This window comes from Amycolatopsis orientalis DSM 43388 (genome assembly GCF_000411975.1).
GTDB lineage: Bacteria > Actinomycetota > Actinomycetes > Mycobacteriales > Pseudonocardiaceae > Amycolatopsis > Amycolatopsis orientalis_D.
In genome coordinates, this window is sequence record NZ_ASXG01000170.1 from 1 (window position 1) to 57,671 (window position 57,671).

General features: G+C 69.6%; 44 protein-coding genes and 1 other RNA gene (1 of these 45 running past the window's edge). 14 read left to right on the forward strand and 31 right to left on the reverse strand.

All coding sequences use genetic code 11. The features are described from left to right. Window positions 1-735 precede the first annotated feature (735 nt). From L942_RS35415 to L942_RS35425, 3 genes are all read right to left on the reverse strand, one after another. The gene (locus tag L942_RS35415) at window positions 736-2,322 is read right to left on the reverse strand and encodes an amidase (RefSeq protein WP_037368719.1); all 1,587 of its coding nucleotides are present in this window, start codon (window positions 2,320-2,322) and stop codon (window positions 736-738) included. 44 nt (window positions 2,323-2,366) lie between these two features. Beyond that, the gene (gene glnA / locus L942_RS35420) at window positions 2,367-3,710 is read right to left on the reverse strand and encodes a type I glutamate--ammonia ligase (protein ID WP_037368721.1); all 1,344 of its coding nucleotides are present in this window, start codon (window positions 3,708-3,710) and stop codon (window positions 2,367-2,369) included. Window positions 3,711-3,774: 64 nt separating this feature from the next. Further along, a complete protein-coding gene (locus L942_RS35425; protein ID WP_037368723.1) occupies window positions 3,775-5,055 on the reverse strand; it encodes an MFS transporter in 1,281 nt (426 codons plus the stop codon). A gap of 92 nt (window positions 5,056-5,147) precedes the next feature. Between L942_RS35425 and L942_RS35430 the strand changes: the two genes are divergently transcribed. Continuing rightward, entirely contained in the window at window positions 5,148-5,783 is a 636-nt protein-coding gene (locus tag L942_RS35430; RefSeq protein ID WP_037368725.1) for an LppX_LprAFG lipoprotein, read from the forward strand. A 40-nt stretch (window positions 5,784-5,823) separates the two neighbouring features. Here L942_RS35430 and L942_RS35435 read toward each other — a convergent pair whose 3' ends face one another. Then, window positions 5,824-7,401 carry an alpha/beta hydrolase gene (locus tag L942_RS35435; RefSeq protein ID WP_051166480.1) on the reverse strand — a complete coding sequence of 526 codons (1,578 nt, stop codon included), beginning with the start codon at window positions 7,399-7,401 and terminating at the stop codon, window positions 5,824-5,826. 144 nt (window positions 7,402-7,545) lie between these two features. Between L942_RS35435 and secA2 the strand changes: the two genes are divergently transcribed. The 3 genes from secA2 (at window position 7,546) to L942_RS45730 (ending at window position 12,914) form a co-directional block, all read left to right on the forward strand. Continuing rightward, the gene (gene secA2 / locus L942_RS35440) at window positions 7,546-9,885 is read left to right on the forward strand and encodes an accessory Sec system translocase SecA2 (RefSeq protein ID WP_037368727.1); all 2,340 of its coding nucleotides are present in this window, start codon (window positions 7,546-7,548) and stop codon (window positions 9,883-9,885) included. Window positions 9,886-9,988: 103 nt separating this feature from the next. Then, the gene (locus L942_RS35445) at window positions 9,989-11,710 is read left to right on the forward strand and encodes an NAD+ synthase (protein ID WP_037368729.1); all 1,722 of its coding nucleotides are present in this window, start codon (window positions 9,989-9,991) and stop codon (window positions 11,708-11,710) included. A gap of 670 nt (window positions 11,711-12,380) precedes the next feature. Next, window positions 12,381-12,914, forward strand: coding sequence for a methylated-DNA--[protein]-cysteine S-methyltransferase (locus L942_RS45730; protein WP_037368731.1), 534 nt, complete (start codon window positions 12,381-12,383; stop codon window positions 12,912-12,914). Window positions 12,915-13,641: 727 nt separating this feature from the next. Here L942_RS45730 and L942_RS35455 read toward each other — a convergent pair. The 3 genes from L942_RS35455 to lysX all read right to left on the reverse strand — a co-directional run bounded on the left by L942_RS35455 (window position 13,642) and on the right by lysX (window position 19,209). Further along, window positions 13,642-14,223 carry a DinB family protein gene (locus L942_RS35455; protein WP_037368733.1) on the reverse strand — a complete coding sequence of 194 codons (582 nt, stop codon included), beginning with the start codon at window positions 14,221-14,223 and terminating at the stop codon, window positions 13,642-13,644. A gap of 7 nt (window positions 14,224-14,230) precedes the next feature. Further along, window positions 14,231-14,824, reverse strand: a complete 594-nt coding sequence (locus L942_RS35460; protein ID WP_037368735.1) for a hypothetical protein — start codon at window positions 14,822-14,824, stop codon at window positions 14,231-14,233. Between the two features lie 1,061 nt (window positions 14,825-15,885). Continuing rightward, on the reverse strand, window positions 15,886-19,209 hold the full coding sequence (gene lysX / locus L942_RS35465; protein ID WP_037368737.1) for a bifunctional lysylphosphatidylglycerol synthetase/lysine--tRNA ligase LysX: 3,324 nt from the start codon (window positions 19,207-19,209) through the stop codon (window positions 15,886-15,888). A gap of 244 nt (window positions 19,210-19,453) precedes the next feature. Here lysX and panB point away from each other — a divergent pair, with 244 nt between their 5' ends. Beyond that, on the forward strand, window positions 19,454-20,344 hold the full coding sequence (panB, locus tag L942_RS35470; RefSeq protein WP_037368739.1) for a 3-methyl-2-oxobutanoate hydroxymethyltransferase: 891 nt from the start codon (window positions 19,454-19,456) through the stop codon (window positions 20,342-20,344). 32 nt (window positions 20,345-20,376) lie between these two features. Here panB and L942_RS35475 read toward each other — a convergent pair whose 3' ends face one another. Together L942_RS35475 and L942_RS35480 are read right to left on the reverse strand one after the other, a co-directional pair. Next, window positions 20,377-21,258, reverse strand: a complete 882-nt coding sequence (locus tag L942_RS35475) for a cytochrome c oxidase assembly protein (RefSeq protein ID WP_051166485.1) — start codon at window positions 21,256-21,258, stop codon at window positions 20,377-20,379. A 73-nt stretch (window positions 21,259-21,331) separates the two neighbouring features. Next, window positions 21,332-22,279, reverse strand: coding sequence for an undecaprenyl-diphosphate phosphatase (locus L942_RS35480; RefSeq protein WP_037368742.1), 948 nt, complete (start codon window positions 22,277-22,279; stop codon window positions 21,332-21,334). A 234-nt stretch (window positions 22,280-22,513) separates the two neighbouring features. On the opposite strand from L942_RS35480, the gene L942_RS35485 reads away from it, so the two are divergent. Both L942_RS35485 and pip read left to right on the forward strand, forming a co-directional pair. Further along, window positions 22,514-23,488, forward strand: coding sequence for a right-handed parallel beta-helix repeat-containing protein (locus L942_RS35485; RefSeq protein ID WP_037368743.1), 975 nt, complete (start codon window positions 22,514-22,516; stop codon window positions 23,486-23,488). Window positions 23,489-23,584: 96 nt separating this feature from the next. After that, window positions 23,585-24,532: a prolyl aminopeptidase gene (gene pip, locus L942_RS35490; RefSeq protein ID WP_037368745.1), complete on the forward strand. Its 948-nt coding sequence runs from the start codon at window positions 23,585-23,587 to the stop codon at window positions 24,530-24,532. A 64-nt stretch (window positions 24,533-24,596) separates the two neighbouring features. Here pip and L942_RS35495 read toward each other — a convergent pair whose 3' ends face one another. The 5 genes from L942_RS35495 to L942_RS35515 all read right to left on the reverse strand — a co-directional run bounded on the left by L942_RS35495 (window position 24,597) and on the right by L942_RS35515 (window position 30,182). Further along, window positions 24,597-25,400: an ABC transporter permease gene (locus tag L942_RS35495; RefSeq protein WP_409186781.1), complete on the reverse strand. Its 804-nt coding sequence runs from the start codon at window positions 25,398-25,400 to the stop codon at window positions 24,597-24,599. Between the two features lie 15 nt (window positions 25,401-25,415). Further along, complete coding sequence (locus tag L942_RS35500) at window positions 25,416-26,297, reverse strand: ABC transporter permease (RefSeq protein WP_037368750.1); 882 nt, start codon at window positions 26,295-26,297, stop codon at window positions 25,416-25,418. Between the two features lie 125 nt (window positions 26,298-26,422). Next, window positions 26,423-27,631: an ABC transporter substrate-binding protein gene (locus L942_RS35505; protein WP_037368752.1), complete on the reverse strand. Its 1,209-nt coding sequence runs from the start codon at window positions 27,629-27,631 to the stop codon at window positions 26,423-26,425. A 26-nt stretch (window positions 27,632-27,657) separates the two neighbouring features. Continuing rightward, complete coding sequence (locus L942_RS35510) at window positions 27,658-28,734, reverse strand: ABC transporter ATP-binding protein (RefSeq protein ID WP_037368754.1); 1,077 nt, start codon at window positions 28,732-28,734, stop codon at window positions 27,658-27,660. Between the two features lie 32 nt (window positions 28,735-28,766). After that, the gene (locus L942_RS35515; protein ID WP_037368756.1) at window positions 28,767-30,182 is read right to left on the reverse strand and encodes a gamma-aminobutyraldehyde dehydrogenase; all 1,416 of its coding nucleotides are present in this window, start codon (window positions 30,180-30,182) and stop codon (window positions 28,767-28,769) included. A 113-nt stretch (window positions 30,183-30,295) separates the two neighbouring features. Here L942_RS35515 and L942_RS35520 point away from each other — a divergent pair, with 113 nt between their 5' ends. Both L942_RS35520 and L942_RS35525 read left to right on the forward strand, forming a co-directional pair. Continuing rightward, window positions 30,296-31,039: a FadR/GntR family transcriptional regulator gene (locus L942_RS35520; RefSeq protein WP_037368758.1), complete on the forward strand. Its 744-nt coding sequence runs from the start codon at window positions 30,296-30,298 to the stop codon at window positions 31,037-31,039. 32 nt (window positions 31,040-31,071) lie between these two features. After that, the gene (locus L942_RS35525; protein WP_037368874.1) at window positions 31,072-31,812 is read left to right on the forward strand and encodes a cache domain-containing protein; all 741 of its coding nucleotides are present in this window, start codon (window positions 31,072-31,074) and stop codon (window positions 31,810-31,812) included. Here L942_RS35525 and L942_RS35530 read toward each other — a convergent pair. Further along, on the reverse strand, window positions 31,802-33,223 hold the full coding sequence (locus L942_RS35530) for a PucR family transcriptional regulator (protein WP_037368760.1): 1,422 nt from the start codon (window positions 33,221-33,223) through the stop codon (window positions 31,802-31,804). The genes L942_RS35525 and L942_RS35530 overlap by 11 nt on opposite strands. A gap of 143 nt (window positions 33,224-33,366) precedes the next feature. On the opposite strand from L942_RS35530, the gene gabT reads away from it, so the two are divergent. Both gabT and L942_RS35540 read left to right on the forward strand, forming a co-directional pair. Then, window positions 33,367-34,722, forward strand: coding sequence for a 4-aminobutyrate--2-oxoglutarate transaminase (gabT, locus tag L942_RS35535; protein WP_037368762.1), 1,356 nt, complete (start codon window positions 33,367-33,369; stop codon window positions 34,720-34,722). Continuing rightward, on the forward strand, window positions 34,719-36,146 hold the full coding sequence (locus L942_RS35540) for an aldehyde dehydrogenase family protein (RefSeq protein WP_037368764.1): 1,428 nt from the start codon (window positions 34,719-34,721) through the stop codon (window positions 36,144-36,146). The genes gabT and L942_RS35540 overlap by 4 nt, the downstream gene beginning before the upstream one ends. Here L942_RS35540 and L942_RS35545 read toward each other — a convergent pair. Both L942_RS35545 and L942_RS35550 read right to left on the reverse strand, forming a co-directional pair. Continuing rightward, entirely contained in the window at window positions 36,127-36,891 is a 765-nt protein-coding gene (locus L942_RS35545) for a helical backbone metal receptor (protein ID WP_037368766.1), read from the reverse strand. The two genes, L942_RS35540 and L942_RS35545, sit on opposite strands and share 20 nt — an antisense overlap. Then, on the reverse strand, window positions 36,888-38,309 hold the full coding sequence (locus tag L942_RS35550) for an RNB domain-containing ribonuclease (protein WP_440201361.1): 1,422 nt from the start codon (window positions 38,307-38,309) through the stop codon (window positions 36,888-36,890). The genes L942_RS35545 and L942_RS35550 overlap by 4 nt, the downstream gene beginning before the upstream one ends. A gap of 110 nt (window positions 38,310-38,419) precedes the next feature. Between L942_RS35550 and L942_RS35555 the strand changes: the two genes are divergently transcribed. Beyond that, window positions 38,420-39,379 carry a nucleotide-binding protein gene (locus L942_RS35555; RefSeq protein WP_037368768.1) on the forward strand — a complete coding sequence of 320 codons (960 nt, stop codon included), beginning with the start codon at window positions 38,420-38,422 and terminating at the stop codon, window positions 39,377-39,379. Between the two features lie 308 nt (window positions 39,380-39,687). Here the strand turns inward: L942_RS35555 and L942_RS35560 are convergent, their stop codons facing one another. From L942_RS35560 to rnpB, 10 genes are all read right to left on the reverse strand, one after another. Next, window positions 39,688-39,885 carry a hypothetical protein gene (locus tag L942_RS35560; protein ID WP_037368770.1) on the reverse strand — a complete coding sequence of 66 codons (198 nt, stop codon included), beginning with the start codon at window positions 39,883-39,885 and terminating at the stop codon, window positions 39,688-39,690. A 24-nt stretch (window positions 39,886-39,909) separates the two neighbouring features. Then, window positions 39,910-41,892 (reverse strand): hypothetical protein, encoded by a 1,983-nt coding sequence (locus L942_RS46070; protein WP_326929381.1) that lies wholly within the window; start codon window positions 41,890-41,892, stop codon window positions 39,910-39,912. 121 nt (window positions 41,893-42,013) lie between these two features. Then, window positions 42,014-43,012, reverse strand: a complete 999-nt coding sequence (locus L942_RS35570) for a C40 family peptidase (RefSeq protein WP_037368772.1) — start codon at window positions 43,010-43,012, stop codon at window positions 42,014-42,016. Window positions 43,013-43,014: 2 nt separating this feature from the next. Continuing rightward, entirely contained in the window at window positions 43,015-43,614 is a 600-nt protein-coding gene (locus L942_RS35575; protein ID WP_037368774.1) for a hypothetical protein, read from the reverse strand. Between the two features lie 3 nt (window positions 43,615-43,617). Next, window positions 43,618-45,696, reverse strand: a complete 2,079-nt coding sequence (locus L942_RS35580) for a hypothetical protein (RefSeq protein ID WP_037368775.1) — start codon at window positions 45,694-45,696, stop codon at window positions 43,618-43,620. 46 nt (window positions 45,697-45,742) lie between these two features. Then, window positions 45,743-48,700, reverse strand: coding sequence for an ATP-binding protein (locus tag L942_RS35585; protein WP_037368777.1), 2,958 nt, complete (start codon window positions 48,698-48,700; stop codon window positions 45,743-45,745). A gap of 3 nt (window positions 48,701-48,703) precedes the next feature. Further along, complete coding sequence (locus tag L942_RS35590) at window positions 48,704-49,192, reverse strand: hypothetical protein (RefSeq protein WP_037368780.1); 489 nt, start codon at window positions 49,190-49,192, stop codon at window positions 48,704-48,706. Between the two features lie 12 nt (window positions 49,193-49,204). After that, window positions 49,205-49,471, reverse strand: coding sequence for a hypothetical protein (locus tag L942_RS35595; RefSeq protein WP_037368782.1), 267 nt, complete (start codon window positions 49,469-49,471; stop codon window positions 49,205-49,207). Between the two features lie 480 nt (window positions 49,472-49,951). Further along, window positions 49,952-50,809 (reverse strand): SCO6745 family protein, encoded by an 858-nt coding sequence (locus L942_RS35600; RefSeq protein ID WP_037368786.1) that lies wholly within the window; start codon window positions 50,807-50,809, stop codon window positions 49,952-49,954. A 22-nt stretch (window positions 50,810-50,831) separates the two neighbouring features. Continuing rightward, window positions 50,832-51,225, reverse strand: an RNA gene (gene rnpB / locus L942_RS42345) — RNase P RNA component class A. Between the two features lie 156 nt (window positions 51,226-51,381). Here rnpB and sfnG point away from each other — a divergent pair. Together sfnG and L942_RS35610 are read left to right on the forward strand one after the other, a co-directional pair. Beyond that, on the forward strand, window positions 51,382-52,512 hold the full coding sequence (sfnG, locus tag L942_RS35605) for a dimethylsulfone monooxygenase SfnG (protein WP_037368788.1): 1,131 nt from the start codon (window positions 51,382-51,384) through the stop codon (window positions 52,510-52,512). A 77-nt stretch (window positions 52,513-52,589) separates the two neighbouring features. Beyond that, on the forward strand, window positions 52,590-53,768 hold the full coding sequence (locus tag L942_RS35610; protein WP_051166487.1) for an SLC13 family permease: 1,179 nt from the start codon (window positions 52,590-52,592) through the stop codon (window positions 53,766-53,768). Here the strand turns inward: L942_RS35610 and L942_RS35615 are convergent. From L942_RS35615 to L942_RS35630, 4 genes are all read right to left on the reverse strand, one after another. Next, on the reverse strand, window positions 53,765-55,510 hold the full coding sequence (locus L942_RS35615; protein ID WP_037368792.1) for a hypothetical protein: 1,746 nt from the start codon (window positions 55,508-55,510) through the stop codon (window positions 53,765-53,767). The two genes, L942_RS35610 and L942_RS35615, sit on opposite strands and share 4 nt — an antisense overlap. Before the next feature lie 182 nt (window positions 55,511-55,692). Next, complete coding sequence (locus L942_RS35620; protein WP_037368793.1) at window positions 55,693-56,835, reverse strand: bifunctional RNase H/acid phosphatase; 1,143 nt, start codon at window positions 56,833-56,835, stop codon at window positions 55,693-55,695. Continuing rightward, complete coding sequence (locus L942_RS35625) at window positions 56,832-57,569, reverse strand: zinc ribbon domain-containing protein (protein WP_037368795.1); 738 nt, start codon at window positions 57,567-57,569, stop codon at window positions 56,832-56,834. Before L942_RS35625 ends, L942_RS35620 begins: the two co-directional genes overlap by 4 nt. A 17-nt stretch (window positions 57,570-57,586) precedes the next feature. Next, on the reverse strand, window positions 57,587-57,671 hold the 3' portion of the coding sequence (locus L942_RS35630; RefSeq protein WP_037368797.1) for a Nif3-like dinuclear metal center hexameric protein. 734 nt of this gene lie beyond the right edge of the window; only the last 85 of its 819 coding nucleotides appear in the window; its start codon lies off the right edge, out of view; it ends in the stop codon at window positions 57,587-57,589.

Sequence of the window (57,671 nt, forward strand, 5' to 3'; positions counted from 1 at the left end):
CGCCAGCGTTCGTCCTGAGCCAGGATCAAACTCTCCAACAATGAACAGTTCGATCGAGACTACATCTCAATCATATTTTCTCAAAGGAAACCCCGACGAGGGGGTTTACCAAAATAAGCTCTACTGGCTTAGTTCACTAGCACACTGTTGAGTTCTCAAGCAACACACCCCGAACCAGCCCAGAATCAACCAGACCAAGCCCGATGCGTTATTTCAAGCTTTTGGTCGAGCATGCCGGTACCTACAAGGCTAGTCGTAGGGAGTCGGCGGCCGCTCGTGGGCCGACGCTGAACATTACCCGGTCCGTTTCGCGGTGTCAACCCGCTCGGCCCTGGCTCCTGGTCGGTGAGGCTTGCGGCCCCGCCGACCCGGTGTTCCTGGCGACGAAGAGAAGATTACATGCCTTCCAACCACCCGAAAACAGGGGGGTCACTTAACGGCATCGACGCTGGTCAGCGCGCTGACAGCGACCGGACTCGACCGGTTTGCGCACGCCGGACCGCGCCCGGCGAGGCCGTCGAAAGCCCCCAAGTGACCCAGGTCTCCCGCAGCCAGCGGCCCGCGCGCCGCCCGGGATCCGAGCATCCGATCCGATTCCGCTGGTCAGCGCGCTGCCCACCCGCTCGGCGCGGGCCAGCTCCGGTCGGTCCAGACGCACAAAGCCGCCGGTCAATGCGAGTGCACTGACCGGCGGCCGCCACAAACCTTCACCCGCTCCGGGCAACCCCGACCGGCTTACCCGGGCAGCTTCGGCAGGTACCGGGGCGGAACCCGGACCGGCGCGACCCGCGTGTAGTCCGCGGCCAGCGCGAGCATCTTCCCGTCCGTCCACTGCCCGCCCATGAACGAAATCCCGACCGGCAGCGGTCCGACGAAACCGGCCGGGACGGTGACGTCCGGGTAGCCCGCGACCGCGGCCGGGGTCGAGGACGGGATCACGTCGTTGTCGCCGACCTTGCAGTCCGTCTTCCAGGCCGGCGGGTTCGTCGGCGACGCGATGGCGTCCAGGTCGTACTTCGCGAGGGTCTCGTCCAGCGACCGGCGCGCGAGGTCGGTCAGCTCAGCCCGGTTCTTCAGGTAGGCCGGATCCTGCGGGCCGGGCGCGGCGAGCGCTTGCTCGAACAGCTCCTGACCAGCGAAGCAGGTGCGTTCCAGCGGATCAGCGCGGTTGTACGCGATCAGGTCCGCCAGATTCCGCGGGCCGGTCGGGCGCGTCGCGAGATACGCGTCGATGTCGCGATGGAACTCGGTCAGCAGCGCCGGGAACTCCAGTTCCGAAAGCCGGTCTTGGTACGGCAGGCTCACCTCGACGACCGTCGCCCCGGCGCGTTCCAGCGAAGCCTTCGCCTTGCTGACCACGGCGTCCGTGTCCGGGCCGAGCACCGGCAGCCGCCACAGGCCGATCCGGGCTCCGCGCAGGACGCCGGGGCGGAGGAGCTTCGCGTAGTCAGTCGGCTGGGTCGGCGGATAGCGCAGAGTGGCCGGGTCCGACGGGTCGCGGCCCTGCAGCACCGAGAGCGTCAGCGCGGTGTCGACGACATTGCGCGCGATGGGTCCCGCCGTGTCCTGTTCCGCGGAGATCGGCACGACGCCGGTGCGGCTGACGAGTCCGAGGCTCGGCTTGTGCCCGACGGTCGCGGTCATCCCGGCCGGGCACACGATCGACCCGTCGGTCTCGCTGCCGATCGCGACCTGCGCGAGCGACGCGGCGACACCGGCCGCGGAGCCGGCGGACGAACCGCACGGGTTGTGGTCAAGGACGTACGGGTTGTTGGTCTGCCCGCCGACGCCGGACCAGCCGGAAGTCGGCTTCGCGGCGCGGAAGTTGGCCCATTCCGACAGGTTCGCCTTGCCGAGGATCACCGCGCCCGCGTCACGTAGCCGGGTGATCAGCGTGGCGTCCTTGGCGGGACGGCTGCGCAGCGCGCGCGAACCGGCGGTGGTCTGCTGGTCGTGGGTGCCGACGTTGTCCTTGACCAGCACCGGGATCCCGTCGAGCGGACCGCGGGTGCGGCCGGTCCGGTGCCGGACGTCGCTGGCCGCGGCTTGCGCGAGCGCGCCCGGGTTGAGCGCGAGGACGGCGTTGACCTTCGGGTCCAATACCCGGATCCGGGCGAGATACGCGCTGGTCAGGCGGGTCGCGGTGAGCTGCCCGGACGCCATCCGGTGCTGCAGCGACGGGATGTCGGCGCGGTCGAGGTCGAAGTGCAGCCCGGCGGCGTCGATCTCGGGGTCAGCCGCCATCGCGACCGCCGGCGGCGCGCTGGCCAGGCCCGCCGCCGCGACCAGCGCAGCGAGTACGGCGGGCAGTCTTTTTCCCATGTTCCGATGCCTCCCCCACCTCGGAGCACGGCCCGGGGCCCGCGTCAGAGCATCGGCAACAGAGTCCGGAGCTCGTACGGGGTGACCGCGCTCCGGTAGTTGTCCCACTCCACTCGCTTGTTGCGCAAGAAGAAGTCGTAAACGTGCTCGCCGAGCGCTTCCGGCAGCAGCTCCGACTTCTCCATCTCGGCGAGCGCTTCGCCGAGGTTCTGGGGCAACTGCGAGTAACCGGCGGCGCGGCGTTCGGAGTCCGACAGCTGCCAGATGTTGTCCTCGGCCGGCGGCGGCAGCTCGTAACCCTTCTCGATGCCCTTCAGCCCCGCGGCCAGTATCACCGAGTAGGCCAGGTACGGGTTGCACGCCGAATCGAGCGTCCGGATCTCCACTCGCCGCGACGACGCCTTGCCGGGCGAGTACATCGGCACGCGCACGAGCGCCGAGCGGTTCGCCCTCCCCCACGACACCGTCGTGGGGGCCTCACTGCCGCTGATCAGCCGTTTGTAGGAATTGACCCACTGATTGGTGACGGCGGAGATTTCCTTGGCGTAGTGCAGGACACCCGCGACGAACGCCTTGCCGGTCTCGGAAAGCTCGTGCGGGTCCTCGGCGTCGTAGAACGCGTTGCGGTCGCCCTCGAACAGGCTCACGTGGGTGTGCATGCCCGAGCCGGGCTGGTCGGTGAACGGCTTCGGCATGAAGGTCGCGCGCACGCCCTGGGTCAGCGCGACCTCCTTGACGACGTAACGGAACGTCATCACGTTGTCGGCCATGGTCAGGGCGTCGGCGTAGCGAAGGTCGATTTCCTGCTGGCCCGGCGCGCCCTCGTGGTGGCTGAACTCGACCGAGATGCCCATTGCCTCGAGGGTCTCGATCGCGTGCCGGCGGAAGTGCGTCGCGGTGGCGTGGCTCGCCTGGTCGAAGTAGCCGCCGTTGTCGGCCGGTTCGGGCTCGCTGCCGTCGTCCGGGAGGTTGGCGAGCAGGAAGAACTCGATCTCCGGGTGCACGTAGCAGGTGAACCCGGCTTCGCTGGCTTTCGACAGCTGGCGGCGCAGCACGTGCCGCGGGTCGGCCCACGAGGGCGACCCGTCGGGCATCGCGATGTCGCAGAACATCCGCGCGGAGTACGGGCCGCCGTCCGGGGTCTCCCACGGCAGGACCTGGAACGTGGACGGGTCCGGCTTGGCGACCATGTCCGATTCGTAGACGCGCGCGAAGCCCTCGATGGCCGAGCCGTCGAACCCGATGCCCTCGCTGAACGCGCCCTCCAGTTCGGCCGGCGCGACCGCGACCGACTTCAGGAACCCCAGCACGTCGGTGAACCACAGGCGAACGAAACGGATGTCGCGCTCTTCCAAAGTGCGGAGCACGAATTCCTGCTGGCGATCCATGGCCGAACCCTAACCAGCACGTGTTAACGCCATGTTTCACGGGTCACCCATCTCGCGAACGGGTTCACGCCACCTGCGCGAGCTGCGGTTTCCTCGATCGGGTGATCGACAGCGACGCGACCGAGGCGACGACCGCGAGCCCGGCGGCGACGTACCAGGCGACCGCGTAATCGCCGAGCTGGTCGCGCACCGCGCCGGCGGCGGAAGCCGCGAACGCCGCGCCCAGCTGGTGGCAGGCGAAAACCCAGCCGAACACGATGGGACCGGCTTCGCCGAAGGAGCGGATGCAAAGCGCGACCGTCGGCGGAACGGTCGCCACCCAGTCGAGGCCGTAGAAGAGGATGAACGCCCACATGCTCGGCTGGACCGAATCCGTGAACAGCTGCGGCAACAGGGCGAGCGAAACTCCCCGCAGGGCGTAGTAGATGCCGAGCAGGATCCGCGGGTCGACACGGTCGGTGAGCCATCCCGACGCGATCGTTCCCACCACGTCGAAGATGCCGACGAGCGCGAGCAGGCTCGCCGCGGTCGTCTGCGGCATGCCGTGGTCGTGCGCGGCCGGGACGAAATGCGTGCTGACCAACCCGTTCGTGGTCGCCCCGCAGATGGCGAACCCGATCGCGAGCAGCCAGAACGTCCGGGTCCGCGCGGCCTGGAACAGCACGGTCAGTCCTCGGCGGACAGTGCCGGTCTTCGGAGCGGGACGCTCCACTTCGGTGCCTTCGGGCGCTCCGTACGCGACAGTGCCGATGTCAGCGGGGTGGTCGCGTACGGCCAACAGCACGACCGGGACCACCGCGAGAGCCGCGATGGCAATGACCATGGAAGCGGTCCGCCAGCCGTCACTCACCGCAAGCGATGCGATCAACGGCAGGAAGATGAGCTGCCCGGTCGCTCCGGCGGCGGTCAGCACGCCGGTCACGACGCCGCGGTGGCGGACGAACCAGCGCGTCGCGACCATCGCGGCGAAGCTCATCGCCATCGAGCCGGTACCGAGACCGACGAGCACACCCCAGCAGAGGATCAACTGCCAGCTGGAGCTCATGAAGACGGTGCCGCCCGCGCCGAGAGCGACGACGCACAGCGCGGTGGCCGCCACCCGGCGGATGCCGAACCGCTCCATCAGCGCGGCGGCGAAGGGTGCGAAGAGGCCGTACAGAACGAGGTTGACCGAGACGGCGGACCCGATCGTGGCGCGGGACCAGCCGAACTCTTCGTGCAGCGGATCGATCAGAACGCCCGGCGCGGCGCGGAAGCCGGCGGCGGCGAGAAGGGCAACGAACGCGGCCGCCGCGACGAACCAGGCGCGGTGCAGGCGGCGGGCAGGACGGGTCTCAACGGTCACAAGTGAGCAGTTTGGTGTGCCCGGGGTGTTGTCGACAGTGGCCGGAAGGACACCATCCGAAAGGATCGGGCCAACCGAGTAGGCTTCCGGCCATGCTCAGCCGACGTGTCCTGCCGGCGCTGCTGCTCCTCGGGCTGGTCGGCGGTTGCACCGCGGCACCTCCCTTGCCCGCGGCGGACGGGTTGCTCGCCGCCGCCAAGACGAACTTCGCCAAGGTCACGAGCCTGCATTTCTCAGTCGGCGTCAACGGCGTGCTGCCCGGCCTTCCGCTGACCAAGCTGGTCGGCAACGCGACGCTCAAGAACGGCGGACAGGCGAGCGGCAGCGCGGAATTCACCGATCGGTCGTTCTCGTTCACCGTCTCCGGGCACACCGCGACCACGAAGGACACGAAGGGTCGCGAAACGAACGGCCCGACGTCCTTCCCGGTCGACCGGTTCCTCGGCCCGAATGGCGGCCTGGTGCGCCTCCTCGACTCGCTTCAGCAGCCGAAAACCGAAATCCGCGAGACGATCCAGCACGTCGACGGCTACCGCGTCGGCGGAACCGTGCCCCAGGCGGTCGCGGCGAAGCTGGTGCCGCAGATCCATGCCGACGTGAACGTCAAGATCTGGGTGACGGTCGCGGAGCCGCGTCGCTTCGCGCGGATGTGGCTCCAAGTGCCGCCGGCGACAGAGCGCGACAGTCCGGTGATGTACGAGGTGCTTTTGACGGATCAGCAGCCGTGACGACCGCTGGTTGGTGGCTCGCCGAAGCGAGCCACCAATCTCAGTTGGCCTTGCAGCGAGTTCCGTCCGGAGGCGTCGTCCCGTCGATCAGATAAGCGGTGCCCGCCTTGTCGACGCATGCGTTGCCCTGCAGGAACACCGTGTGCTGAGTGCCCTCGAAGGTGAGCAGCGAGCCCTTCAGCGCCTTCGCGAGGTTCACGCCCGCCTGGTACGGCGTCGCGGGGTCGTTGGTCGTCGAGATCGTCAGCGTCTTCGGCAGGCCTTCGACGTTCGGCTCGTGCGGTTTCGACGTGTTCGGCACCGGCCAGAACGCGCACGCGTCGCGGGCCGAGCTGGGTTGGCGGCCGTCGTCGAGGAAGGGGGCCGCCTTTACGTATTTCTCCTGGCCTTCGAGGATCTGCTTCGGATCGGTGACTCGCGGGTCATCGACACAACGGATGGCGGTGAAGGCGTCCTGTGTCGTGCCGTAGCTGCCGTCGGGATTGCGCTCGTTGTAGATGTCGGCCAGCTTCTCGAGCGTGGCGCCGCGCTGGAGCTTCAGCTCGGCCAGCCCGGTGTTCAGGTACTCCCAGAGATTCTGCTGGTAGAGAGCCTGGATGGCACCGGTCGTGGCGTCCTCGTAGGACAGCTTGCGACCGTCGCCCACCGGAACCGGGAAGTCGATCAGCCGGCGCGTGAGGTCTTGGAACTGCTTCGTCGCGTCGGCCGGGTTGTTGCCGAGCGCGCAGTCCTGACGCGCCGCGCACCACTTCGCGAACTCGTTGAACGCGACGCCGAAGCCCTGCCCCTGTGCGACGAGCGAGTCTTCCGGGCTCTGTGTCGGGTCGACAGCGCCGTCGAGGACGAGCGCGCGCACGTTCTTCGGGAAGGTCTCCGCGTACGTGGAGCCGATGCGCGTGCCGTACGAGTAACCGAGGTAGGTGAGCTTCTCGTCGCCGAGGACGCTTCGCAGCACGTCCATGTCCTTAACGACGTCGCGCGTGCCGACGTGCGCGAGCATCTCGTCGCCGTACTTCGTCCGCTGTGCGCACTTCGCGGCGAAGTCCTTCTGCTCCGCTTCCTGCTTCGCGACGCCCGCGGGAGAACCGTCGGTCTCGCTGTCGTCGGCGCGCTCGGTGTCGCGTTCGGGGCCGGTCAGGCATTTGATCTGCGGTTCACTCGCCCCGATCCCCCGCGGGTCGAAGCCGACGAGGTCGAACCGCTCGCCGAGGTCGGATTTCGAGACCTGGTCGAGCAGGCTCGCCGCGGCGACCATGCCCGAAGCGCCCGGTCCGCCCGGGTTCACCACGAGCGAACCGATTTTCTTGCCCTGGTCGCTCGCGCGGTGCCGCAGCACGCCGATGGTGATCGTCTGCCCGTCCGGTTTGTCATAGTTCAACGGCACGGTGAGGCGTCCGCACTCGATTCCCTGCGTCTTGAAGGCCGACCGGGCGTCGTCCGAGGTCGCGTAGGGTGCACAGGCGGACCAGGTCATGCTCTGCCCGTAGAACCGCTCCAGTCCGGCGGGCACCGGGCCGACCGGCGCGTGCGATTCGACCGTCGGCGCGAGCGAGGCCTGACTGGGCTTGGACGTGCACGCCGCGAGCGTGGTCGCGAGCAGGCCGGCAACCGCTAACACGACTATCGGATGGACTTTCGGGCTGGCGCTGGGATGACGGGACACGGTTTGATCGTGCCATCCGGGCGCGGAACTCGAACGCACCGTCGGCGCGTTGGGCAGTGCGGGTGCGACCGGAGACACATCGACACGAGGAGACCAGGGGTGGCACTGATCAGCCGAGTGGGCAAGCGGCTCCGCCGGATCATCCAGCGGCCGGGCAGCGTCGAGCTGACCCGCTACGAAGCGCTGCTGCCCGCCGTCGAGAAGCTCGAACCGGAGCTGGAGAAGCTCGACGACGCCGAACTCACCGAGCGCGCGGGCAAGCTTCGGGACGCCATCGGCGGGGCCGCCTCGTTCACCGACAGCCAGCTGATCGAGATCTGCGCGCTCGGCCGCGAGGCCGCCCGGCGCAAGCTCGGCGAACGCGCCTTCGACGTGCAGCTGCTCGGCACCATGGGCTTGCTCACCGGCCACGTCGTGCAGATGGAGACCGGTGAGGGCAAGACGCTCGCCGGTGCGCTCGCCGCCGCCGGATACGCGCTGCGCGGCCGCCGCGTGCACGTGGTCACGGTCAACGACTACCTCGCCCGCCGCGACGCGGAGTGGATGGGCCCGGTGTACGACCTGCTCGGCGTCACCGTCGGCTGGGTCGAACCGGCGCATGCGAAGCAGGAGCGCAAGGAGGCCTACGGCAAGGACGTCACGTACGGCGCGGTCGCCGAAATCGGTTTCGACGTGCTGCGCGACCGCCTGGTCACCCGCCCCGACGACCTGGTGCAGAAAGCCCCCGAGGTGGCGATCGTCGACGAGGCCGACTCGGTGCTGGTCGACGAGGCGCGCGTGCCGCTGGTGATGGCCGGTTCGATTGACCACAACGACGCCGACGAGGAGGTCGCCAAGATCGTCCGGCGGCTGCGGCTCGGCCTGCACTACGAGACCGACTCCGAGGGCCGCAACGCGTGGCTGACCAGCGCCGGCGCGTCGGTCGTGGAGAAGTCGCTCGGCGGCGTCGACCTGTACGACGAGTCCGGTTCGGACCGGCTCGCCGCGGTGAACGTCGCCCTGCACGCGCACGCGTTGCTCACCCGCGACGTCGACTACCTGGTCCGCGACGGCAAGGTGCAGCTGATCAACGCCGCCCGCGGCCGCGTCGCCGAGCTGCAGCGCTGGCCGGACGGCCTGCAGGCCGCGGTCGAGGCGAAGGAGCAGGTCACGGCCACCGACCGGGGCGAGATCCTCGACTCGATCACCGTGCAGGCGTTGCTGGCCCGCTACCCCGAGGTCGCCGGCATGACCGGCACCGCCGTCGCGGTCGCCGAGCAGCTGCGCGAGTTCTACAAGCTCGAGGTCGCGGTCATCCCGCCGAACACCCCGAACATCCGAGAGGACCTGCCGGACCGCATCTTCGCCTCGCCGTCGCAGAAACTGCGCGCGATCGAGGAGGAGATCCGGACGGTGCACGAAACCGGGCGGCCGATCCTCGTCGGCACCCAGGACGTCGCGGAGTCCGAGGAACTGGCGGAGAAGCTGGCGAAGGTCGACCTGCCGTGCGTCGTGCTGAACGCGCGCAACGACGCCGAAGAGGCCGCGATCATCGCCGAGGCGGGCAAGAAGGGCGCGGTCACCGTGTCCACGCAGATGGCCGGTCGCGGTACTGACATCCGGCTCGGCGGCAGCGACGGCGCGACCCGCGAGGAGGTCGCCGAGCTGGGCGGTCTGCACGTGATCGGCACCGCGCGGTATCCCTCGAGCCGGCTCGACGGGCAGCTGCGCGGCCGGTCCGGACGACAGGGCGACCCGGGCAGCGCGATCTTCTTCGCGAGCCTCAACGACGACCTCGTGCTGTCGAACGCGCCGGACCTGCCGGACGGCATCGACGCCGACCCGGAGACCGGCGAGATCACCGACCCGGCCGCGCACCGGCAGCTCAACCACGCCCAGCGCGTCGCCGAGGGCGTCGACCTGGAGATCCACCGCAACACCTGGCGATACACCCGGCTGATCGAGCGGCAGCGCGCGGAGCTGCTGGAACACCGGGACAAGGTGCTGCACACCGGGCTCGCCGCCGAGGAGCTGGAGAAGGCGCAGCCGGAGAAGTTCGCCGAGCTGAAGGAAAAGCTGGACGACGACGAGCGGCTCGAGCAGGTGTGCCGCGAGGTCCGGCTGTTCCACCTCGACCAGCTGTGGTCGGACCACCTGGCGTATCTCACCGACGTGCGCGAGAGCATCCACCTGCGCGCGCTGGCCCGCGAAACGCCGCTGGACGAGTTCCACCGCGCGGCGATCCCGGAGTTCCACAAGATCATCGCCGAAGCGGCGTCCCGGGCGGCGAAGACGCTCGAGGAAGCCGAGATCACCGACAACGGTCTCGATCTCGAGGAAGTCGGCGTGCGGCGCGCGAACACGACGTGGACGTACCTGGTGCACGACAACCCGTTCGACTCGGACTTCGAGCAGACGGTGAAGAAGGTGCGCAGCATGATGCGGATGAAGAAGTCCTGATTCCTTCTTCCGGAGGGCCCCTCGCCGCGGGCGCGGGGCCCTTCGCCGTTCTCTGGCTCACCTCCGCGTAGTTTCTGTCGGTCCGGTGGGACAGAATGGCGGCATGCCGCAACTGCGCATCGCACTGGCCCAGGTCAACACCACCGTCGGCGACATCGACGGGAACACCGCGCTCACCGTCGAATGGACCCGCAAGGCCGCCGAGGCGGGCGCGCACGTCGTCGTGTTCCCGGAAATGTCCCAGACCGGTTACCCGGTCGAGGACCTCACGCTCCGGCGCACGTTCGCCGAGGCGTCCCGGCGCTCGGTGACCGAACTGGCGCGCCGGCTCGACGAGGCGGGCTGCGGCGAGATCCTCGCGTACGTCGGCTACCTCGACCACGACGAGGTCGGCCCGCGCGACGCGGCGGCGGCGCTGTACCGCGGCGAGGTCGTGGCCCGGCAGTTCAAGCACCACCTGCCGAACTACGGCGTGTTCGACGAGCACCGGTACTTCAAACCGGGCACCGAACTCGAGGTCCTGCGACTGCACGGCGTCGACATCGGCATGGTGATCTGCGAGGACATCTGGCAGGACGGCGGGCCGATCTCCGCGCTGGGCAAGGCCGGGGTCGACCTGGTGGTCGCGCCGAACGCGTCGCCGTACGAGCGGTCGAAGGACGAACAGCGCCTGCCGCTGATCGCGCGGCGCGCGGCCGAGGCGGGCGCGCCGCTCGTGTACACGAACCAGGTCGGCGGACAGGACGATCTCGTTTTCGACGGCGACTCGCTGGTGGTCGGCGCGGACGGGACGCTGCTCGCGCGGGCGCCGCAGTTCGTGGAGCACCTGCTGGTGCTGGACTTAGATCTGCCCGCGGCCAGTGCTTCCGCCACGGGCTCGTTCGACGGGCTGGAAGTGCACCGACGGGTGCTGGAGAACGAACCGCTGCCCGCCTACGAGCCGCTGTCGGCCCCGACGATCAGCGAACCGTTGTCGGACGAGGCCGAGGTGTGGTCGGCGCTGGTCGTCGGGCTGCGCGACTACGTGCACAAGAACGGCTTCTCGACCGTTACGTTCGGCTTCTCCGGCGGAATCGACTCGGCGGTGTGCGCGGCGCTGGCGGCGGACGCGCTCGGCGGGGACAACGTGTACGGCGTTTCGATGCCGTCGAAGTACTCGTCCTCGCACTCGCGGGACGACGCTTCGGATCTGGCGGAGCGGATCGGGGCGCACTACCGGGTCGAGCCGATCGGCGACATGGTCGACGTGTACGTCAACCAGCTGCAGCTGACCGGGCTCGCGGAGGAGAACATCCAGGCGCGGGTGCGCGGGATGCTGCTGATGGCTCTGTCCAATCTGGACGGACACCTGGTGCTGGCGACCGGCAACAAGACCGAACTGGCCGTCGGCTACTCGACCATTTACGGCGACGCGGTCGGGGCGTTCGCGCCGATCAAGGACTTGTTCAAGACGCACGTGTGGCAGCTGGCGCGGTGGCGGAACGAGGAAGCGGTCAAGCGCGGGGAAACGCCGCCGATCCCGGAAAACTCGATCACGAAGCCGCCGTCGGCGGAGCTGCGTCCGGACCAGAAGGACTCGGATTCGCTGCCGGACTACGCACTGCTGGACGACGTCCTGGACGACTATGTGGAGAACGACCGCGGGTACGCGGATCTGATCGAGGCCGGGTTCGATCCGGAGACCATCGACCGGGTGGTGCGGATGGTCGACCGGGCGGAGTACAAGCGGCGGCAGTACCCGCCGGGCACGAAGATCACGTTCAAGGCATTCGGGCGCGACCGGCGGCTTCCGATGACCAATGGGTGGCGGGAGCGGAAGTCCTGATCGGGGTTTCTGGCCCGGGTTAGTGGCCGGATGTGGTGGGCGGACTGTCTGGTGGACTGCTGGGGTTGGCGTGGTGTGCCGCGTCGCGCGGGCGGTTGCTGGCTGGGATTCGGCGGGGTGGTTTGGTTTGGCCGGGTGGCTTGTTCTAGCTGATTGGGACTTCGGTGGGCTGCCCGGCCAGGTGGACTCGCGTAGATGGCTGAGACTTCGGCGGGGTTAACTGGCGCGGCCGGGTGGGTTCTCTAGCTGATTGGGATTTCCGCGGAGCAGCCCGGCCGGGCGGATTCGCGTTGCCGACCGGGACTTCGTTGAGGTTGCCTGGGTTGGCCCGGTGGGTTCGCTAACTGATTGAGAGTTCTGCGGAGCTGCCCGGCCAGGTGAACTCGCATTGCCGACCGGGACTTCGGCGAGGTCGCCTGGCTCGGCCGGGCGGGTTCTCCCAGCCGAGCAGGTTTTCGCCTCGCCAGGGCTCATTTCGGCTCGACGGCAGAGATTCCGCGTGTCGTCAGCTCCGCGAGGACACAATCGGTTGGGCCGCCGAGACACTAGGTCTTCGCCGAGAAGCCCTGGTCGCTGCCGTTAACCCGGTCTCTGATCGACTCGCCACGGGTGCAGGGTCGTGTCGTTTTCTCGCCAGTTTCTGTCGGTGCCGGGTCGTACGCTGGCCGGTATGACGGTTGGGTACACGGTGTTCGACACCCCGATCGGGCCGTGCGGCCTCGCGTGGCGGGACGGTGCGGTGATCGGAACCGCGCTGCCGGGGAGCACGGCGGAGCGGACGCGCGCGCATCTCGCGAAGCGTTTCCCGGACGCGGTGGAAGCGCCAGTGCCGGAGGAGCTTCGCTCGGTGGTGGACGATGTCGTCGCCCTGCTGTCGGGAGAGGCTCGCGATTTGCGTGGGGTGCCGTTGGATTACCGGGAGGTGCCGGAGTTCAACCGGCGGGCGTACGACGTCGCGCGGGCGATACCGCCGGGGAAGGTGCTGACGTACGGCGATATCGCTCATCAGCTAGGTGCGCCGGGCTCCGCGCAGGCGGTCGGGCAGGCGATGGGGAACAATCCGTTTCCGATTATCGTGCCGTGCCACCGGGTTTTGGGCGCGGGCAAGAACACCGGCGGCTTTTCGGCACCGGGTGGGGTGGAGACCAAACGGCGGATGCTGGTGATCGAAGGGGCTTTTCCGGAGGAACCGACACTGTTCTGACGCGCCCGCTCCGCCCCGCGCTCTCACGGGTTGCCTGGAGCGTTGGCGCGCTCGACTGGCGTCCAGCCGCACCCCCAGTGCCGCTGGACGTCGACCGAGCGCACCACCTTGCCGAGTACCGGACGCGGGCAGCCGGACCTGCCCAGTCGGTGCCTCGCTGATCGAGCAGCGCCGCGGCGGTCAGGAAGCCGATGACCGTCCGCGATAAGGCGACCCGCCCGGCTCGCTCAGCCCTCTCGGCGAGCCGAACGATCCGGGTGCCAGCCACGCTCGTCGCCAATCAGGCCAGCGATCCGGCTTCCGCCGACCGACCCCGGCAAGTGAACCTGGATGGCTGAGCCAGGCCGCGCGAACCCGACCGGTTGACCACGCTCGTCAGCCAGCGCAGCGACGCAGCCGCCGCGAGAGACCCGACCACGACGCCCCAGCCGCAAGATCAGCCAAGCCTGAAGCCCATAAGCCAGCCTGGCCCAGCGAGGCAGGCTGCGCGAACCAACTTTCTGACCGCGCTCGTCAACCAATGCAACGACCCAGCCGCCAAAAGCCACCACGCAAGCCCCTGCCTCGACCTCCCCGCCGCGAGATCAGCCAAGCCCGATCCCCGTAAGCCAGGCTCGACGCCCGAGCTGGGCCCCGCGAACCAGGCTCATCAGCGACCCGGCTGCCAGCAGCCGTACCCAAGAACATGATCTCGACGGCTCAACCGCGGCTCAGTGAAGCGCAACGCTCATTCCGCCGGTTTCCACGGCTTCAGCCAGTCCGTCTCCGGCCAGCCTTCCGCTGCCGCTTGCAGGGGCATCGCGGTGGCGCCGTCCAGGGACTCGCGGACGATGTCGGCGTGGCCGGCGTGCCGGGCGGTTTCCTCGATCAGGTGCAGCAGCACCCAGCGGACCGACCAGGCGGACTCGTCGTCCGGGAACCAGGGGACGTCCTTCGGGATCGGGACTTCCTGGTTCAGGTCGGCGATCCCGGCGATGACCTCTTCGGTGCGAGCGGCGACCCGGTCGTAGGCGGCGATCACCGATTCCAGCGTTTCGTCCGGGCCGAGGCGGTAGTTCTCCTGGTAGTCCGCCATGCTTTCGGCGAAGGGCTTCGGCTTGATTTTCAGTACCAGGTCGATCCAGCCGCTTTCGGTGGATGACACGTGTTTCAGCAGCCCGCCGACGCTCAGGGCGCTCGCGCTGGGCACGGCGCGCGCCTGGTCGTCGGTCAGGCCGTACGCGGCGACCTTCATCGCCTGCCGCTGTTGTGCTAGGAAACCGAGCAAACCGCCGCGCTCGTCGGGGGTCGGGGAGACTTTGCCTGCCATGGTGGCCTCACTTCCGGTGTCTGTTGCTCCGCAGCATCGCACCCGCCACCGACATTTTTCGGCCGCTGACCGGAACCGGGGTCTGCAGGACGTACGCGCCGCCGATCACGACCTGCGCCGCGTGCACCACCAGCTGCACCCTCGTGAACACGCCTTCCAGGTGTCCGGAAATCGTCGAGACCACCACCAGCGCCCAGGCGACCAGCACCGCTGCCAAACAACCCACCGCGCAGGCCCGCCAGCCGGGCGGCCACCAGAAGACCAGGCTCAGCGCCCCGACGGCCACCGCCGCGCTCAGGAGGTTCGGGGTCACCACCGTCTCCGGGACCCCGGCGTACACCATCAGTACGATCCCGAACGCGGACACCGAAACCGACGTCAGCCGCCCGCTCCAGCGCGCGGGCGCGAGGCGCATGAGGGCGGGTCCGGTGAGAAGGAAGGCCAGGCCGCCGATCGCCGTCGCGACCGGGAAGACCGGCTGCGCGTAGAACAAATCCCAGACCGGCTGCTCGGTCGGCGACACCCCGGTCTGCACGAAGAACTCCAGCAGCCACGCGGAATACCCCGCCAAACCCAGTCCGAGCAGGACTATCAAAGCCACCCGCGCAGCATGCACTTGCCCACCCTAAGCGAATCTCTGCGACGAAGTGCCGGATGGTGTCACAGCCGTGACTTACCGGAGGTTCCGGACACCATCCGCTACCACGAACTCACGCACCGAATTCCTGGTGGAGGCTACCGGATCATGGTTGGCAGACCGCCAATACCTGTGTCGACGGCGGGCCATTCGGGGTCGGGCGGGCGTGCGGGGCGGGAGGTCGGACGGGGCCGGATTTCGGAAACGGCGGACACCGATGACGGCTGACGCGGCCGCTGCGGGGTGCGCCGGGAGTGGCTTGCGAAGAGATGGCCCGAGAAACCAGCCAGCCTGCCCTGGCGAGACGCCAGACGAGCGCCTGCCTCGAGCACCGCTAACCACCAGAAACGACCACCGGACACGCCCCGAACCGCCGCAAAGACAGAGCCCGAGAAACCGAGTCGGCCTGGTCCGGCGAGACGCCAGACGAACACCCGGCTCCAGCAACGCTAACCACCAGAAACGACCGCCACCGGACGCGCCCGACGGCCCACAAAGAGAGAGTCCGAGAAACCGAGTCAGCCCGGGTGGCGGGACTCCGAATGGACACCCGGCTCCAGTACCACCGCCAGCAACGAGCGCCACCAGACGCGCCCCGACGGCTTGCAAAGGCAGAGTCCGAGAAACCGAGTCAGCCTGGCGCGGCGAAACGCCAAACGAGCACCCGGCTCCCGCACCACTGACCGCCAGAAACGACCACCACCCGATACACCCCAAACGGCCCGCAACAGAGCGCCCAAGAAACCAAGCCCGCCCAGCACGGCGAACCGTCAGACGGATACTCGGCGCTCCAGCACGTCGGCCACCAGAAACCACCGGACACGCCCACGCGGCCCGCAAAGAGACGGCCGAGCCGACGCGGCGGCCACGGCTGCTCGTCTGCGGTTACCCGACCTCAAAGCCGCAGCATTCCGGCGGCCTTCACGCGCCACCGAGAGCAAGCTGGCTCCGTCGGGATCCGGCAAGGACGGGAAGAGAAGGGCAGCCTCACCCGCAAAGACGCACCACGCCGCGAAAACCCTTCGTCACGCCTGCGGACGGACGAACGGGAACAGCACCGTCTGCCGGATGGAGGTTCCGCTCAGCATCATCAGCAGGCGGTCCACTCCGAGGCCCAGCCCGCCGGTCGGGGGCATGCCGTGTTCCAGTGCCAGCAGGAAGTCCTCGTCCAGTTCCATCGCCTCGACGTCCCCGCTCGCGGCGCGCAGCGACTGTGCCTCCAAGCGGCGGCGCTGTTCGAGCGGGTCGGTCAGTTCCGTGTACGCGGTCCCTACTTCCGAGCCGAACGCGATCAGGTCCCAGCGTTCGGCCAGGAGCGGGTCGGTGCGGTGCTGGCGGGTCAGCGGGGAGACTTCGGTCGGGTAGTCCGTGTAGAACGTCGGCAGGACCGTCGACCCCTCGACCAAGTGCTCGTGCGCTTTCAGGACCAAGTCGCCCGCGCTGGCTTCTTCCGGGGCCGGGACTCCGGCGGCGGCGCACAGTTTTCGCAGCGTGGCGATCGGGGTGTGCGAGTCGATCTCCTCGCCCAGGGCGGCCGACACGGCTTTGTGCACCGGAATCACCGGCCAGTCGCCGGAGATGTCGTGTTCGACGATGCGGCCGTCGGAGTCGGGGCGTCGCACCACCTGTGCGCCGTACGCGGCTTCGGCGGCGTACTGGATCAGGTCGCGCATCAGGTCGCGCATGGCGTTGTAGTCCGCGTACGCCTGGTACGCCTCCAGCATGGTGAATTCCGGGTTGTGGGTGGCGTCCACGCCCTCGTTGCGGAAGTTCCGGTTCAGCTCGAAAACCCGCTCGACACCGGCCACGCACAGCCGTTTCAGGTACAGCTCCGGAGCGATGCGCAGGTACATCCGCATGTCGTACGCGTTGATGTGCGTAACGAACGGACGTGCGTTGGCGCCGCCGTGAATGGTTTGCAGCATGGGGGTTTCGACCTCGAGGAAGTCGTCCCGGTGCAGGCGTTCGCGGACGGCTCGGACGACCGTCGAGCGCAGGCGGAGCATGTTCGCGGAGTCCGGGTTGACCGCCAGGTCCAGGTAACGCTGGCGGACGCGCGTCTCCGGGTCGGTGAGGCCCTTTCGCTTGTCCGGCAACGGATGCAGGCACTTCGCGGTGACCGTCCACTCGTCCACCAGCACCGACAGCTCGCCGCGGCGGGACGTGATGACCTCGCCGCTCACGCCGACGTGGTCGCCCAGGTCGACGCCGGTGCGCCAGCCGGTCAGGTCGAGGACCTTCGCGTCGAGCATCAGCTGCAGTTCGCCGGAGAAGTCCTTGATGCGCGCGAAACACAGCCCGCCGAGATTGCGCAGGGCGAGCACCCGTCCGGCGACCCGGACGCGTTTTCCGGTGTGGGAGTCCGGTTCCAGTCCGGAATACGCGTGCACGATGTCGCCGAGGCGGTCTTCGCGGGAGAAGCCGACCGGGTACGGGTCCACCCCGAGTTCCCGCAGTTTGTCCACTTTGGCCACTCGCACGCGGACCTGTTCCGGACGGCGCTTGGCACGAGGCACGACCTGCGCCGCTTCCTCGTCGATCCGGCGGACCTGCGCGACGAAGTCCTCCCCCACGTTCTCCAGACGCAGCGACCGCGCGCGCCCGGTGGGCACGAAGCCCTCCAGCGCGCCCGCGACGATGCCGACTCGCGGGAGCCGTCGCGCGGAGGAGTAGCAGAGGAACCGCGGTTCCCAGTACGGGCCGTACTTGGCGTTCGACCGGTACAGCGATTCCAGCTGGAAGAACCGCGAAGCGACGCCGAGCACCGACCGCCACGCACGCAGTACCGGACCGGCGCCGATGCGCTCGCCTTCGGAGAACACCGCGCGGAACATCGCGAAGTTGAGCGAAATCCGCTGCGCGCCGATGTGCTGGGCGGCCGCGACGACTTCGGCGACCATGAACTCGTTCAGCCCGTTTTCCGCGTCTCGGTCCCGGCGCATCAAGTCGAGCGAAAGGCCCCGGCGGCCCCACGGCACGAACGACAGCAGGCCCCGGAGTTCGCCGCGCGCGTCGTACGCCTCGACCATCACACTGCGGCCGTCGCTCGGGTCGCCGAGCCGGCCGAGCGCCATCGAGAAACCACGTTCGGTCTCGTCGACGCGCCACTGCTGCGCGCGGGCGAGCAGCTGCGCCATCTCGTCTTCGGGGATTTCGCTGTGCCGCCGGACCTGCGCGGTGTACCCGGCGCGCTGGATCCGTTTCACTGCCTGCCGCACGGATTTCCGCTCGGGGCCGGTCAACGAGAACTCGCGGACGTCGAGAACCGCTTCGTCGCCGATCTGCAGCGCGCGCAGCCCAGCCGCGGCGTACACCTTCGCGCCCTTCTCGCTCGCGCCGAGCACGCCTGGCGTCCAGCCGTACGTACGCGCTTCGTGGAGCCACGCCTGCACCGCGTCCGGCCACGCGTCGGGGTCACCGATCGGGTCCGCGCTCGCCACTGTGGTCCCGGCGAGCACGCGGTACGTCACCGCGGCGCGGCCGTTGGGCGCGAACATGACGCTCTTGTCGCGACGCGTGGCGAAGTAGCCGAGTGAATCGTCTTCGCCGTACTCGGCGAGCAGACGACGCAAGTGCAGTTCTTCGTCGTCTGTCCGAATGCGACGGCTGCGTACGCCGCGGAAGAGCGTGTACAGCGCGGCAGTGGACACGAAGGTCGCGCCGAGGTCGAGAATCACATCGATCCACGCCGGGCCTTCGCCGACGCCGATCCGGCGCAGTTGCAGGTTCTCGCCGGTGGCGTGGTTGACCACCCAGGCGAACCGCTCCCACGTGTCGCCGAGGCTGCCCGGGAAGACCTCGGTGAGCGCCCAGCCGCACACGATCACCCCGAGGAACCCGACGAACAGCACGGTGAGCCCGTTCCACCAGGCGCCGGGGGCGAGCCGCGCGGGGAACGCGGGCCGCAGCGACAGCAGGAACACGATCAGCAGGATCGAGATCACGTCGGCGATGGCGAGCGCGCCCACCTGCGTCGGGATGTGCCGCATCTGCCGGGCGTTGAGAGTCAGCAGGTCGGGAGCCCACAACAGCAGTGCCTGCAGGACCAGCGTGGTCACCAGCCCGGCGACCTGGAACAGCACGAGCACGTACAGCGCGGCCTTCTTGCGCCTGCGCAGCGCCGCGCCGAGCACCACGAGCAGCAGGATGATCACGAGGCTCGAACTGGTCGGCACGCTCACCACGCCGAACGCCATGTCGATGCCGTTCAGCAGGTGCCCGCGACGCCCTCCGGCGAGCAGCAGCACGATCGAGAAAATCGCCGCCAGCTGCACGACAGTGGCCACGAGACCGCCGGCGCGAGCCTTCCAGCCGAGGCTGCGCGGGCGGGCGCTCACTGGGGTTTCCATTGGTCCCTTCCTTGCGGCGCGTCCGCTCGGTCGAGGGAGGCGCCGGACTTTCTCACCACCGGGCGCATATCGGTCCGGTGCCTATCAAGACGTCACAGGGGGCGAAACGGTTGTCGCTACCCAGGCGTGTGAAGCTGGTCGCACGACCTTGGGGCCCTCCCGCGAGCGTGTCACGCTGTGTCCAGTACTGACTCCACGACCCGGGGACCTCCGCGAGGCCTCGAGGGAAGGACGGTCGACGACGATGTCTGCCCAGTCTGCCCAGCCCGAGGGCGCCGCCGGCGAGGTGGCCGCCCCGTACGGCACCGGCCCCGCGAACAGCGCCGGCCCGAGCAAGCCGCGAAAAGTCCGGATTCACCATCTGCGCGAGCTGAAGGACCGCGGCGAACCGTGGCCGATGCTCACCGCTTACGACATGTATACCGCCGAGCTTTTCGACGAAGCAGGCATCCCCGTGCTGCTGGTCGGCGACTCCGCGGCGAACAACGTGTTCGGTTACGACACGTCGCTGCCGGTCACGGTCGACGAGCTGCTCCCGCTGGTCCGCTCGGTCACCCGGGCGGCGAAGCGGGCGCTCGTGGTGGCCGATCTGCCGTTCGGCTCGTACCAGCTGTCCCCGGAGCAGGCGCTGGCCACGTCCGTCCGGTTCATGAAGGAGGGCCGCGCGCACGCGGTCAAGCTCGAGGGCGGACGCCGGTTCGCGGCGCACGTCGAAGCGCTCACCTCGGCCGGAATCCCGGTCATGGGCCACATCGGGTTCACCCCGCAGAGCGAGCACAACCTCGGCGGCTACCGGGTGCAGGGGCGCGGCGAAGCGGCGGAAAAGCTGCTCGCCGACGCGCTGGCCCTGCAGGAAGCCGGCGCGTTCGCGGTCGTGATGGAGATGGTCCCCGCCGAGGCGGCCAAGCGCGTCACGCACGAGCTGAAGATCCCGACGGTCGGCATCGGCGCCGGCCCGGACTGTGACGCCCAGGTGCTGGTCTGGCAGGACATGGCCGGGCTGCGCCGGGGCAAGGCGCCGCGGTTCGTGAAGCGGTACGCCGACGTCGCGGGGGTGCTGCAGAGCGCCGCGACGGCGTTCGCCGAGGACGTGCGGCGCGGTGAGTTCCCGGCCCCGGAGCACGCGTTCCACTGAGCTGCCTCGTGAGTGCCGGTGCGAGCCGGCACTCACGAGCGGCGGAACCGTTCGGAGAGCTCCGGATCGTTCTCCCACCACAATCCCTTCGCCGGTGCCTCGCCTGCCGCTGCCTCCTCGTCCAGTTTCCGGTCGAGCCGTTTCGCCCGCTTCTCGTCGTCGCGCGCCCACCTGATGAAGAGCGCGCCGACGAACGGCAGCCCGGCGACGTCCCCGCCGATCCACAGGACGCCCGCGCCGATGATCTGGTCAGTGCGCCGGTCCGGTCCCCAGTCGCGGTGCACCGCGTCGTAGTGCGCGGGCGCGAGCAGCGGGCCGAGCCACAGCACGAGGCCGAGCGCGCCGTCGAACACCACTTCGGTGAACGAGATCCACACCGACACCAGATGTGAGCCGTTGCGCGGCGTCGGGTCGAGTTGCACGCGGCTGTAGAAGTACAGGAAGCCGGCCAGTACGAGCGCGACGCGCACAAGGCCGCCGACGACCGCTGAGTCAAGCGAAAGCTCGTACAGCGGCGTGAGGTAGATGAGCAGGAACGGCGCGATCAACACCACGGTGACGCACAGCGGGAAAGTAATGAACTGCGCGAAGCGACCGCGGCCGTGCGTACGCAGCCACGTCGCGAGCTTGGGCGGCGCGGTGCGCATCAGGAGCGTCACGGGCGCGCCGAGCGCGAGCAGCAGCGGCGTGACCATCAGCAGCACGGTGTTCTGCGTGGCGCGTACCCAGAACAGCGTTGTGTCGTAGACACCGAGGAACGAGCACGTCACGAGGACGAGCGTGGCCAGCCCGGAGAGGAACGCCACGGTCCGGCCAGCCGGCCATTCCTGCCGGCGCGAAGCGGCGACATAGCCGACGCCGAGCGCGAGCGCGACGAGGACGGCCGGGACGTCGAAGGTCCAGGCCGTCACCATCGTCGATCCGCTCAGCGGCGGCAGGTCAGGCACGATTTCGATGCGTTCAGTGTGCACCCGGCGAAATCGCGCCTTACGCCGCCCCTGACACCGAGAAGAAGATCAGGCTGCCGATTCCGGCGACCGCGCAGTAGATGGCGAAGGGGGTCAAGGTGCGCGTTTCAAAGTATTTCGTCAGAAAACGGACAGAAATATAGGACGCCGCGAACGCCACCACACTGCCGACCAGCGCCGGCCCGAGCGACGGCTTGTTCTCCGGGGTGAAGAGCGTCGGCATCTTCAGCGCGCCCGCGGCGAGGATCACCGGGGTCGCCAGCAGCCAGGCGAACCGGGCGGCGTCCTCGTGGTCGAGGCCGCGGCGCAGACCGGCCACCATGGTGATGCCGGAGCGGCTGATCCCGGGCAGCAGAGCCAAAATCTGCGCCGAACCGATGAGCACGGCCTCCTTCACGCTCAGCTTCGACAGCCGGACGTCGGTGGCCTCGTCGACGGTCACCGCGCGCATCACCATCGTGTCCTCGGCGCTGAAGTCGATCGTCTCCTCCTCGCGCGCGACCGCCGGCGCGGGCTTGCGGGAGAACTTCTCCGCGGCGTAGAGCACGCCGCCGTTGAGCGCCAGGAAGATCGCGGACGGCACCGGTTTGCCGAGAAAGTCGCGCAGCAGGCTTTCCAGCAGCAGCCCGGCGATCCCGACCGGGATCGTGGCGAGGACGAGCAGCCACGCGAGCCGCTGGTCGGCCGTGCGGACCTCGCGATGACGGATCGAGGTCCACAGGCCGGTGACGATGCGCACCCAGTCGCGCCGGAAGAAGAGGATCAGCGCGATCGCGGTGGCGACGTGCATCGCCACCAGCACGGCGAGATACGGCGAATCCTTTCCGATGCTCAGGTCGCGTCCCCAGCTTCCGCCGACGAGCGCGGGCAACAGGACGCTGTGCCCGAGACTGGACACCGGAAACAATTCCGACACGCCTTGCAAAGCGCCGACGACAATGGACTCGAGGTAGCTGACCGCGGACATTCACGAAGCCTTTCTCGCCGCAGTTCGGGCATTCCGCGGAAAAGCTACCGGGAGTCGGGTTAACTCCGAGCAAGCCGGGCGGGAACAGCCGCAGGCGACACTTCCCGGCCACCCGCTGTTCATTCTGTTCACATCCATGAACACCAATCATGTACTTGACCAGTGTTCTCTCGATGTCTTAGCGTGAGCGCACGCCGCATCCGAAGTCATCGAGCCTCGACGAGGAGGGTTGGAATGCGCGTCCGCGACCGGGTTCTGGCGGCCACCGCCGGAGCCGCAGCATTGCTCGCACTCGCCACACCCGCGGCGTCCGCCGGGACCGTCCCGGTCAAGAACTCCGCCGAGCTGAAGACGGCGCTGGCCTCGGCCAAGCCGGGCACCACGATCCAGCTGGCCCCGAACACCACCTACACCGGCAACTTCAAGGCCGCCGCCAACGGCACCGCGAACGGGCGCATCACACTCACCGGCCCGCGCAGCGCCGTCGTGCAGGCGTCCGGCGGCCGCACCATCGAGCTGACCGGCAGCTACTGGACGCTGTCCGGGTTCACCGTCACCGGCGGCCAGAAGGGCGTGATGGCGCTCGGCGTCAACCACACGCTCATCGACGGGCTCAAGGTGACCGGCATCGGCAACGAGGGCATCCACTTCCAGCACGGCAGCAGCGACAACGTCGTGCAGAACTCCGAGATCTCCGACACCGGCAAGGAAAACGGCGGGTTCGGCGAGGGGATCTACTTCGGTTCGGCCACGAGCAACTGGCCGGGCGGCCAGCCCGACCACAGCGACCGCAACAAGGCGATCGGCAACAAGATCGGGCCGAACGTGCGCGCGGAATCGATCGACGTCAAGGAAGGCACCACCGGCGGCGAACTGCGCGGCAACACCTTCGACGGCACCGGCCAGAGCGGCGAGAACTACGCCGACAGCTGGGTCGACGTGAAGGGCAACGGATACCTGGTCACCGGCAACAAGGGCAGCAAGGTCTTCGTGCACGACGCGACCTACGGCGCGTTCGAAGTCCACGTGCAGCTCGACGGCTGGGGCCAGAACAACACCTTCTCGGACAACACCGCGGACGTGCAGGCGCCCTCGGCCTACGGGTTCTACGTGGTCAAGGCGGCCACCGGGAACAAGGTCTGCGCCAGCAACACGGTGACGAACGCCGGGAAGGGCTTCGCGAACGTAGCCGCGACTCCAGGCTGCTGACCGCGATCACAGACGGGGGCCCGCTCAGCCCGGCGGCGGGGGCGGGCCCCCACCCTCCTTTCCGGAAGCCGGAAGCCTTCGGGAAGAGTGTCCGGTATGGACGAGCTTTACCCGCCGACCCCGGTGCGCGCCGACGGAATGCTGGACGTCGGCGACGGGCACCGGATCTACTGCCAGGAAGCCGGGAACCCGAAGGGGAAGCCGGTGGTGGTGCTGCACGGCGGGCCGGGAAGCGGCACCGCCCCGATGACCCGGCGGCATTTCGACCCGGAGGCGTACCGGATCATCCTGTTCGACCAGCGCGGCGCCGGCCGCAGCACGCCGAACGCGGGCGACGACGACCTTTCGGCGAACACCTTGTGGCACTTGGTCTCCGATATGGAGAAGCTGCGCGAACGGCTGAACATCGAGCGCTGGCAGCTGTTCGGCGGGTCGTGGGGTTCGACGCTCGCCCTGGCGTACGCGGAAACCCACCCCTCGCGAGTGTCCGAAATGGTCTTGCGCGGCGTTTTCACCGTGCGGCAGCGGGAACTGGACTGGCTGTACCGCGGCGGCGCGGCGAATCTCTTCCCCGCGGAGTGGGACGCCTTCCTGGAACCGCTGGACGAACGCCAGCGGGAGGATCCGCTCGCCGGGTACGCCGAACTGCTGCACTCCCCCGACCGCGCAGTACGCGAACGAGCCGCGATCGCTTGGAGCGTCTGGGAAGGCGCGACGGTGGCGTTGCTGCCGCAACAGTCCTTTGTGCACCAGTACGCGAATCCGCAGTTCGCGTTGACGTTCGCCCGCCTTGCGGTGCACTACTTCCAGCACGGCGCGTGGCTCGAAGAAGGCCAGCTGATCCGCGACGCGGGGAAGCTCGAAGGAATTCCGGGCGTCTTGGTGCAAGGGCGTTACGACGCGGTCTGCCCGCCGATCACGGCGTATCAGCTGCATCGGGCCTGGCCCGGGTCGACGTTGAAACTCACCGAATCCGCGGGCCACGCCGTCACCGACCCCGGCATCCTCGCCGCGCTCCGCGAGGCGACCGACAGCTTCCGCTGAAAGCCGTGAAGGACTCCTTGCGGGAAGCAGATTCCCGCAAGGAGTCCTTCACGGACCTTCGGAGCTAGATCCGGCCGCCGCTGGAGCTGTCGCCGCCGGAAAGCCGCTGTGCCAGGTAAACCGGCACCGTCGAGACGATGATCAGCACCGCCGCGACCACGTTGACCACCGGGGCCTGGTTCGGCCGGAACAGGTTGTTGTAGATCCAGATCGGCAGCGTCTCCATGCCGGTGCCGAGCGTGAAGGTCGTCACGATGATCTCGTCGAACGACAGCGCGAACGCCAGCAACCCGCCGGCCAGCAACGCGGAGCGCAGCATCGGGAACGTCACGAGCCGGAACGTCGTCATGCCGTCCGCGCCGAGGTCCATCGACGCTTCTTCGAGGTTCCCGCCCATCCGGCGCAACCGGGCGACGACGTTGTTGAACACCACCACGATGCAGAACGTGGCATGCGCGACGATCGCCGTCATGAGGCCGAGATCGAGGCCGAAGATCGTCCGGAACGCGTTGTTCAGCGCGATGCCGGTGACGATGCCGGGCAGCGCGATCGGCAGGATCACCAGCAGCGACAGCGAGTTCCGGCCGAAAAACCGGTACTTCTGCAGCGCGAACGCGGCCATCGTGCCGAGCACCAGCGCGATCGCGGTCGCCGAGAGCCCGGCGACGACGCTGGTCCACAAGGCGTGCAGCGCGCCCTCGTTGGTGATCGCCCGGCCCCACCATTCCAGCGTGAAGCTCTTCGGCGGCCACCCGAACGTCGTGTCGGCGTTCACCGAGTTCAGCAGGACCACCAGCAGCGGGAAATAGATCACCGCGAATCCGGCGCCGAGCGCGGTCCACAGCAGCACCCGGGCGGGTTTCGACATCCGCACGGCGGTCTCCTAGAGGTTGTCCAGCGCGCCGGTCCGACGCACCGCGGCCAGGTAGACGAGCATGATCACGACCGGGACCGTCGCGACGGTCGCGGCGAACGGCAGGTTGTTGGCCGCGCCGATGTTGTCGTACACGACGTTTCCGAGCATCTGCGAGGTGCCGCCGACGATCTTCACCGCGATGTAGTCGCCGAGCGACAGCGAGAAGGTGAAGATCGATCCGGCGACGATCGCCGGGAAAGTCAGCGGGAGGATCACCGAACGGAACGTGCGGAACGATTTCGCGCCGAGGTCGCCGGAAGCGTCCACCAAGGACTCCGGCAGCCGTTCGAGGCCCGCGTAGATCGGCAGGATCATGTACGGAAGCCAAAGGTAGGACAGCGTGATCACGGTCGCGGCGACGCCGTACCCCGGGCCGGAAATGCCGAGCGGGTTGAGCAGCCAGTTGAGGACGCCGTTGCCGGACAACAGGGTCCGCCACGCGTACGCCTTCACCAGGTAGCTCGCCCACAGCGGCGTCATCACCATGATCACGAGCACGCGCTGCGCCTTGGGCGACGCGAGCTTGGCCATCGCGAAGGCCATCGGGAACGCGATCACCGCGTCGATCACCGTCACCAGCAGCGCGATGCCGACTGTGCGGAACGTGATCGTGCGATAAACAGAATCACTGAAAAGGGTGACGAAGTTGTCGAAGGACCAGTCGGTGACCACCTTGCCGGTGAAGACGTCGGTGGACCAGAAGGCCGTGATGAAGAGGGCGGCGAGCGCGCCGAGGTAGGCCAGGCCGAGCCAGAGCATCGGAGCGGTGAGGAGCAGGCCGAGGCGCAGCTTGGGTTTGCGGTGGAAGAAAGCCGAGATGCGGTGACTCGGCGGGCTCACGGCGGTCATGTCTTTGCGCTTTCGGGTGCGGAAGGGAGAAAAGCCGGGGGCCGCGGGAACATTGGGGAGGGCCCGCGACCCCCGGCGGACTCACGGATGCCGGCGCGGTGGGAACCGGCATCCGCGAGAGTCGATCAGCCCTTGATCTCGGTCCAGGCCCGGGTCCAGTCGCCGTAGTCCTTGCACTTGACGTCCGTGCGGCCGTCGAGGCACTGCGGGATCGGCGTGGTCCAGTACTGGATCTTGGCGGCGTACGCGGCGTCGTTGGCGTGGTAGGTGTCGCACAGCGACTTGTCCTTGAACTCCGCGCAGGCCTTGGAGTTCGCCGGGGCCTCGCCGAAGTACTCGGCGACCTGGGCGTTCACCTTCGGGCTCGTGATGTAGTCCATCCACTTGTACGCGCACGTCTTGTGCTGCGACTTCGTGGCCACCATCCAGGTGTCCGACCAGCCGGTCGCCCCTTCGCTCGGCACCGTGGCCGCCACCGGCGCGCCCTCGCTCTTCGCGAGGTTCACCGTCACCTGCCAGGCGGTGCCGATCACGCCGTCGCCGCTCTTGAGCGACTGCGTTTCCTTGAGGTAGTCCGACCAGTACTCCTCGACCAGCGGACGCTGCTTCTTGAGCAGGTCCGTCGCCGCCTTGAACTGCTTGTCGTCCAGCGCGTACGGGTTCTTGATGCCGAGGTCCGGCTGGTGCGCCATCAGGTACAGCGCGGCGTCGGCGATGTAGATCGGCGAGTCGTACGCGATGACCTTGCCCTTGAACTGCGACTTCTCGTCGAACATCGGCGACCACGACTTCGGCTCCGGCTGCACCTTGTCGGTGCGGTAGGCCAGGACGTTCGCGCCCCAGCCGTGCGGAATGCCGTAGGCGACGTTGTTGACGCTGTTCCACGACTTGTTCTTGAGGAACGGGTAGATGTCGTTGTAGCTCGGGACCAGCGCGGTGTTGACCGGCTCGACGTCGCCCGAGGCGACGAGCCGCAGCGAGGCGTCGCCGGACGCCGAAACCACGTCGTACTGCCCGGTCTTCATCAGCGTCACGGCCTCGTCCGAGGTGCCGAACGGCTTGACGTTGACCTTGCATCCGGTCTGCTGCTCGAACGGCGTGACCCAGTTGACTTTCGCGTCGTTCGAGCCGTTTTCCGCGTAACCGGGCCACGCGAGCACGTTCAGCTGGCCTTCCGGCTGGCCGAGCTGCGTCAGCGCGGCCAGCTTCGGCGGCGTGAAGCCCTGCGCGCCCGGCGCCGACCCCGTCTTGGAGTCGGAGCCCGAGGTGCCGCAGGCAGCGAGCAGGAGGCTCACGCCGCACAGCCCTGCGAGCAGCGTCTTCCTGTTCTTCATAGCGAGAGAAACCTTCCCGTGAGGAACTAGCCGGCTTCGGGGACCCGGAAACTGTGTTCGCGGCGCCAGCGCAGGCGAACGCGACCGTCGGCGAACTCGGTCGGCTCGCTGGTGTTCTGGCGGACAACGGACAATTGGCCCCCGGCATCGAGCGCGACAGCGTAGCGCACCGTCGACCCGGCATAAACGACATCCGTCACCGAACCGGTCGCGGACGTCTCGCCGGGGCCCGCCGGTGACGCGAGGTCGCCGTCGATGCGGATCTTCTCCGGCCGGATGCTGTACACGCCCGGCCTGCCGATCACCGCCTCGGCACCGCGCCCGCTGAGCAGGTTCGACGTGCCGACAAACCCTGCCACGAAAGCACTTGCCGGGCGTTCGTACACCTCGACCGGAGTACCGACCTGTTCGATGCGGCCCGCGTTGAACACGGCGATCCGGTCGCTCATCGTGAGCGCCTCGTCCTGGTCGTGGGTGACGAAGACGAAGGTGATGCCGACCTCGCGCTGGATCTGCTTGAGCTCGACCTGCATGGTCTGGCGCAGCTTCAGGTCAAGCGCGCCAAGGGGTTCGTCCAAAAGCAACACTTTCGGGCGATTCACGAGAGCGCGCGCAAGTGCTACACGCTGCCGCTGCCCGCCGGACATCTGCGACGGTTTGCGATCGCCGTAGTCCTCCAGCCGCACCGTGCGCAGCGCTTCCTTCGCGCGCTCGCGGCGTTCGGCTTTGCCGACCCGCTTCACCTTCAGGCCGTACTCCACGTTCTGCTGCACGGTCATGTGCGGGAAGAGCGCGTAGTCCTGGAAAACCGTGTTCACGTCGCGGTCGAACGGAGCCAGCTGGCTCACGTCCTTGCCTTCGAGTTCGATCGTGCCCGCGGTGGGCAGCTCGAACCCGGCGATCATCCGCAGCACGGTGGTCTTGCCGGAACCGGACGGGCCGAGCATCGAGAAGAACTCGCCCGGCGGGATGTCGAGGTCGACCCCGTCCACGGCGCGCACCTTGTCGAAGTGCTTTTCCAGTCCGGTGAGCCGGATCGCCGGCTGCGCGGACTGCGGACGCCTTCCCGGCGGCCGGGTCTCGGCGGGGGCTTGATGGGGCATGACAGGCCTTCCGATGGATCTGGTCACGACGGCTACAGCGCACTCATCACGTGCTTGACGCGGGTGTAGTCCTCGAGGCCGTACAGCGAGAGGTCCTTGCCGTAGCCGGACCGCTTGAACCCGCCGTGCGGCATCTCGGCCACGAGCGGAATGTGCGTGTTGATCCACACGCACCCGAAGTCGAGTTTCGCCGAGAATTTCATGGCGCGCTGGTGGTCCTTGGTCCACACCGAGGAGGCCAGGCCGTAGGGAACCCCGTTGGCGTGCTTGAGCGCTTCGTCCTCCTCGGCGAACCGCTGCACCGTGATGACCGGGCCGAAGACCTCGTTCTGGATGATCTCGTCGTCCTGCCGGAGCCCGGAAACCACGGTGGCCTCGTAGAAGTAGCCCTCGTCGCCGGACCGCCGCCCTCCACAGTGGACGGTCGCGTGCCCGGGCAGCCGGTCGATGAAGCCGGAGACCTTTTCCAGCTGTGCGGCGTTGTTGAGCGGACCGAACGCGACGTCGTCGCCGGTCCCGGTCTTGTTCGCCTCGGCCTGGCGGGTGAGCGCGTTCACGAAAGTGTCGTGCACGTCCTCGTGCACCAGCACGCGCGTGGCGGCGGTGCAGTCCTGGCCGGCGTTGAAATACCCCGCCGCGGCGATGGCTTCGGCGGCCGCTTCGAGGTCGGCGTCCGGGAACACGATCACCGGGGCCTTGCCGCCCAGTTCGAGGTGCACGCGCTTGACGTCGTGCGCGGCCGAACCGGCGACCTCGATACCCGCTCGCACCGAGCCGGTGATCGACACCATCGCCGGAATGTCGTGCTCCACCAGCGCCCGTCCGGTGTCGCGGTCGCCGCAGATCACATTGAACACGCCCGCGGGCAGATGCTCGCCGCAGATCTCGGCGAGCAGCAGCGTGGACGCGGGCGTGGTGTCGGACGGCTTGAGCACGATGGTGTTGCCCGCGGCGAGCGCCGGCGCGATCTTCCAGATCGCCATCATCAGCGGGTAGTTCCAGGGCGTCACCTGCGCGCAGACGCCGACCGGCTCGCGGCGGATGAACGACGTGTGGCCTTCCATGTACTCGCCGGCCGAACGGCCTTCGAGCACGCGCGCGGCACCGGCGAAGAAGCGCACCTGGTCGATGACCGCTGGCAGCTCCTCCTCCATGGTCAGCGCGAACGGCTTGCCGGTGTCCTGCGCTTCGACGCGGATGATTTCCTCGCCGCGCGCCTCGATCGCGTCCGCGATCTTCAGCAGTGCGAGCTGCCGCTGCGCCGGGGTGGTCTCGCGCCAGGTTTCGAACGCTTCCGCGGCGACCTTGAGCGCGCGGTCCACGTCCTCGGCGCCGGCCACCGGCGCGGTGCAGTACGCACGGCCGGTAACCGGGTCGACGATTTCCGCGACCTTTCCGGACAGCGAGTCGACGTAGGTCCCGCCGACGTAGTGCTTCAACTCCTGCACGCGTGCGCCTCCTGACTCTCCGTGGCAGGATGAAACATATAACTCCATATTTCAAATGACAAGGCCCTGGGGCAGGATTGGCTCCAACGGATGCCGAGACGGGTGGACCAACGATGCGCAAGGAGATGTCGAACAGCGCACGACTGGCGATGTTCGCTCCGCTGGAACAGGTGGGGCGCGCGGAGGCGGTCGCGGCGCGGCTGTTCGACGCCATCACGCTCGGTCTCCTCGACGACGCCGAGCAGTTGCCGAGCGAGGCCGAACTCGCCGCACAGTTCCGCGTCTCCACGGTCACCGTGCGCGAGGCGCTCGCGGTGCTGCGGCAGCAGGGTCTCGTCGAAACGCGGCGCGGACGCGGCGGCGGCAGCTTCGTGCGCACCCCGGACTGGCCCGCGCAGAGTTCGTGGGCCGAGCGCCTGCGATTGGTCTCCATGGCTGAACTTCGCGACTTCGGCGACCACTACCTCGCCGTCGCGGGCTCGGCGGCGAAACTCGCCGCCGAACGCAGCACCCCCGAAGACCTCGAACGGCTGCGGCTCACCGCGGAAGACCTCCTCGGCGCGACCGGCCCCGACGCGACCCGCGCGGAACGGCACTTCCACCTCGAAGTCGCGGCCGCCGCGCAGTCCCCGCGGCTCACCAACCAGGAAGTTCAGCTGCAGAGCGAACACGGCGTATTGCTTTGGGCGCCCCTCGGCGACAAGGAAACCTGCCAGGGGTCCTACGCTGAGCACCAGGCGATCGTCTCCGCGATCGCCTCGGCCGACGGCGATCGGGCGCGCGCCTTGACCGAAGACCACCTCCTCGGAGCGCTCGACCGGCTCGCGGATCTGCACCTGTCCCTCGAAACGCCGTAAGCTCCGATGACCCGCATCACGAGGTGAGCATCGTGACCGACACCCGCACGCTGACCGGCGAAGAGGTAGTGACCCAGGTTTCCTCCCTCGTCGAGGAGGTTTTCGCGCGCCTGAAACCAGTTCTGGCCGCCGCCGAGACGCTGCTCGCCGACTCCGGCGACCTCTCCGCCGAGGCGCTGCACGCGATCCGGCCGCAGGTCATCGAGGCGCTCGGCGGACTCGTCGTCGGCGCGGGCTTCGTGAGCGCGCCGAATGTCCTGGCAGATCAGGAACTCGGCTTCGAATGGTGGACTTCCTGCCGCACCGACGACGGTTCGCCGGAACAGCTGTTCATCAGCCTCGATCCGGAGAGCCCGAATTTCCTGGACTACACGCGGCAATCGTGGTTCACCGTCCCGCGCGACAGCGGGCGGCGGCATGTCAATGGGCCATACGTGGACTATCTCTGCACCGACGAGTACACGCTGACCTTTACCGTTCCCGTTACCCGCGGTGAGGAATTCGCCGGAGTCGTTGGTGCGGACGTGTATGTGCGCGAGTTCGAGCGCACGGTGAGTCGCCGGCTGCGCGCGCTCGGCCGGACCGCCGCGCTGCTCAACGCGCAGGGCCGGGTGATCGTCTCGAACAGCGTGCGGAAGGCGACCGGGTCGCTGGTGCGCGAAATCGACGTGCCGGCCTGGTGGGCCTCCGGCGCGGAACCGTACACGGCGCCGGGCGGGACGACCTTGCGGCGGTGCGGGGATTCGCCGATCACGCTGCTGGTCACGACCTGACCTGCAGGGCGAACCACAGTTCCGCGCGGACGCCGGGCGCGTCGAGGTCCCGGCGCAGCAGTTCAGCCGCTTTGGTGACCCGGTTGCGCAACGTGTGCCGGTGCACGCCGAGCTTCGTCGCGGCGAGATCCCAGTGGCCGTGGTGTTCGAGCCAGCAGCGCAGGGACCGCTCCAGGTCACCGCGGCCGGTCCGGTCGAACTCCCGCACCGGCGCGAGGAGCTGGCTGGAAAACGCTTGCGCGGCTTGGCGATCGAGCAAGCCCAGCAGACCGGCTCCGGCGTGGTCGGCGTAGCGGAGCAGCTCCACGCGCTGCGTCCGGGCCGCCTCGGCCGCTTCCTCCGCCTGCCGTAGCGCGGTGGGAAATTCGCTCGCCACCGACAGTCCACTGTGGAATTCCCCGGTCTCCGCGACGATCGCGCGCACGTCGTCGTTCTCCGCCAGCACGATCAGCTTGTCCCCGCGATGCGCGGCGAACACTTGCCCGGCAAGGGTTTCCAGCCGTTCGTACAGCGTGTTCCGGGCGGCCTTGCTTCCGGCGACCGCGAGCACCGTCCACGGCTCGCGCGGAAGGCCCGGCACCACCTGGCGGGCCAGCTGGTCGTGTCCGGCTGCGAGCAGTTCCAGCACGCCGGTGTGCAGCTGGGACAGCGAAAGCCGCTGCGCTCGATCCTGCTCCAGGGCAAGGGAAAGCAACGAGACCGCCGTGTTGACGATGTGCCGTCCGGTGCTGTCCAACGGTTCCGCGGTGCCGACCGCCAACGTGCCCCGCGTATGCAGGGTCTGGAGCACGACCTCATCCTCGCCATGGGACACCACGCGAGTGCCCGCGCGAAGACTGGTGACGTCCAGTTCGACATTGCGCGCTTTGGCCGGCGACGCCTCCCGCATCCGTCCGGCCGAGTCGTACAGCACCACCCAGCCGTCGATGAGCCGCGCGAGCCGACGCACCACTCCCCCGGCACCGCCGCGCCCGACCGCGGTCCGGGTCAGTTCCTGCTGGGCGCGGCCGATCCGCACCGTCGCGGCATACTCGTCCGCCGCGACCGACCGGGACACCGCACGCGTGATCGCGATGAACGGAGTCTTCCGCGGCACCTCCAGCACCGGCAACCCGACTTCGTCGGCGACCGCCACCAGTGCGTCCGGCACCTTGGCATGGCTCAGCCCGACGCCGAAGCCGAGCCCCGCGACGTCTGCATCGACCAACCGTCGGAGATAGGGCGCGTACGTCGCGCTGTAGAGCGTCAGACCGGTCGTGAGCAGCAGTTCCCCGCCTTCGAGGAAGCTCCGCGGGTCGCTCAGCTCGGTGGGGTGCACCCAGCCGATGGGCCGGTCGAGCCCGGCCTCGCCCGCGACGACGCGCAGGCCGAGGGCGGGTTCGGCGGCCAGCGCCCGCAAGGTGAGTGCCATAACGGCCAATTATAGCCACCAAGTTGGACAGAACGGCCAGCTGACGGCGGGCGGCGCAGGCCCCATCCTGAGGGCGACCCACCCAAAGCTCGTGAGCGGTTCCATCCGGGAGCACCGCTCACGACCGTGCCGCAGGAGCGCCCGTGACCACCAGCACCGCCGCCGAGCCGCAGGCTCCGGCACCCCGGCAGCGCAGGCTGCAGACCGAGATCCCCGGGCCGGTTTCCCGCGCGCTGCAAGAGCGCCGCGCGAACGCGGTCGCCGCCGGGGTCGCGTCGACGCTGCCCGCATACATCACCTCCGCCAGCGGCGGCCTGCTCACCGACGCCGACGGCAACGTGCTGATCGACTTCGGTTCCGGCATCGCCGTGACGAGCGTCGGGCACTCCGCGCCCGAGGTGGTCGACCGGGTCCGCGAGCAGGCTTCGCTGTTCACCCACACCTGCTTCATGGTCACCCCGTACGAGGGCTACGTGGAGGTGTGCGAGGCGCTGGCCGCGCTGACGCCGGGCGACCACGCGAAGAAGTCGGTGCTGTTCAACTCCGGCGCGGAAGCGGTCGAGAACGCGGTGAAGATCGCCCGCACCGCCACCGGTCGCCAGGCCGTCGTCGTGTTCGACCACGCCTACCACGGCCGCACCAACCTGACCATGGGCATGACCGCGAAATCGGTGCCCTACAAGCACGGATTCGGCCCGTTCGCGCCCGAGGTGTACCGCGTGCCGGGCTCGTACCCGTACCGCGACGGGCTGGCCGGCCCGGAGGCCGCGCGGCAGGCGATCGACCGGATCGAGAAGCAGATCGGCGGCGACCAGGTCGCGGCGGTCGTGCTCGAACCGATCCAGGGCGAGGGCGGGTTCATCGAGCCCGCCCCCGGCTTCCTGCCCGCGATTTCGGCGTGGTGCCAGGCGAACGGCGTCGTGTTCGTCGCCGACGAGGTGCAGACCGGCTTCTGCCGCACCGGCAACTGGTTCGCCTCGCAGCACGAGGACGTCGTCCCGGACCTGGTCTGCACGGCCAAGGGCATCGCGGGCGGCCTGCCGCTCGCCGCGGTGACCGGGCGGGCCGAGCTGCTCGACGCGGTCGGCCCGGGCGGGCTCGGCGGCACCTACGGCGGCAACCCGATCGCGTGCGCCGCGGCGCTGGGCGCGATCGAGACCATGCGGAGCGACGGCCTGACCGGTTCCGCGAAGCGCATCGAAGAACTGGTGCTGCCGCGGCTTCGGGCGCTGGCCGAGGAAACCGGCGTGATCGGCGATGTCCGCGGACGCGGCGCGATGCTGGCGGCCGAGTTCGTCAAGCCGGGCACGAACGAACCGGACGCGGACCTCACGAAGCGCATCGCCGCCGCCTGTCACGCACAGGGCGTCGTGGTGCTGACCTGCGGCACGTACGGCAACGTCGTCCGGCTGCTTCCCCCGCTGTCCCTGTCCAACGAACTGCTCGACGAAGGCCTCGCCGTTCTCGAGTACGCGATCGCCACGGAGGCCCGCAAGTGACTTTTCCGTTCTGGGTGGCCGGAAAGCCGGTAACCAGCAGCGAAACTACCGTCGTCCGGCATTCCTTCGACGGTTCCGAAGCCGGTGCGCACTACGTGCCCGGACCGTCCGAAGTGGAGAGTGCGGTGCAGGCCGCGGCGGACGTCGCCGACGAGTTCGCGACGCTGCCCGCGCACGTCCGAGCGGGCGCGCTCGACCACATTTCGCGGCGGCTTTCCGAACGGACGGAGGAGATCGCGCAGCTGATCACCGCCGAATCGGGCAAGCCGCTGAAGTGGTCGCGCGGCGAGGTCGGCCGTGCGGTTTCGACGTTCCGCTGGGCGTCCGAGGAAGCCCGCCGGTTCTCCGGCGACCTGCAGCGCCTCGACACCGATCCGGGCGGCACCGGACGGCTGGCGCTCGTCCGGCGCGTGCCACGCGGTCCGGTGCTGGGCATCACGCCGTTCAACTTCCCGCTGAACCTGGTGGCGCACAAGGTCGCGCCAGCCATCGCGGTCGGCGCGCCGATCGTGCTCAAGCCCGCCCCGGCGACGCCGCTGACCGCGCTGCTGCTCGGCGAACTCCTCGCCGAGACCGATCTTCCGGCGGGCAGCTGGTCGATCCTGCCGCTGGGAAACGACGCGACCGCCGAACTGGTCAAGGACCCGCGGCTGCCCGTCGTGTCCTTCACCGGCTCGGTGCCGGTCGGCTGGGCGATCCGCGACAGCGTGCCGCGCAAGCACGTCGCGCTGGAACTCGGCGGCAACGGCGCGGTGCTGGTCTGTCCGGATTGGACGGACCTGGACTTCGCCGCGCAGCGCATCGCGACGTTCGCCATGTACCAGGCCGGCCAGTCGTGCATTTCGGTGCAGCGCGTGTACGCGCACACCGACGTCTACGACGAGCTGCAGCAGAAGGTGCTGGAGCAGGTCGCCGCGCTGCGCACCGGAAACCCGCGCGAGGACGGCGTCGACGTGGGCCCGCTGGTCAACGAGGCGGCCGCGGCGCGGGTCGAATCCTGGGTCACCGACGCGGTGGTCGCCGGCGCGAAGCTGCTGACCGGCGGCGGCCGGTCGGGCGCGACGGTGGAGCCGACCGTGCTCTCCGAGGTGCCCGAGGACGTCTCGGTGATGGCGGACGAGGTGTTCGGCCCGGTGGTCTCGCTGGTCCGGGTGTCCTCTGTGGACGACGGGGTCGAGCGGATCAACGCGTCGCGGTTCGGGTTGCAGACCGGGGTGTTCACCCGCGACCTGCCGACCGCGTTCGACGTGTCCGCCCGGCTCAAGGTGGGCGGCGTGCTGATCGGCGACGTGCCGAGCTTCCGCGCCGACCAGATGCCCTACGGCGGCGTGAAGGACTCCGGCGTCGGCCGGGAAGGCCCGGCCGCGGCGATGGCGGACTTCACCGAGGAGCGCGTGACTGTCCTTACTGGATTGACTCTCTGAGCGCCGCGTAGGCGTCCACGAGAGACGGTCCGTACCACGTGAGGTAGCGCCCGGACAGCAGCACCGGGCGCATCTCCGGGAAGAAGCCGGGGCCGTCGTCCTGGGTGAACTCGTACGGCTCGTCGGGCAGTACGACCAGGTCGGCCCCGGTCTTCTGGAGTTCTTCCAGCGACGGCCGGGGATAGCGCTCGGAGTGTCCGGAATAGACGTTCTCGACCCCGACCCGGCGCAGCACGTCTCCGGCGAAGGTGTCGCGGCCCAGCACGATCCACGGTTTGCGCCACACCGGAATCACCGCCCGGTAGCGCACCGGCTGCACCTCGCGCCACAGCTCGTCCGCGGTGTCGAGCCATTCCGGTTCGTCGATCCCGTACACCTGGCCGAAAATCCGCCGCAACGACCCGAGCGCGGCGGGCACCGACTCCGCCGCGGCCATCACGAACACCGGAATCCCGTTGGCCCGCAAGGTTTCCACGTCCTCGGGCCGGTTCTCCTCGGAGTTCGCCAGCACCAGGTCCGGTTCGAGCGCCAGCACCCGGTCCAGCTTCGGGTACTTCGACCCGCCGACCCGCGCCACGTCCAGATCGGCCGGATGCGTGCAGTAATCCGTGGCACCGACCAGCCGCCCCGGCGCGCTCGCCTCGACCGCCTCGGTCAGCGACGGCACCAGCGACACCACGCGCTTCGGCGGGCCCTCGATCGGCACCGGCTCGCCGAGATCATCGACCAGTTCCGCGTTCCTCATACCCGTTCGAACGACACCTTCCGCTGCTCGACGTCCACTTCGGTCAGCCGCACCGCGATCCGCTCGCCCTCCGGGAACTCCTCGCCGGAGCACTTCGCCATCACCGGCGGATTCTCGACCAGGATCTCCGCCCGGCTCTCGTCCGCGCGCAACACCACCGCGGTGAACTCGCGACCCACCTGCTCAGCGAGTACCCACGCTTCGACCTGATCTATGCACGCCCGCTCGACCCGTGCCGCCAGACTGTCCGAAGCGGACATCTGCGCCGGCACCTCGGACAGCGCTTCCCGCACCCAATCCGGCACCTCACGGCCAGCAGTAACCGCCAGGCACACCTCGGTGCCGAACCGGTCGACGAGCCGCCGGATCGGCGCTGTGACGTGCGCGTACGCTCCGCCGATCCCCGCGTGCGTGGTAACCGCGGGCAGTTCCCCGGCGAAGGCCGTGTATCCCGCGCCGCGCAACAACCGCGTGGTGTCCGCGTACAGCGCCATCGACGACGGCTGCCCCGGGTCCAAAGTAGACAGGAACTCGGACACGGTCAGCTCGACCGGCCAAGCCAGCCCGACCGCCGTCGCGGACCGGCGCAGCCATTCCACCGCGTCCGGCTCCGGGGACGGCAGCGTCCGCAGCACCCCGATCCCGGCGTCGATCATGATCCGCGCCGCGGCCATCCCGGTGAGCAGCGAGATCTCGGCGTTCCAGGCGTCGACGGCCGTCCGCGGGCGGCGCGCGAGGACCCAGCCGCCGTCGACGTCGCCGCTGATTTCCTGCTCCGGCAACTGCAGTTCGACCGCGCCGCGCCGCACCGCGAGGCTTCGCCGCAACCGGCCGAGCTCCGGCAACGCCGCCACCGACGGATGCGGCCGCCCCGCGTCCAGGGACGCCTGGACTCCTTCGTAATCAAATTGCTCCGTGGACCGCACCAGCGCCCGCCGGACCCGCGTGGCGACGATTTCGCCGGCCTCGTCGACATCGATGGTCCACAACACCGCCGGCCGCACCTCGCCGGGCAGCAGGCTGGCCGCGCCCTCGGACAGCACCGGCGGATGCAGCGGAACATTGCCGTCCGGCAGGTACAGCGTCTGCCCGCGCCGCCGCGCCTCGTGGTCGAGCGCCCCGCCGGGCGGGACGAACGCCGCCAGGTCCGCGATCGCGTACTGCACCCGGAAGCCGCTGCCGCGCCGCTCGAGCACCATCGCCTGGTCGAGGTCCTTGGACCCGGGCGGATCGATCGTGACGAACGGCAGGCCGGTGGCGTCCTCGCGGCCGCCCGCCGACGCGAGCGGATCGACCACCGCCGCCTCGGCCTCCGCGAGCACCGCGGGCCCGAACGACTCCGGCAGCGCGAACTCCGTCCGGAGACGACCGAAGTCCCCTCCCGACGCTGACGTCCTCAGCACGAGTGGCGGCACGATCCAACACTATCCCGCCGAACCGCCGGTGATCGCCCGTTCGGGCGCGGGCCGGTCGGGTGTAGCCTGCCTGACATTGACAATCGTCTTCATGTTCAGAAGGGGCCGGATCGGTGAAGATCGCGTTCGTCGGCAAGGGCGGCAGCGGGAAGACCACGCTTTCGTCGCTGTTCGTCTCTTATCTGGCCGCTGCGGGCAAACCGGTGCTGGCCATCGACGCCGACATCAACCAGCACCTCGCGGTGGCCCTCGGCGCGACCGAGGAGCAGGCACTGGCGTGGCCGACGCTCGGCGACCACATGCCGCTGATCAAGGACTACCTGCGCGGCGACAACCCGCGGATCCCGTCCGCCGACGCGATGATCAAGACGACCCCGCCCGGCCGGGGTTCGCGGCTCGTGCGGCCCTTCGAGGACAACCCCGTCTTCGACGCCTGCTTCCGCCCGCTCGGCGGCGTCCGGCTGGGCGTCACCGGCCAGTTCGACGAGGACGACCTGGGCGTGGCCTGCTACCACTCGAAGGTCGGCGCGGCCGAGCTGCTGCTGAACCACCTGGTGGACGGCGCGGACGAGTACGTGGTGATGGACATGACCGCCGGCGCCGACGCGTTCGCTTCCGGCCTGTTCACCCGCTTCGACGTGACGTTCCTGGTGTGCGAACCGACCCTGCGCAGCGTCGGGGTCTACCGGCAGTACGCGGAGCACGCCCGGGACTTCGGCGTTCACCTGGTCGCGCTCGGGAACAAGGTCACCGACAGCGACGACGTCGACTTCCTGACCGAACAACTGGGCTCGGCACTGCTGGGCTGGCTGACCACGTCCGGCCACGTCCGAGCCGCCGAACGCGGCAAGACCCGGCCGATCGGCGAACTGGAACCACACAACCTGGCGACGCTGTCCGCGATGCAGGACCTGGTGGACGCCACGCCGCGAGATTGGGCGCGCTATCAGCGGCAGGGCGTGGAATTCCACCTGCGGAACGCGCGCGCCTGGGGCAACGGGCGCGTGGGGGCGGACCTGGAGCAGCAGGTGGATCCGGAATTCGTGCTGGACCCGGCTTTGGTGGCCAGGTGACTCTCCTCGGGTGGTGAAGGTGCCTGCCGCCGACCGGACGCGCTGTCCGGTCGGCGGTTTCGCGCTGTCGCGGGTTCCTGGCGCATGCTTGCGGACAGTCAATCGCCGCCCCCGGTCGGCCGCCCCCGGCCGACGAGACTCGCGCAAACCCGAGGCTTGCTCCACGAGGCGCGGTCGGCCGCCTTGGCTCTCCAGCCCGCCAGACTCGCGAACCGAGGCCCCTCTCCGGCAACCGGTGTTCCCCAGCACGCTCGGCCGCGCTACCTGCCCACAGAGCCGCGCGAACCCGGGACTTCGTCCGCGGATTGTCAGTCGCCGTCCCAGGCGCGGTCGGCGGCGTCGGCTTGCCGGGTGCGTTCGCGGGCGATGTCGAGCGCGCGGCGGGCTGTGGCTTCGTCCGGGTATGGGCCCAGGAGGTCGACTCCTCGGCTGCGTTCCAGGTGCTCGACTTCGTGGGTGCGGGTGTTGTAGTACCAGCCCTGGTCGGGGTTCGGGTCGTCAGACATGCGTTCAGCCTGACACCTGTCCGCTCACTTGCGCCAGCGGAACGGGACCTCGGTCGGCTGCCCGGTGGGCCCGAAGTCGGCCGGGCCGTCGTCCTGGTGGTCAGGGTGCTCGTCGAACCACCCGCGAGCGTCCCCGACCGGGATGCCGCGGGGCGGGGTCGCCGCGTCGTCGGTCGGGGTGGGAGCGCCGTAGTCCGGCACCGGCGGTACGGCGGATTCCTTGCCTGGGAAGACCGGCAGCTCGTCCCGATGAGGCCGCGCCGGCGGCGGGCTGGACGGGCCGGTCTCTTGCCCCGGAAAGACCGGCAACGCCCGCCCGTCCGGCCCGGTCTCAGTCGGCCGCCGACGTCCGCTGGGCTGCGGCAGCTGGAACGGCGCACCGGCCGCGGGCGGATTCGTCGGCTGCGCGGCGGGTGCGGGCGGATTTGGCGGCTCCACGCTGGGCGCGGGAGGAGCTGACGGCTGCTGATGCTGCACCGGCTGGTTCACGGGCGGGACCGGTGCAGGCGGATTCGCCGACTCCGCGCCAGGTGCGGGAGGGACCGTCGGCTGATGCGGTGCCGGAGGATTCGCGGGTCCCGGTTGCACCGCCCCAGCTGTGGGCAGGTTCGGCGACTCCGCGCTCGGCGAGGCAGGAGCCGTCGGCTGATGCTGCGCTGGAGGATTCGGAACCGCTGCGGACGGGCTTGATTCCGAGCTGGGGGCCGGGGGATTCACGGGTGGGACTGCAAAACCGGAGGCGGGCGAGTTCGCCGACTTCCCACCAGGAACCGGCTGCTGCGCCTCAGCGTTGACCGGCGGAACCGGTTGCACGGCCCCAGCAGCGGGCGGGTTCGCCGACTCCGCAGTGGGAACTGTCGGCGAAGGCTGCTGCACCGGCGCGACCGGGGGCTGTTGCCCGGTCGAGGTCTGCGGGGCAGGGGCAGGCACCGCGCCGTACTGCTGCGCCCCGGGCTGAGGAACCTGGCCGTGCGGGGCCGCCGGCTGTCCCTGCCAACCGGACAGCGGGGGCGCCTCATGCCGACCCTGCGCCGGGCCAGCCGGATTCCCCTGTGGCGGCAACGTTTCCGCCGGACGGGCGGGTTGACGCGGCTCGTGCACGTACGGCTTCGGCTGCCACGCCTGCCTCGCTCGCAATTGCGGATCGATCGGCGCGGGGGCTCCGGGCTGCACGGATGGAGCCGTCCCGCTGGGCACGGGCGAGTCCGCTGCCTCTTCGGGCGCAGGCGGAGCGGCAGGTTCGACCGGGTCCGTCGCCTCGGCAGGGACCGGCTCGGGGGCCTGCTTAGCTGGCGGAACCGGCTCTTCCGGCGGAGAAGGAGCGACCTGGCCAGGATCCGCCGAGCTACGCACCGCGTCTTCCGGCGGGCGCGCCACCGGGCCAGCCGCTGCCGGGGACGGGCCGGGTTCCCCCGCCGAACCCTCGGTCCCGTGCGGCACCGAGCGCCACACCGGTGCCGGACCGATGTTCATCGGCACCGGCGCGGCCAGCGGGCCCGCCGGCGGAGCCTCCCCCGCAGGCGCCGGGCCGGCGGCGGCCGGGCGCGGGATCGGGTCCAGGCAGGACACCAGCACCGTCGTGTGGTCCGGGTCCTGGACCTTCCGGCCGCTCCGTTCCCGGTAGACCATCTCCCCCTCGGCATCCATCTCCACCAGGTAGCCGGCCTCCGCGAGCTGTTCCTCGTCGAGATCCACCAAGCGCTCGTAGCGCGACGGAACCACCCGGTACACCGGCCACGACAGCCGGGCGTGCTCGGCGTGGAACTGGGCCAGCAAGGCCGCCATCTGCTGCTGCCACGGAAGCGACATGCCCTCTGCCAGGGAACGCGGCAGGACGACGTACCCGCCGTCCACGCCGGGCATCCCCTGGTTCAGCAAGTCCGCCAGCGGGGTGCTGGACGCGGGATGCGCGGACTGACGCGGCGGCTGCGGTGCGCCGAACAGCGCCGCCGGGTCCTGGGGCTCGCTCTGGCCTGATTTGCCGCGCTTGCCGAATTTCCGTGCCACGTGTGCCATCCTCTGCCAGCGCGCGGCCACGTGCTCGTGGACAGGCCGCGACTTCGGGGTGAATCCGGACCCGCGGCACTGGGCATCCGCGGGTCAAGAGCCGGTGCCTCCCGCACCCATGCTAGACGCCGGGGCGCACCGCCTGCGGCACGACTTCGTGCTCGTCGAACGAGAACGGGCGCACGTGCACCGGCACGCCGGTCTGCTGGGCCTCGACGATCTTGCCGTCTCCCAGGTACATCGCGACGTGGTGGATGGTCGCCGGGTCGGCCGGGTCGGTGGCGAGGAAAATCAGGTCGCCGGGCTGCGCCTCGCGCACCGGCAGCATCGCGCCCGCCTTGTACTGGTCCTTCGAAACCCGCGGCAGGATCACGCCCGCCGACTCGTAGGCCCGCAGCATCAGGCCGGAGCAGTCGTAGGAATCCGGCCCGGTCGCGCCCCAGACGTAGGGCTTGCCCTGCTCGCCGAGCGCGAACTTGATCGCCTGCGCCGCGGCCTGGCTCGGCGGCAGCGCCGCGCCCATGCCCTGCCCGCAGCCGACCACGTCGGCGACCTGGCCCAGGTTCTGCACCAGCGTGGCCGCCATGGCCTCCCACCGGTGGTAACGGTCCGGGAAACCGGATCGCTCGACGCGCTGCGCCGCGTCGCCGGGACGCAGGTTTTCCCAGTCCGGGACCGCGAGCAGGACGTCGAAGAATTTGTTGATCGCGTAATTCGGGTCGGTGACCTGGGCCGGGCTGCCCCAGTTCATCGACGGGCGCATCTGGAAGATGCCGAGCGAATCGCGGTCGCCGTAGTTCACGTTGTGCAGCCGCGATTCGGTCATCCCGGCCTGGATCGCGACCTGCCACGCGCGCGGCGAGAGGCTGCGCTGCTTGCCGATCGAAATGATCAGCGCGACCGTGTTGCGCGACTCCTGGTCGAGTTCGGCGGCGTCCGCCCCGCCCTGCTCCGGCTGTCCGGGCTGCGTGGGGCCGATCGCGGCGTCGCACGAGGTCAGCGCGAGCCCGCCGGCCGCGGCCTGCTGCTGGTCGGTCACCGCCTTCTGCACGACGTTGGTGGTGAGCACGGTGGCAAAAACGGCGGCGATCACCACCGCGACGAGAATGGCCAGCTTCACGGTCAGCTCGCCTGGTCATAGTCCGACACTCGCCACCCCGCCGCGGTTTTGACCACGGTGATGCTGAGTTTCGGACCGTCGGTGGGGACCACGACCTTGACCGAACTGGAGTAGGACTGCGCGACCGTCGGGTCGCCGGTGACCTTGGTCGCCGGGATGTTCGCCGGGTCCACAGTGGACATGACGGGCAGGTACTCGTCAGTGGTGAGCGCGCGCATCCCGTTGAGCCAGTCGGCATTCGTGATGCCCGCCGGATGGTGCACCCAGGCGGTCGCCCACTGTTTCGCGACGTTCAACGCCTCCGGGTTCGGCGCCGCCGACGTCGGGGTGACCAGCGGCTGGGTCAGCCGGGTCGGCAGGGTTTCCGTGCTGGGCACCGGGGCCGCGACGCCGGTGTGCGGCCCGGCCGAGGCGTTCGGCGAGTTCCCTCCCGGGTGCGCGGACGCCGGTTTGCCCAGCACCTTGGGCAGGACGACGCCGAGCGCGGTGATCACGATCGCCAGGAAGACCAGCGTGCCCACGAGGTGCCGGGGCGACCGGAGCGGGAAGCCCCACAGGCGGCGGTAGACCGCGGTCCGGCCCCGGTTGGTGCGGATCGGCATCGGTCACCGCCCCATGACCTGGTCGGTGTCGCGGACCTCGATGCCGCGCGACGGGCGGTACAGCACGAACACCGGTTTCCCGGCCACGACCTCGGGATCCACCCGGCGCGGCTGGGCCCGGACGCCCTGCGCCGGCACGGTGAACCCGGGCTGGTCCGGGGCCGGGGCGGAGTAGCCGCGATCCGGCGCGGCCATCCGCGACGGGACGACCACCGGCTCCGGCTCGTCGCTCCACCGCCGGTCGGCGACCGGAGACGTGTCGACCTGGCGGCTTTCCCTGGCCGGCCGGCGCGCGCCGGCCATCACGTAGTCGCCGGGCGCACCGGCGACCGGGTGGTACTGGCCGAACACCGGCGCGGCTCCGCCGCCGCCCGCGGGCAGCGCACCCGCGGCGGACTGCGCGGGACCGACCGCGCCCGGCCACGGCGCCCCGGACCAGGCCGCTGCCGGCCGGGCCGCGCGGGAGCCGTTGTCGAGCCGCTGCGAGCTGGCGAAAACCGCGGCCTCGGGCCGGTACCGGCCGCCGCCGACGGTCGCGCCGATCGGGCCGCGCTGTTCGCCGTCCACGACGTCGTCGGTGTCGCGGATGTTCTGCCAGAACTGGTCCTGCGGCGTTGGCTCGTTCTTCCGGCGGAACCGGGAGAACAGCCCGCCGCCCGGCGTCGGCACCGCGCCGCCGACCATGCTGACCGACATCTCGACCATCTGCCACAGCCGCCGCGCCGGGCGCCCGACGAGGAACAGCAGCACCGTGATGAGCCCGGCGAGGACCATCTTGGTGAGCAGGTTGAGCCCGTCGCCCGCGGCGAAGATCGCCTGCAGCAGCAGCGCGTGCACGCCGGCCAGCACCGACAGCACGACCAGGTTGAACGCGATGCCGCCGGCGACCTTCAGCACGCGGCGCAGGATCTCCGGGTTCAGCAGCGCGACCAGGCCGATCAACGGCGCGGTGAGCGCGAACAGGCGGATCAGCACCTGCGCGAGCAGCACGGACGCCTTGGCCAGCAGCTGGAAGAGCGAGTAGACGAGGCTCTGGCCCAGCGCGAGGAACCCGGCGCCGGTGCGGCCGCCCGCCTCGCCGGTGAAGTAACCAGTGGCGGGGCCGAGTTTGGTGGAGATGTCTTTGAAAGCGGCCTTTTTGGCGTCGACGACGTTCTGTTTCCCGTCGTCGCCGTTGCGCAGTTGTTCCCAGGTGAAGGCTTGGGCGTCGAGCAGCGGGCGGCCGTACTGGGCCGCCTGCGGCGCGTCCGGCGACCCGAACTCCCCGCGCAGCCAGTTCTTGTAGACCACTTCGTTGTGCAAGTCGGTCGGCAGGATGTGCCGCACGACCCGGTTCTCGGACTCGTCCACGAACCCGGCCTGGATGTTCGTGGTGGTCTGCACGATCGCTTTGTCGATCGGATCGAAATACCGCAGCATCGCGAGCGACGACGCGGCAAGCCACACGCCGGCCAACGCGTAGAGCGCCCGCTTGCTGACCCCGGCCAGGTCGCCCCGCCAGATGTTGCGGAACAACATGATCGACAGAATCAGCGCGACCAGCCCGAACAGCTGCGCGTAGATGTTGTTGTAGACCTTCTCCGCGCCCGACTTCACCGCGTTGTAGATCGGGTTGAGCAAGCCGCCCTCGAGCACCGTGTAGTGCAGCGAGTTGGTGGCGCCGACGATGTTCTTGCCGACATTGAACAGCTGGTTGCCCGCCCACGTGTCGATCGTGGAGCTGGGCGAAGCGATTGCCGACAGCGCCGTGCAGTTCGTCTGATACGTGTTCCACACGAATCCGGCGTAGCTGTAATCGATGTACGGACTGCCCGCCTCGCCGTGGCCTTCGGCGGGGTCGAGCGCGCCGACCATGCCCGCGCCTGGCCGCTCCGGGTTCGGCGGCTCCCCGCACGCCGCCGCGTTCGCGGAAGGCGCGAACAGCACCGTCTGCAGCCCGATGACCGCCACCACGGCCAGCAACGCCGCGCGGCGGCTGGGGCGGCGGCCGCCCGGCTTCGGGCCCTCCTTGACGCGTTTGCGCAGCGCGTGCCAGCCGGCGGCGAACGCGAGGACGAACGCCAGCGTGAAAACGGTGTTCACGCAGGCCTCCTCACGGCCGGCGCCAGCCGGCCCGGATCACCGGGGGTCATGCGGCATCCCTGCCGGTGCCGCCGCCCTTGCCGCCGGCGCGGGCGTGCCGGTCCTCTTGCCGTCCGTCGCGCACTGCACCCTCCACCTCGCCGGTCTCTGACGCGAGCGGGTCCGGCGAGCCCAGCAGCTGCTCGTCGGCGAGCCCGACCTCGAGTTCCGCCTGGAGTTCGAAGTCGTGTTCCAGCTCGTCGTCCTCCGGTGGGGCGGGGACGTACGGTTTGGCCTCGTCCTCGCGGGGTGCCGCGAGTTCGCTGCCTGCCTTGCCGCGCGCGTCGGGCGAGCCCGGGGTGGTGTCCATGGCCGCGCGCAACGCGTCGAGATGGGGGCCGGAGAAGTCGACGCGGATGCGTTCCACGCCGCCGGCTCCGTCGCCGAAGATGAACTGCCGGGGCTCCATGTCGCGTTCGAGCCCGCGCTGGGCGCCGGGACGGCGGCCGAGCGCGGCGACGACCTGCTCGTAGCCCACGCCGACCGGCACCTTCAGCAGCCGCAGCGCGTCGGCCTGCGCGTCGTCGTCGTCCAGCCGTCCGACGAACACCGAGTCCAGCAGCGCCACGAAACCCTGGATCTTCAGGAAGTCCGCCGGGATCTGCGAGGACAGCAGCACCCGGACGTTCCACTTCCGCGAGTCGCGGGCGAACCGGTTCATCAGCACGCGCCCGGTCGGCACCTCGGACAGGAAGAACGCCTCGTCGATCCAGACGCCCTTGCGCAGTTCCTTCGGCTTCTCGTACACCGACCGCTGGGTCAGCCACGCGGCGAGGTTCAGCATTTCCACGCCGAGCGATTCGGCGTCGGTCCAGTATTCGCGCGGCACGCCGTCCTTCGGCAGGGTCAGCCCCGCCATGGTGAGCACGGTCATCCGGTCGTCGCGGGTCTCGGAGTACGGGTCCGCGTCGGTTTCCGGGATCAGCAGCGCCATCCGCTCGCGCATCTCGTCCAGGAAGTCCGCGACCACGACCGCGTGCTCGTGGTGCTCGCTCGAATCCCGCCGCAGCGCGTCGATGACCTGGCCCGGGTCGGCGTCGAACCGGCCGCCGACCGCGCGCACCGCGCGCAGCAGCACGATCCGGGTCTGCGCCATCCGCGACACCTCGTACGGCAGCACGCCGGTCAGCACGTCGAGCACGAGCCGCCGCCGGGTCGCCCCGGCCAGCGCCTTTTCGCGCCGCCACGAGCGTTCCGGGTCCTCCTCGTCCATGAAGTGCTCGATCAGCGGATCGGCGACCACGCGGTACGGGTTGAGAATGCCCGGCTGGGCGTTGAGCAGGTTGATCGGCCGCGCGTACGGCCGGATCTCCGGCAGCTCGCACAGCCGCGACAGCGGGCCGGACGGGTCGAGGATCGTCCAGTGCGCCCCGGCCCGCAGCGTCTTGTAGACGATGCCGCCGCCGAGGAACGACTTGCCGCCGCCGAGCCCGGCGACCATCGCGGTGAGGCCGGATCCGTCACGGATCTCCTGTGCCATCCACGGGTCCCAGGCCACTGGCCGCCGCGTCGCGGTGACCGTTTCGCCGAGCAGGATGCCGCGCCGGTCGCCGACCTCCGCGGTCGCGGTGGGCACCGCCGAAGCCGTCCACACCACCGAGCCGCGGCGCATGTACGCGCCTGAGGCCAGCGGCTCGCCCGGGATGAACTCGCGGGCCATCGCGTACTGCGCTTCCGGGTGCTCGATGGCGATCTTCGGCTTGTACAGATCGAGCAGCTGCTGGGCCAGCCGCAGCGCGTCGCGCTCAGTCGGGCCGGACACCGCGAGCCGCCACCACGACCGCACGCGCGTGGCCAGCGCGGTGAAGCCCGACGTCATCTCGTCGTCGATCTCCAGCACCCGGCCGGCTTGCCGGGCCAGCGACTGCGGCGGCTCCAGCTCGTGCTCGTCGGTGTAGTGCTTGACCTGCGAGCGGACCTTGTTCATCTGCCGCTGCAGTTCGCCGGACACCTCTTCCGGTCGCCGCACGTAGATCCGCGCGGACACCTCGACCGCCGCCGGCAGCCGGTCCGCGTGCTGGATCCACGGGTCGTCGACCTCGGGGATCTGCAGGCCGTGCATCTGGCCGACGGTGAGCACCGCGAGATGCCGCGAGACCCCGGCGTTGGAGCCGGTGCGGCCGCGCACGGTGACCGTGGGCGCGTACGGCTCGGCGTGGAAATCCGCCGCGTCGGTGAAGCTGGCGAGGTCCTCGGGCTCCCACGCCGCGCCGGGCACCGCGGGCATGTTCCGCGGCGCGGGCAGGCCCAGCGAGCACGAGCGGTGCATCAGCCAGGACATCTCCTCGGCGTGCACCGGCCGGCCTTCCAGGCCGGCGCTGCCGATGACCTGGTCGAGGTGCTCGATCTCGGAGTCGAGCGCGGCCAGCTCGGCGTCGACCGCCTCGGGAAGGATCCGGCGCAGCACCGGCGCGGCGCGTTCGACCGCGCGGTCCACCATGCGCCGGGTCTGCACCTGGACGCCGAGGTAGACCTCTTTTTCCGCCATCGAGCGGCCCATCAGCTGCTGCTGCTCGCCGATCAGGTAGTCGTCGAACGACAGCGCGCCCGGCACGTCGTTCGGCCGCCCGACCGCGTTGTGCACGTGCGCCTCGGCCCACATCCGGATCGGGTACGGCCGGTTGGTGACGCGCAGGTGCAGCCATCGGCCCTGCAGTTCGGCGTACTGGCCCGCGATGGCCGCGATCAGGTCGCGGCGCTGCGAATCGGAACGGAACGACCAGCGCTGCGGCGCGAGCCGGTACCAGGCGTACACCTCGTACCCGGTCCGCAGCAGATGCCCGTCGATGCTCCGCGCGGCGATCGACGGCGTGTACGCCGGGATCGCCTGCTCACCGGGCAGCCTGCGGCCCTTGCCGCCGGACTTCGTGCCGCCGGACGGCGGACGGCCCTGCGGCGGCGCGTTCCACGCACCGGCAGGGACGTCTTGCTCCCGCTTCCCTCGGCTTCCGCCGCGACCGAACAACGACTACCTCCCGGCCCGAGCCGCGGGGCGGCTCCGGCGCGCTCGTGGTGCTCCCTGTTTCCCGGCACTCGTGCCGGCTCCGCGACGCGGGTCGCGGTGCTGGTACTGCCGCCTTCTCTTGTGCTTCGGCAGCGGGCGCTCCGCCCGCACCCGGACCCGGCTGGCGCTCACCGCGCCGCCCTCGCCCGAGGTCCGTTCCCTCGGCGTGCGCAGTTCCTGGCCCATCATCGCGATCACGGCGCCGAGCGGGCGCTCGTGGCTGATCTTGGCGGTGATCAGCCGGGTGATCACGATCGTGGCCACGAACGCCCACGCCGTGGAGAAGAACCCGAAACTCCAGCCGAGCCACCGCTCCACGGTGAGCACGACCAGGAAGACCGGAATGCCGACGAGCCATGCCACGTATCGGGCTCGCCAGGGAAAAGTCGCCTTCGGCGGGCCGAGCCAGACGGCATCGACCCGGTACACCTCGTCATCGGTCCTGATCCGCACGCCTGCTCCGCCTCAGCCGGTGAACAGGCCGGCGATCCACTGGCCCACGTTCACGCCCGCGCCGCTGACCGCGAGACCGATGATCGCGAGCGCGATGACCACGCCGGCGAGCCGCCGCATGACGCCCGCGTTGTCGCCCTTGCCGCCGCCGAGCCACAGCAGGAGCAGAGCCACCGCGAGCAGCACGAGCGGGATGATGTTGTCGAGCATCCAGGTCCGGACGTTGCCGGTGCTGATCCCTTCGGCCACAAAAGTCTCGAGGGCGGTCATGCTGGTCATCGCGATACTCCCGGTGCACGGCGGACGCCGCGCTGTTCTGGCTTCGGCGAAGCTACGAACACCATCATGGCGTTACAAGGGGTAATGGTCAAAGCGCGCTGCGTAGATGTCGGTCGATGTCGACTTGTGGTCAATGGGCGGGTACTGCGGTCCGACGGTCAGGATTCCTCGCCCTCCATCATCGTGGCAAGGGTGCTCCGGAATAACCCAAGCCACCCGGATTGCGCAGTCTTCCGGCGGTGCGGCTCCGCAAAACGCGCGGCGCTCACTCTCGGTGCGCTCCGGACCGGCGTGTCGGGCAGGGACCAGTGTGGCATGCCCCGATCGGCGTTCCGCCGCGAGTCCGGTGAGTGACAACCGGGGCGGAAAACAATCCGGAATTGATCACTCTCCGATGCGATAACGGTCACCATCACGTCCGATGTGCGCATTTGTTCACTACAAAGCGTGATCCCGGGCAGTTCCCGGCCGTTTCTCCGATCAGGCCCGGAAGGCCGCGCTCGGGATCGCGCCGGCCTCGATCACCCGGCGGCTGAGCGGAGCGCACAGCTGCTCCAGCCGAGCCGTCTTCTCCTCGCCGAGGTGCTGCCACGGGCCCTGTGCCGCCGCGTTCGTCGCGGCCTCGACGCGTTCGCGCAGTTCCAGCCCGCGCTCGGTGAGCGCGCCGTCCGCGCCGAGGAGTCCGTCGACGGTCAGCCGCGCCGCGGCCGCGTCCCACTCCTCGTCGCTCCAGCCGCGGGTGCGCTTGGCGGTGTCCGGCGGGGTTCCGTTACTGGTCGCGCTGTGCGTGACCAGGGCTTCGAGGCCGGGCAGACCGTTCGTGGTCAGGGCCGCGACGTGCCCGTCGCCGCGGTGCTCGCGCAGCAGCGTGACCGCGTGCCAGAGCGCGAGGTGCGGCTGTTCGGGCCATGGCAGGTCCGCGTGAGCGGCGTAGAGCGGGCGTCCTTCCGGACGGCAGCCTTCGGTGGCTTCCTGGGCGAGCGCCGCGGCTTCGGCGACCTCCGCGGACGCGAGCGTCTCGTCGCCGAACAGCCGGCGGTAGATCTCGTCGACGGCGGCGAGCCGGGCTTCCAGCACGGTCTCCGGGGAGGCGATGGTCCAGACCCGCGGGACGAAGTGGGCGATCAGGCTCGGGCTGAAGCTGTAGAAGGCGGCGGTGACCGTGCCCGCTCCGACCTGGCCCATCGCCGCGGCACGGCTGGCGAAGTAGGTCATCGATCCCGGTTTGAGCCCGGCGGCGGCGAGCCGCTGCTGGGTCTCCGGGGCGAAGTAGACCGGGGCGTGCAGTGCGTCGAAGGTGGTCCGGAAGGCGACAGCGGCGGCGACGGCTTGACCCATGCGCCCGATCGTAGCGATCGGGCGGACGAGCTGGCATGTAAGCCGGATCCTGTTCCCGGGCCGCCTCGCGGCGGACCGGGCGACGGTCATCCATCTCGGCCTGCCGTCGCCGGCAGGCTCCAGCGGCCTACCCGCAGGCATCGGACGGGCCGCCCTCGATCGCCTGCGCAGGAGCGGTGCTCCCTCTTGGCCTTGCTCCGGGTGGGGTTTACCGAGCCATCCCGGTCACCCGGGATGCTGGTGGTCTCTTACACCACCGTTTCACCCTTACCCCCGTCGGGAGACGGGGGCGGTCTGTTTTCTGTGGCACTGTCCCGCGGGTCGCCCCGGGTTGCCGTTAGCAACCACCCTGCCCTGCGGAGTCCGGACTTTCCTCGGACCGGGAGAACCCGGGCCGCGACCGTCCTGCCAGCTCGTCCGCCGAAACAGCGTACCCGGAGCGGCCCGGCGGAGTTCAGGCGAGTTGCCCCCTTCCCGGCTCGGCGAGCCGGGCCGGGGCGGCACAAAGCCGGCACATTCCATCGCGTGGACGCGCGTTGACCCCCTTCCGGCCCGCTGTTTCACTCCCGGCCATGACCGCATCGCAACCGCAGGAACCGCTGAAATTCGCTTACTGGGTCCCGAATGTGAGCGGCGGCCTGGTCACCAGCGACATCGAGCAGCGCACCGATTGGAGCTACGAGTACAACCGCGAACTGGCCGTGCTCGCCGAGAACAACGGCTTCGACTACGCGCTGACCCAGGTCCGCTACACCGCCAGCTACGGTGCCGCCTACCAGCACGAATCCACGGGTTTCAGCCTGGCGCTGCTGCTCGCGACACAGCGGCTGAAGGTCATCGCGGCCGTCCACCCTGGACTGTGGCAGCCCGGCGTGCTCGCGAAATTCATCGCCAGCGCGGACGTCATCTCCGGCGGACGGGCCGCGGTGAACGTGGTCAGCGGCTGGTTCAAAGACGAATTCACCGGACTTGGGCAGCCTTGGCTCGAACACGACGAGCGCTACCGCCGCTCCGAAGAATTCATCCGCGTGCTCAAGGAATTGTGGACCGACGACCACGCCGAGTTCCGCGGCGACTTCTACCGGATCCACGATTTCGACATCAAACCCAAGCCGGTCGCCGGTCCCGGACGGCCGCATCCGGAGGTCTTCCAGGGCGGCAACTCCACCGCGGCGCGCAAGCTGGCCGGTCGGGTTTCGGACTGGTATTTCAGCAACGGCAAGGATTTCGCCGGGTTCAGCGAGCAGGTCGACGAGGTGCGCGGGTACGCCGCGGAAAACGACCATGCGGTGCGGTTCGGGCTCAACGGGTTCGTGATCGCCCGCGAGACCGAGGCGCAGGCGCGCGAGGTGCTGCGGGAGATCGTGGCGAAGGCGAACGTGCCCGCCGTCGAAGGATTCCGCTCGGCGGTCGCGCAGGCCGGGAAGTCCACTTCGGACGCCAAGGGCATGTGGGCGGATTCGGAGTTCGCGGACCTGGTGCAGTACAACGACGGGTTCCGGACCGGGCTGATCGGCACGCCGGAGCAGATCGCGGACCGGGCGATCGAGTACAAAAAGCGCGGCGCGAACCTGTTGCTGCTCGGGTTCCTGCACTACCTGGAGGACGTCGAGCACTTCGGCCGGGAAGTGCTGCCGGTGATCCGGGAGAAGGAGCGGGTGCTGGACCGCGGCGCCGGAGTACCGGAACCGGCGGGGATCTGATCCGCCGCGGCGGCTAGCGTTCGGGGGTGAACGGTCCCCTGTCGCTGCTGCTTCTGGCCGGAACGCTGTGGTTCGCCATGGCGCGTCCGCGAGGTCTCCCGGAAGCCGTCTTCGCGGTCCCCGCCGCCGGTGTCGTCCTCGCGCTCGGCCTGACTTCGCCGCACGAAGCAGGCGAACGGGTCGTCCAGATGCTGCCGACAATGGGCTTTCTCGCGGCGATCCTGCTGGTCAGCCACCTGGCCGCGGCCGAAGGCGTCTTCACCTGGCTGGGCGCCGAGCTGGCCGAGATCTGCCGCGGACGGCCACCCCGGCTTCTGCTGCTCACCTTCGCCGCGGCCGCGATCGTCACCGCCGTCCTCAGTCTCGACGCCACGGTCGTCCTGCTGACCCCGGTTGTGCTCGCCACCGCGGCGGAACTGAAGCTCACCGCGCGTCCGCACGTCTACGCGTGCGCGCACCTGGCGAACTCGGCGTCCACGCTCTTCCCCGTCTCCAACCTGACGAACCTGCTCGCCTTCACCGCGTCCGGCCTCACCTTCGCCGGTTTCACCGCGCTGATGGCGTTGCCGTGGCTCGTCACGCTCGCCGTCGAACTCGCCGCGTTCGCCTGGTTCTTCCGCAAGGATCTCCGCGAACCGGCCAGTGTCCGCCAGCCTTCGCACCGGGAAGCGCCGGTCTTCACCCTCATCGTGCTGGCGATCATGCTGGTCGGCTTCGCGACCGGGCAGCTCGTGCACGTCGAACCGGTCTGGATCGCCGCGCTGACCGCGGTCGTCCTGGCCGCGAAAGCGTTGGCGGAGCGGAAGATTCGGCCTTGGCAGGTGATCACCGAAGCATCGCCGCTGCTGGTCCTCTTCGTGCTCGCCCTCGCCGTGGTGGTCGAGGCGGTCGACGAACACGTCCTCGGCGGCCTGCTGCGCACCATCCTGCCGACGACGGCCGGGCTCCCGGAACTGCTGCTCGCCGCGGCCGTCGCAGCGATGCTGGCGAACGTCGTCAACAACCTGCCCGCGACGCTGATCCTGCTGTCGGTCCTCGGCCCGCACCCGAACCAGGGCGTGCTGCTCGCCGTACTGCTGGGCGTGAACATCGGCCCGAACGCGACGTACCTGGGCTCGCTCGCGACCCTGCTGTGGCGCCGGGTGGTGGTCCGGCATGGACAGCATCCGCCGGTGGGCGAGTTCCTGCGCCTCGGCACGCTCACGACGCCGCTGTCACTGGCGGCGGCGACCTGCGCGCTCTGGCTGGTGACTTAGCCGCGCGGAGGGATCGTGCTCCCCCGCAACAACGTCGGACCACAGTCGTCGAGACCGTCCCCGAAGCGCTGCGCTTCGACATCCATCATGGTCACCTGCGCGTAGTGCCGAACCGCCGCGAGTTTCGCCGGGTCGGTTACCGCGTCCTTGCGGACGAAGTCTCCCTGGCGTTTGCCCGGGCCGGGGTACACCAGGATCGGGACGTAATCCCGGTCGATGCGCGGGTCGACGCTGATCCCGTTGCCGTCCGCCCACGGGCCCCACGAGTGGATGAAGGTCGGCTTCACCGTGTCGAACACGTAGTTGCGCAGGCCTTCGATGTCTTCCTTGTGCGTCAGGTCCGCGATCGGCGCGTTGACCAGGCCGGCCATGTCCACCAGTTCGAGCCGGCTGGTCATCGACGAGCCGCCGAGGTCCGGCAGGAGCAGCGACGCGTGCTGGAGGCCCAGCATGTCCGCATAGGTGTTGAAGCCGCGGCCAAAGCGGTCGGCGATCAGGCACGCGGGCACGGTCGGGTTCTTGACGAATTCCTCGTCGTGGTTCACGAAGCCGATCGCCGACGGGACTGACGCGGCCACGAGCACCAGCACCACGACCGCGCGCCACTGCACCTTCGCCAGCGAACGCAGCAGCTCCGCGACGGCCATCACGCCGCACAGCGTGCCGAGCACCCACACCGGCGTCGCGAAGCGGTACTGCGCCATCCAGTCCGGGACCATCACGCCGTACGCGATCACGCCGAGCACGAGCGGGGTGACCAGGCCGATCAGCGGACGCCGCCACGGGGCCTTGACCAGCGCCCACACCACCGCGGCGACCAGCACGAGCGTCAGCGCGATGCCGAGGTACTCGACCAGCTGGTGCGGCCGGATGATCGAGCCGAACGTCGGCAGGCCCTGCTTCTTGGCGACCGACGGGTTGGCCAGCAGCCGGTGGAACTCCGTGTAGCGCCAGACGACGTAGCCGCCGAACAGCACGGCGAACGCCGCGATGGACACCAGCGCGGACCGGAAGCTCGGCCAGAACCCCTCGCGCTTGACGCCGAACAGCAGCACGATCGGGTAAGCGCTGGCGTAGATCAGGCCCTCCGGCCGGGTCAGCGCGGCCGCGGCGACCAGCACGCCGGCGCCGATCGCGACCTTGAACGACAGCGAGTTTCCCTTGCGCAGCGCGGTGAACAGCAGCGCGGCCAGCGCGGTGGTGAAGAACGCGAACAGCGAGTTCTCGAGGCCGGAGACCACCCAGATGACGAACGACGGGATCGCCGCCAGCCCGAGGCCGGTGGCCAGCGTGATCGCCCACGCGTGCCGGCGGAACACCTGCCGGGCCACCAGGTGGCACAGCACCAGGATGCCCGCGGCGAAGAACAGGCCGAGCAGCTTGGGGAACAGCACGTAGTCCGGGATGCCGAACAGCAGGCCCTTGTCGAACAGCCCGACGACCTTGCCCAGCGCGAGCAGGATCATCCAGGTCGGGTCGGAGAAACCCTCCACCGGCGGCGCGCCGGGGGCGAGCACCGGGCCGAGGCCTTCGGCGACGCTGCGCGAGTAGGAGAACGTGATGGCCGCGTCGTCGACGATCCAGTGGCCGTAGCGGGTGGCGTGCCAGGCGACCGCGGCCACGCCGGCCAGCACGGCCAGCGTCGACGCCAGCCAGCTGAACTTGAACCGCGCCGGCGGGTCGGTCGGCTCTTCCCCCGGCAGGTCGGGCTCGGATACTGCGGTGAGTGCGCTAGCCGTCATGTCCTCGTCACTGTTTCCACTTGCGGATTCTGCCGAAGAAACGCACGAGCCTGCGCCCCCCTTGAAGTCCCGGCCGGGACCTGCGCCGCGGCGCCGCGGTCGACACCGCACTTTAGCCAATACCTCATCCGGGCCGTTTCACGCGTCGTCCCCGAGCGTGATCCACCTCACAAATGCACTGGTCAGGGCAGGTGCGAAATGTCGTTGACCAGCCGGACCGAGGCGTTGCCGTCCGGATAGAACTCGACGATCGACAGCGACGCCAGGTCCAGGTGCAGCCGGAACAGCAGCGACGGCCCGGCGTCGAGCCCCATCCGCAGCAGCGTCTTGATCGGCGTCACGTGGCTGACCACGACGACCGTGCGCCCGTCGTAGCGCTCGATGAGGTCGCGGCGGGCCTTGCCGACCCGTTCGTGGACCGCGTCGAAGCTCTCGCCGCCCGGCGGCGGGCACGACGAATCGCTCAGCCAGCAGCGGTGCAGTTCCGGGTCCCGCTGGGCGGCTTCGCCGAAGGTGAGGCCCTCCCATTCGCCGAAGTCGGTCTCGATGAGCCCGGGATGCGTCTCGACCCGGCCGCCGAGCGCGTCGGCGACCGCCTGCGCGGTCTGCTTGGTGCGGATCAGCGGCGACGAGACGATCGGAGCCGGTTCGCCGTCCTCGCCGACCAGCCCGGGCATCGCGGCGAGCCGTTTGGCGGCCGCGGCGGCCTGGCCCCGGCCGTGCTCGGTGAGCGGGACGTCGCCGCGCCCGGAGTAGCGGCGGTCGACCGACATCTCGGTCTGGCCGTGCCGCAGCAGGAGCAGTTTGGTGGGCGTGCCGCGGGCTCCGGTCCAGCCCGCCGGGGACACCCGGTCCGGCTCGGCGGCCTTCGCCTTCGGCCGCGCCTCGGCGACCGGGGCGGGCGAGGTGGCGCCGGACCCGGCGCTGTCCATCGCGACGTTCGCCAGCCGGTCCGCGTGCGCGTTCTCCGCGCGCGGGATCCAGGTGTAGCTGACCCGTGCGAAGCCCGCCGCGATCTCGCGCGCCTGCGCGGCGAGCGGCTGCAAGGCGGCGTGCTTGATCTTCCAGCGTCCGGACATCTGCTCGACCACGAGCTTCGAATCCATCCGGACGTCCACAATGGACACCCCGAGTTCGGCGGCCGCGGCGAGCCCGGCGACGAGCCCGGAGTACTCCGCGACGTTGTTCGTAGCGATGCCGAGGTACTCGTGCCGCTCCGCGAGCACCTCGCCGGTCGCCGCGTCCTTCACGACCGCGCCGTAGCCCGCCGGGCCGGGGTTGCCCCGCGACCCGCCGTCGGCTTCGACGATCGCCCGTTCGGTCACAGGCCCGACTCCAGCGTGCGGACCAGGATCGCGCCGCAGTTGTCGCACTGCACGACGCTGTCCTCGGCCGCCGCCTTGATCTCGGCGATGGTGTTGCGGTCGAGTTCGAGCTGGCAGGCGCCGCAGCGGCGGGCGCGCAGCAGCGCCGCGCCGATGCCCTTGTGCTCGTGGACGCGGGTGTACAGCTTGAGCAGCGGTTCCGGGAAGCGCGGCAGCAGCTTCGCGCGGTCCTCCTTGCGCCGGGCCTCGGTGGTGTCGAGGTCCTTGAACGCCTCGTCGCGCCGGGCTTGCGCGGCCCGCACTTCCTGCTCCGCCTTCTCGACCTCGGCGCTGGTGCGCTGCGCGTCCAGGCCCAGTGCCTCGCGCTGTTCCATCAGCTCCAGCAGGTCGTCCTCGAGCGCGCCCTTGCGGCGGCCGAGCGTCTGCAGTTCGTGCTCGATGTCGGTCATCTGCTTGGCCCCGACCGACCCAGACTCCATCAGCTTGCGGTCGCGGTCCTCGCGCGCCCGCACCGATTCGACCTCTTTCTCCTGCCGGGCGATCTCCCGGTCGAGGTCGGACGTCGCGGTCTCGACGGACACGAGAGCGTCGCGTTTCTCCCGGGCGGTCTTCTCCCCGGCCTCGATCTCGGCGAGCTCGGGCAGAGTGCGGCGGCGGTGCGCGACGCGCGAAAGCTCGGCGTCCACCTTCGCGAGTTCGAGCAGCTGACGCTGGACGGCGGGGTCGGCCTTCACTGTGCTCCCTGATTTAGTTACTGGGCGGTAGCGCGGATGGTCCACGGGTCGGTGCACCGCGTGGAGACGTGAGCTTCGACGGTACCCGCAAAGGCCGCGCCG

Coding starts and splice junctions, on each gene's coding strand:
- L942_RS35530 (WP_037368760.1), bottom strand. CDS start 33,223: ATGGCACTCACCTTGCGGGCGCTGGCCGCCGAACCCGCCCTCGGCCTG.
- glnA (WP_037368721.1), bottom strand. CDS start 3,710: ATGGATCGCCAGCAGGAATTCGTGCTCCGCACTTTGGAAGAGCGCGAC.
- sfnG (WP_037368788.1), top strand. CDS start 51,382: ATGACCGCATCGCAACCGCAGGAACCGCTGAAATTCGCTTACTGGGTC.
- L942_RS35595 (WP_037368782.1), bottom strand. CDS start 49,471: ATGACCAGCATGACCGCCCTCGAGACTTTTGTGGCCGAAGGGATCAGC.
- pip (WP_037368745.1), top strand. CDS start 23,585: ATGGACGAGCTTTACCCGCCGACCCCGGTGCGCGCCGACGGAATGCTG.
- L942_RS35505 (WP_037368752.1), bottom strand. CDS start 27,631: ATGAAGAACAGGAAGACGCTGCTCGCAGGGCTGTGCGGCGTGAGCCTC.
- panB (WP_037368739.1), top strand. CDS start 19,454: ATGTCTGCCCAGTCTGCCCAGCCCGAGGGCGCCGCCGGCGAGGTGGCC.
- L942_RS35610 (WP_051166487.1), top strand. CDS start 52,590: ATGGCGCGTCCGCGAGGTCTCCCGGAAGCCGTCTTCGCGGTCCCCGCC.
- lysX (WP_037368737.1), bottom strand. CDS start 19,209: ATGGAAACCCCAGTGAGCGCCCGCCCGCGCAGCCTCGGCTGGAAGGCT.
- L942_RS35520 (WP_037368758.1), top strand. CDS start 30,296: ATGCGCAAGGAGATGTCGAACAGCGCACGACTGGCGATGTTCGCTCCG.
- L942_RS35455 (WP_037368733.1), bottom strand. CDS start 14,223: ATGGCAGGCAAAGTCTCCCCGACCCCCGACGAGCGCGGCGGTTTGCTC.
- L942_RS35495 (WP_409186781.1), bottom strand. CDS start 25,400: ATGTCGAAACCCGCCCGGGTGCTGCTGTGGACCGCGCTCGGCGCCGGA.
- L942_RS35430 (WP_037368725.1), top strand. CDS start 5,148: ATGCTCAGCCGACGTGTCCTGCCGGCGCTGCTGCTCCTCGGGCTGGTC.
- L942_RS45730 (WP_037368731.1), top strand. CDS start 12,381: ATGACGGTTGGGTACACGGTGTTCGACACCCCGATCGGGCCGTGCGGC.
- L942_RS35475 (WP_051166485.1), bottom strand. CDS start 21,258: ATGGTGACGGCCTGGACCTTCGACGTCCCGGCCGTCCTCGTCGCGCTC.
- L942_RS35480 (WP_037368742.1), bottom strand. CDS start 22,279: ATGTCCGCGGTCAGCTACCTCGAGTCCATTGTCGTCGGCGCTTTGCAA.
- L942_RS35510 (WP_037368754.1), bottom strand. CDS start 28,734: ATGCCCCATCAAGCCCCCGCCGAGACCCGGCCGCCGGGAAGGCGTCCG.
- L942_RS35500 (WP_037368750.1), bottom strand. CDS start 26,297: ATGACCGCCGTGAGCCCGCCGAGTCACCGCATCTCGGCTTTCTTCCAC.
- L942_RS35615 (WP_037368792.1), bottom strand. CDS start 55,510: ATGACGGCTAGCGCACTCACCGCAGTATCCGAGCCCGACCTGCCGGGG.
- L942_RS35415 (WP_037368719.1), bottom strand. CDS start 2,322: ATGGGAAAAAGACTGCCCGCCGTACTCGCTGCGCTGGTCGCGGCGGCG.
- L942_RS35485 (WP_037368743.1), top strand. CDS start 22,514: ATGCGCGTCCGCGACCGGGTTCTGGCGGCCACCGCCGGAGCCGCAGCA.
- L942_RS35545 (WP_037368766.1), bottom strand. CDS start 36,891: ATGAGGAACGCGGAACTGGTCGATGATCTCGGCGAGCCGGTGCCGATC.
- L942_RS35575 (WP_037368774.1), bottom strand. CDS start 43,614: ATGCCGATCCGCACCAACCGGGGCCGGACCGCGGTCTACCGCCGCCTG.
- L942_RS35600 (WP_037368786.1), bottom strand. CDS start 50,809: ATGGGTCAAGCCGTCGCCGCCGCTGTCGCCTTCCGGACCACCTTCGAC.
- L942_RS35445 (WP_037368729.1), top strand. CDS start 9,989: ATGCCGCAACTGCGCATCGCACTGGCCCAGGTCAACACCACCGTCGGC.
- L942_RS35560 (WP_037368770.1), bottom strand. CDS start 39,885: ATGTCTGACGACCCGAACCCCGACCAGGGCTGGTACTACAACACCCGC.